This window comes from Paraburkholderia atlantica (assembly GCF_009362785.1).
Classification (GTDB): Bacteria; Pseudomonadota; Gammaproteobacteria; order Burkholderiales; family Burkholderiaceae; genus Paraburkholderia; species Paraburkholderia atlantica.
This window is the reverse complement of sequence record NZ_WHNQ01000016.1, coordinates 113,189-169,377: the sequence shown is the minus strand read 5'-3', so window position 1 is coordinate 169,377 and position 56,189 is coordinate 113,189. Positions and strand designations below refer to the sequence as shown.

Below are 56,189 nucleotides of genomic sequence, written 5' to 3'. Positions count from 1 at the left end.
TTGGCCTGCACCCGAAATGCAAAAGCTGTGCAAAAATCATCGTGACCTGATCGGAAGCGCCGTGCCCGCCACCTATGGAAACCGTCGAACTTGAGCCGCAGGTGCTTGCCAATCGCCGCGGCGTGGCATTTTCTCTTGTCTTCCAGAACCGCCCGGTCGAATGCGTCATCACGATCGCGGCGTTGGAAGCGCATTTCTGGCTTGAGGCACGCGCAGGCGACAGCGCATCCTCAAAAAATTTCGTGATGGCTACGGGCGCATCCGGGCGATAGCCGAACGGAAGTTGCTTGCCAGCCCCGCAGCACGACTTGAGTTGACGCCAGCAGTTTTCTCGCGCCCCTGAGACACCGGTTTCGCTTGAGACGCGTCCTTCACCTCACATCCCGGAATCGACTCCGATAGCGCGCTCAGCTGGTCTGCGGTCAGTTGAGCGGCGGGTTCGCGGCTCACAAGTGAAGTCGCTTTGATGGAAGCATCCTAGCCGTTGCCAAGCACGTGCATCCCGCCGCGAGGGCAAGCCGGCGCGGTCGCTTTTTTGTGAGCTGGTTTTGGGGCGAAGCCCGAGCAGGAGGTCGGAAGACTCGGACCGTTAGTTGCACGTCTGAACTGCAGACATTGAATGGCAGCGACCGTGGCGATGTGCTTGCAACGCCTGACACTTCGCCGCACATTGCATGGGACTGTTCGCGCTAAAGCGGATCCCCGGGGGCAACGGGTCATCGAGTACAGGGGAATTGCCCGGCTGGCGACGCGCCGCCGAAGCTGGCCACACGTTCGTGTTCGGCCTGTCTGACGGACGTGTGATCGACGGCAGCCGTGGTGGCAATAGCGCCCGCTTCATGAACCATGCGTGAACGCTTTATCGACCCGTGCGCCTTTGACGTACGTCAGAACAAAAACGTACACCCTATTGCTGGAACTGACGGCTGGTCCAGAATTTTGCGGGTGGCGCGAAGCATGGCATACTATGCGCATGATTCATGCACATAGGAAATGCTCATGATCAATACAACTGTGGGGCGGCCGGACGCCACGAAACGTGTCGCTAAAGCGCATGCCCCGGCAACGACAACGCGCAAACCTACCAACGTTTCGCTTCCGACAGATCTCCTCGAACGCGCCAAGGAATTGAAAATCAACGTTTCGCGCGCAAGCGAACGCGGCTTGCGCGAAGAAGTTCAAGCAGCCGAGGCTCGCGCCTGGGAGGAAAAGAACGCTGATTTCATCGCGGAAATGAATGCGCGTATCGAGCGCGATGGCTTGCCCCTCGAAGAGCACCGGATGTTTTGATGGCGCGTTTTGACCTTTACAAAAATCCTTCGTCAAGATCGAAAGCTATCTCACCGTTTCTGCTGGACGTGCAGAGTGACCATCTCGGCAACCTCATATCGCGTGTCGTCATTCCCTTGACACGAGTAACCGGCAACTACACGGCAAGCAAGGTTGCGCAGGATCTCTCGCCCATATTCGAAATTGAGGGAGAACAGTTCGTACTGGAAACGCCATTGCTCGGCGCGTTCAGGACAGGGGATCTGGGTCCGGCAATTGGCACGCTCAAAAATGATCAGGAACGGATCAGTGCCGCGCTTGATTGTCTGTTCGGCGCTTTTTGATCCAACTTCCGGCGGCGCACCGCCCCACACCAACGCTCCGGCATTGGCAGTACACGTGCCATTTACCGCCCATCGGGATGTCGTCGAACCATGTTGGTCAGCAATGCTGAGTCAGCGTAAACCCGCCGCAGCGCAGACGGTCCCATGCGCAATGTCTTCGGCATCTGATTCAGACACTGCGCGCCCCGATATTTGAGCTTGGCCTCCTGGCGCTGCAGACGACCTGATCGCGATTTTTTTGGCGCATTGCGGAACGACAGGCGCCCTCCCCTCCGCCGTCATGTGTATGTTTCCGCTTTACCGGCGGCTATTCCCGGCGTTACGGTCATCCAGCCCCGCGTCCTAAGGACGCATAGTTCGGCCACAACTGACGCTCGTGTGTCGACTCTGACAAGCCCGTTTACGGCTGCTCACCGGGCGTTCCTCGAGGAACTGCGGCGAACGCCCGCTACCTAGTTTCACGAATGCGTACTGTCGGACCCAATACAGCCGCTCGATCCAATGTGCGCGAACGTCGGCTCCGCAAACACAGGCCGTCGTCGAGCCGTCCGACCACGCTCTGCAGGGGATCTCAAACGGCAACGCCGCAGGCCGGCTTCTTGCTGTTCCTCGCAGACTGCACCAATCGACACTCATCGTTCGGGACTGACATGCGCCTGTTGCATCACCTCGTTGTTTCAATGGTTTTACCGCTAGCCTCTTGCGCGCTCGAACCATCAGGTCCAATTGATGGGGGCTTCGGCACGTCGCCCGCCATGCCGCCTCCGGAATCGTCGTTGGTTCCAATGGTTAACATCGCGACGATTCAGGCGCGCCCCGACGGTTTCACGCCCACGGCTCCCGCCGGCTTTTTGGTCACCAAGTTTGCCGGTGCCCTCGCGCACCCGCGCTGGCTTTACACGCTGCCCAATGGCGACATACTGGTAGCGGAGACCGACGCGCCACAGGAACACGATGAAGGCAGCGGCTCGTTCGGCTGGATCAGAAAACAGGTCATGAAGCATGCCGGCGCCGGTGTGCCAAGCCCCGATCGCATTGTGCTATTGCGCGGCGGGGACGACAGCGGCGTCGCGACAACGCAGACCATCTTTTTGCGACACCTGCACTCTCCGTTCGGGATGGCGCTGATTGGCAATCAACTCTATGTTGCCGATACGGACGCTCTGCTGCGCTTCGACTATGTGAGGGGCGTCACCCAGATCACGAGCCCCGGCGTCAAAGTTGCCGAGTTGCCGGCCGGCCCGATCAACCATCACTGGACCAAGAATATCCTCGCCGATCGCTCCGGCAAGCACCTATACATTACAGTGGGATCGAACAGTAACGCAGGGGAAAATGGAGTCGCCGCCGAAGAAGGCCGCGCGCGAATCCTTAAGTTCGACGTGGACAGTGGGCGTTTGCGGCCGTACGCGACAGGGTTGCGTAACCCCAACGGGCTTTCCTGGCAACCGGACAGCGGCGCGCTGTGGACAGCGGTCAACGAGCGGGACGATCTCGGCAACAACCTCGTTCCGGATTACATGACCGACGTAAAAGACGGGGCGTTCTACGGTTTTCCATATAGCTATTACGGCCAGCACATCGACACCCGCGTCAAGCCGCAACGCCCCGATATGGTAGCGAAGGCCATCGCGCCTGACTATGCGCTCGGCAACCATACGGCTTCGCTAGGTCTGGTGTTTTACGACCGCTCGCTGTTCCCGCCTCATTATCGTGGCGGCGCATTTGTTGGCCAGCACGGATCGTGGAATCGTAAACCGCGTTCCGGGTACAAAGTCGTGTTCGTGCCATTTGTCGATGGAAAACCTGCCGGTGTACCTGAAGACTTCCTGAGCGGCTTTCTGACAGCGGACGGCTACGCCGTGGGTCGACCCGTTGGCGTCGCACTAGACACGCACGGTGCCCTGCTCGTTGCTGACGACGTCGGCAACGCCGTATGGCGGATAGCGCCGAGTAACAACGTCAAGTCTGCTGACACCGCCCCGGAAGGAAGATGACACAACGCCCCTTCTTCGTTGCGAACCCTGTCGGAACCGCTTCATCCGTCAGAGCTGTATGCCGGAGCCAGCTCATGCGTCGGGCTGGCCCGCATCGTCTCGTCCGCCGGCAACCTGCGAACGAGCTAACGTCTCATTGCCCCATAGTCCGACATTCTTCGGCGCAACGCCGACAGGCTTTCGCGCGCTGTTTGCAGTGTTCGTGCTGATGCTTCTCGCACTCATATGCGCAGGCGTCGCAGTTCGGCGCGCACAACAAGCAAACTTCCTTCGCGCGACTGCTACCACGAGCCATGACAGCAGACGCGAACCGGCAAATGTCCGCGCAGTCCATATCCGACTTGATGCATGCCGCCATCTCAGCCACGTTCTGTTCGGTAAGGCAGGCCATTGCGCAATGGGCGCAAGCGGCTGCGCATGCGTCACAGGCCTGTATGCACGATTCGTATTGCTGTTGTGCCAACTGATCCTCCGAAAGTTGATACGGCGGTCATTTGCCGGCTCGCTGAGCGTCGTGCGCATGTCGCAGGCCCGCAAACCCATGCGGATTGGCGTCGAGGTCCGTGTGGAACAGCGCATTTGCAACCGAGACTACATTTTTTCTTCACGCCTGAACGAAGTAGCCACCAGTTAACGAGATAGCTGTTACAAAGCCTGCAAGCATGGGCGAGCTGCATAGCGAACCAGAACTCCGGGCTTGCAACTTTCGCGATGCCCCTAAAGCCATCTTGAACCACAGAAAGTGGCTGATGGCCATCAGCCCATACATGCTGACGGGGCAGCATGAGCAAGTGATCGCGGAGTTCGCCGAAAACGCCATTCAACCTGAAGATGTCCGGTCGAGAACGTTCCATCGCCCTGCCCGGATCGCTGCGTCGTGTGCGAAATTCAGGGTGGCGGCGAGCGTATCGACGGTGCCTCCTCCACCATCCAGGTTCATGGCAGCGACGGTTCCGCGCTGTGTGACCTGGCCGCCATTGGCTACCAGCCAGACGTGACCGTCGCGCGTCGCGGTGCCGGTTGCGCGAATATGCGAGCCACCACCTGCGAGGGCATAAATGTTGCCATCGGCCGCTTCGAGATTGATCTGGGCGGCCAGCGTCGCACCCCGATCGATCACGGTGCCCTTGTTGCCGGTCTGCACGAATAGCTGCCTGCCGCTCGACGAATCGGACAGCATCACCTGTTGTCCAACCACGTACTCGACGGTGCCATTCGATGCGCTGACCGAGCCCGCGTTGACCACGACATCAGATACACGCTGCCCGTTGCATTCAGACTGCCCAGAAGCACAGACGGCGTACTGGCCGTCACGCGATTGAGCGTTGCGCCCGAACCGTTGTTGAACGTGACGATGTTCCCTTACCGATCGAGAAACTGGTCCAGTCGATCACGCCACGGGTCGAACCAGGTTGCGTGATGGTGAGCGAGCCGCACTGACTTCCGATGGTTCCCGCACCGGCAACATAATGGCCGCCTTGCGGAAGCACACCACCGGCAAAGGCCGCGTGCGCCAACGACAAGCCGACGAGAGAGGCAGCAATGACAGGCGTGATGTGTTGAGACGGTTGCCGACGAGTCAGGGCACGACGTAGCGGCTCGCCAGATGACAAAGGTGCCATATGGCCCCCTTCGACAGAAGTTGGGCGCCATCGGCCCGCAGTCCCACTGGGGTCGTGTAAGCCGTGACTACTCCACAAGCAGAATACTAGTCAGCTTGTCTGAGTCACGCTAATACAAGTGGTCTATGGAACACCCTGACTGATCCGGACCAGGTCTTGTATCCATGACCAGTATTACTGTCTCGTCATCTTCATTGCCTGCATACGCCGTCCCACACCCAAAAAGGGCAATCTACCGCAATGCCTTCGAAGGTGGACCATGGGATCTGACAGACCGCAATTTCTGCGAAGCACATGCGCCTCGTTAACCTGGCCTTAAGTTACCCAGGAGTACGCTGACCACATGAAGATTCCGCGGCTCTCGTCCAAAGCGTGACCTTGCTAAGCACGAGATAAATTTCGCGTTACAGACTTCTCTCAAGTTCTTCTCACTGACCAACCGAACTGGAGGCATCCATGAAATCGACTTTCTCCGCAATCGGCGCTGTTGGCATCCTGCTCGCACCACTTCTGTGTTGAGCTCAGCCAGCGCAATCTCCGACGCGCGCTGAAGTTCACGCCCAGCTGATCCAGCTTGAAAACGCAGGCTATAACCCGGCAAAACGCGACGAGGCCACCTACCCAGCCGATATCCAGAAAGCTGAAGCACGAGTTGCTACACGTGGGACGGCCAACGACTATTCGACATCGGGCATGGGCACGACTACTGGCAGCACTGCGGAATCCGGCGGACATCGAGCGATGCGAGGCACCACGTCGACGCTGTACGAACATCATTGAGCGGGTCTCAAGGGGCGAGCCAACACCGACTGACAAAACGTCCCGGCGCACGCGTTGCTCTGCGGCTCAAACGCGAGACTTCCGTTGCGTTCAGCCATCCGCTCAGGCAAAACACGGCTTCGACAGCAGTAAAATGAGGTAAGCGTCATGAACACGATCCCCAAGGCAATCGCCCTTATCGTTTGCGTTTCTGTACCGGCTGTATCGTTCGCTCAAACGTCGAACGATCCGACGACGCGCGCCCAGGTCAGGGCCCAACTCGTCCAGCTCGAACACGCCGGCTACAAGCCCACCAAGCTGCACTACCCCGCGGACATCCAGGCGGCCGAAGCCCGAATCGGAGCCCGGACTCAGCCAGCAGCAAACGGTAATGCAGGCTACGGCACCCCGGCCGCGGGCTCGTCGCAGTCTGGAAATCATGCATCGAATGCCAGAATGCAACAGTCTTACAACCACCCCTGATTGCCCTCCTCGCGGCACAATTGGATGCGCATATTGCTGGCAGAAGACGATCCGCTGATCGGTAACGGCTTGCAGCAAGGCCTGCAGACGGCAGGCTTTGCCGTCGACTGGACCACCGACGGCGACGCGGCCGCGCTCGCGCTGAACACCACCTCATACGGGCTCGTCCTGCTCGACCTGGGCCTGCCAAAGCAGGACGGCCTGACGTTGCTCGCGAGGCTACGTGCTCGCAACGTCGATACGCCCGTCATCATCATTACCGCGCGCGATGCCGTTCCGGAGCGCGTCGCGGGACTCGACGGCGGCGCCGACGACTACATCGTCAAGCCGTTCGCGCTGGACGAGTTGCTCGCTCGCATGCGCGTCGTGCATCGCCGCCAGGCTGGCCGGGCAAAGTCCACGTTACAGGTTGGTGCGCTGCGGCTCGAACCCGCGCAGCACCGGCTATGGCTCCACGACGATGAAATATCGGTGACGAGCCGCGAATTCGCGCTATTGGTCGAACTGATGCACTACCCGGCCGTCATCGTGTCGCGTGAACAGCTGGAGGAACGGCTATACGGCTGGAACGAAGAGATCGAGAGCAACGCGATCCAGGTGCATGTTCATAACCTGCGTCGCAAGCTGGGCGCAGGCGCGATTCGCACCGTACGCGGCGTCGGATACCAGATTGGAGAGATCGCATGAGATCGCTGCGCCGACGTCTGCTGATGTGGCTGCTGCCGGCCACCCTGCTGATGGGCCTGCTTGCGAGCGCTGCAACGTATTGGGGCGCGCTAGCGGAACTCGACGAACTGCTCTACGATCAGCTAAAAGCTGTCGCGCAACATGTCGTCGTCGAGCCCGATGGGCGTCTTTCGCTGCGTGGCATGCAGGGCGCCAACGAAGACCGACTGTCAGGCGAGCAGTCGCATGCGGTGTTGCTGCAGGTCTGGCAAGGTACGACACGCGTGTTCAGCAGCGACCTCGATTCGCCGTTGCCGCCGCCCACGGGTGCGGGCCTCGCCGACCTGACCGTCAACGGCCACTTGTGGCATACGTATGTTTCGCGTAATGGCGATATGCTCGTGCGCGTCGCGCAGGTCAAGCGGGCACGCTGGGAAGCGTTGGCCGAGATCGCGATGCATCTGTTCTGGCCGGTACTGTCGCTGCTGCCGGTACTCGCGCTCTTTCTGTGGTTCGGTATCGGCAATGGTTTGAGGCCACTGCGCGATATCGCCGCGAATCTGAAGCGGCGCGATGCGCACAACATGCAGGAAATCGACACCGCTGCGATGCCCGGGGAGGTCAAGCCGCTCGTTGACGCGCTCAACGATCTGCTGGTTCGGCTCGATCGTGCGTTTACCGCGCAGCGCGACTTCATCGCCGACGCTGCGCATGAGCTTCGCACACCGATCATGGGGCTGGGCCTGCAGGTCGACTTATTGCCAAAAGCGACAAATCGCGACGAACGCGAAGCCATCATCCGGCAGATCGGCGTGGGCACGGCACGCCTCGCTCATCTCGCCGAACAGTTACTGACACTGGCGAGACTCGCACCAGAGTCGAACCCGCCAGCCTTTGACGTGGTAGATCTAACTTCGCTTGCGCGCGCGGTCGTTGGCGAGCGCGCGCGTCTCGCCGAGGCAGCCCGTCTCGACCTTGGTCTCGTTGCTCCAACCGCCGTCAAGATTCGCGGCAACACAGACGGCCTTCGCATCCTGCTCAATAACCTCGTCGATAACGCGATCCGTTATGCCGGCGAGCATGCGCGCGTCGATGTCCATGTCGAAATGGAAGGCGGCTGTGGGACCTTGGAAGTTTGCGACACGGGCCCGGGGATTCCCGAAAATGATCGCGAGCGTGTCTGGGAACGCTTCTATCGCGGCAATGGACATGCCGCGCCCGGCAGTGGTCTGGGCCTGTCGATCGTCAGGCGCATCGCGGAGCAGCACGGCGCCGTCCTCTCGCTCGGCAGGGGAGCGAACGGCCGTGGGCTGCAGGTCCATCTGCGCTTCCCGCCAGCTGGTCCTGAAGACCGGACACCGGACATGCGACGAACCACAGGCATTGACGCGTCTGTCGCGTCGACGGAAGACACCGTCAGGCCGTAGTGCGAATCGACACTTTGCGTCGCACCTTGACGTTCCTGGCCGCGATCCCCTATCGGCCAGTCGCCACTCGAGCAATGGAAATGCAAAGTACCAATGGTCCGATCCGCTGATGTTTCACTCCCTTATCGGCAAGGACCCCGCCCCAAGGCATCGTCTCTTTTGGGCGCATCGGCTGCGAGCCGGGGCAATCCTCGGCACATGCGACAGCGGCAAACACCGTCGAACCGTGATAGCCGTACTGAGTCCGATAGCTTCCGGCTCAGACCTTCGACGCAACGCCCGGCTTACAGATGTCGGAACACTGCGCTCGCCAAACTACGCAGTTCGTCGAACTGCGTGACGAGTTGAATGCAGAGAATAAAGCCCAGCATCGCCGAAGGCGATGGGTAGCGTTCGATCCATCGCAGCAGCAGAGTCGCATAGCGCACGCGGATCGCACCTCGCGTCATGATCAAGGTGATCGCGATTCCGAGAGCCGTGCCCCCCAGCAAATCGGTCGGGTAGTGCAAGCCGAGATAGGCGCGCGGGAGACAAATGAACAGCGCAGTATAGAGAATCGCCAGCACACCAATGCGCCGCCACACGAGAAAGATGCCGGTCGCGATGGCCATCCATAACATTGCGTGATCGCTTGGGAACGAACTCCAGTCTGCCAACCCCGTGCCCATGGCCGAGCGGCTTGCGAACTGCAGATGAAGGTCGGTGTTGTAAAGGGGGCGCACTCTGAAGGGCAACCAGTGAGTCAGCAGTCTTGCGACGAACAGCGCCACGACTCCACTGAGAACCGTCGCGACAACCATTTCGCGCCGCCATTCTCGGTGCTCGTCTTGCTGGAACCACATCCACCACAGCACGGGAATAAGAACGAGGCCTTTCCAGGTGTACAGGCCTGCGATGGCTTGTATGGATTGGGTCGAGAAATGACTGAAATGGATATTGGAAAGATATGTTTCGATCAACGCATCAAATCTATTCATTTCTATTTCTGCCATCGTCGGCTGCGATCCGCGTGCCCGTTGACGAGAACTCGGCGCGTTGCATGATTTGCAGTCGAGCAGTCGCTGTGAAAACGGTCAGGTTTTTGTCCCGAGGGCACTCCCACCGTCCGCTGTTCTGCCGGCAAAACCAAGATGGAGACGGAGCGGGAAGCGTAATGCCGCGCCCGACGTTCGCTGACCTGGTATGTTGTGGTTTCGATGCTCACAGGCGGAACGCGTTGCTAGCGTGTATGCGTATGCCGCGCAACCTGCGAGGCGCACCGATGCCACGAACGCGAGGATTGCTGCGGCGGCCCACAATTGAAATCGGGGCGTCTCAAATACTGCCTCGTCCGCGCCGAATATCTCGATGCAGATAAGCACGACAACCTGAATAAGCATCGCTCCAGCGGCCGCAGTTTTAAGGTATGTTCGAGCAACGCCAATGGCACGTCGTTTCAAGATGGCCTCACGACAGGTTACGCGGATACAAGGTCACCGAGTCCGGTTTTCTGAACAAAAACTCTAATGGTGGAAGCTGAAGGTTTACTGAAGGCGCCCTAACCGCTACGTGTCGTGGACAACACGCTTCTGCAGGGAAATCGGGAATGAACATCGCGCGACGGCAGCCGACGCGCGCTGATCTGGCGATAGCGGCCCGAGGATTCGCAGTTTGAGAGGCTGATCCGGAAAAACGCGTGGGTACCTCGAGCGCACTCAAGCGTGGCTGCACGGCTTTCGCCGTCTGCGCTCCAGGAAGACCCTGCACTAAGAAACGCCAGCCGAACGATTCCACTGACTACTGCATCTACCGCTTGAATCCGGCAACCGATTTCCTTCATCGGCTCTCGTGCAACCTACTGTGGCGAGGCGGGATGACCCATCCTGTATTCCTGTTGCCACATCATGTTGTTGATCATTTCCTGTTGCATTTGGAGGTACTGGTCGGTCATATACTGCCTCTGCCGCAATTGCTCCGGAGTGAGATGTGAGTAGTACCCGCCCATGTGCCCCCAACCGCCTCCCATCATTCCTGGAGCCATCATGCCGGAACCCATTCCACCCTCTCCCCTCGTTCCTGGCCCCCACATCCTTCGCATCATGGCCATTGCCGTCTGCATGGTGGCCCAGTGTTTCTGCAGAAGCTTCTGGCGTACCTATGGATCCGTGGTCTGACGGATCTGATTCATCTGGGACTCCATCGTCTTCATCAGTTCATTGAACTGGGTCAGGCTCTTGTCGAACGCAGCCGTATCGGGATTCGGAGACTTTGACGCGCTTTGCGGCGCAGCTGTGTCCTTGGACGCGGCCAGCAGCGCTGGTGAAGTCAGCGCGCCGAAGAGGGCTAGAGCAAGTAGGAAGGCTCTCATAGGAAATCTCCGGGTAAGGCGATGGCAGCTGGTGCAGATCTGTTCTCAGCTTCAACACTACACACCGTTCGGCACCGTTCATTGATGCGCGTCAAAGCACTCGCCCGTCGCAACCAGCGTGTCCACCGTTGCGAAGTTCGGCGATAAGGAGGAGCAAACTTGCCACCGCAGCCGACGCGGCACGGGGAGCAGCGATGATGCAGCGCTTAAGAATCCGGTAAGGAAGGCCCCACAAGATGGTCGATATCTACCGGAGAAACTCTTGAGCACATTGCTTTTTTCGGCGCGGGGATTGCGCGTAGCGCTCCTGCTGATTCCGACCGCTACTGCAGCGGCTACATCCAATGCTGCCACGCCGTCGGAGCTTCTGGGCGCGTACCAGGCGCAATCGGGCGGCGCAACGCCACTCGCTTCGCGCGGACAGCAGTTCTTTAACGCATTGCATGGTCGCGAGTGGACTTGCGCTGCCTGCCACGGCGCAGTGCCCACACAAACGGGGAAACATGCCGCCACGGGCAAGGCAATCGCGCCTCTGGCTCCCGCGTTCAACCCGGAGCGATTTACGGACGCAACGAAGACCGAGAAATGGTTTCGACGCAATTGCAACGACGTCGTCGGACGGGAGTGCACGGCAGCCGAGAAAGCAGACCTGCTAGCCTGGCTCTTGACGCTCAAGCCATAGGCCAACTCTCGCTTCTGCAACGAAAGCCTTTCCGCCACAGGACCGTTTCCCATGCCGTTTGATCTCGTGCCCCGTTTTGCGGCAGTGTCCGTTGTCGCTTTGCTGGCTTCACTGGCGGTTTCCGACGTAGTGGCCGAAGCTGACGACACGCGTACCCAAATCAATCTGCTGCCGAAGTATCGGCAGGAATGCGCGACCTGTCATATCGCCTACCCGCCTGTCATGCTGCCGCCGGCATCGTGGCAGCGCATTCTGGGCAATCTGTCCCACCATTTCGGCTCCGATGCCTCGCTCGACGCCGACTCCGTCCACCAGATTTCGACGTGGCTTACGGCACATTCGTCAGGCAATGCGGACGCGCGCGCCGCGCCGCCTGAGGACCGTATTACCCGCTCGACGTGGTTCCAACATGACCATGCGGAGGTGCCCGCCTCCGTATGGAAACGGCCGGCGGTCAAGAGCGCATCGAATTGTGCCGCCTGCCATACCCGTGCCGACCAAGGAAACTTCGATGAACACTTCATCCACCTGCCGCAATGACAGCGACGCAGAGCGAGCCGCAGACCGCGGCATCCTGGTTTGGGATGCACCTGTACGTGTGTTCCATTGGCTGTTCACAGTCTGCTTTGCCGGAGCATGGCTGACCGCGGAAAGCGAGCATTGGCGGCTGGTTCATGTCACGTTAGGCTACACCGCAGGTGGTCTCGTGATTTTTCGACTCGCGTGGGGAGTGATTGGCACGAGGTACGCCCGTTTCTCCAGCTTCGTTCGCGGACCCGCTCGCGTGTCGCGTTACATGCTTGGCCTGTTGCACGGCCACCCGCAACGTTATATTGGCCACAATCCGGCGGGCGCCGTCGCCATCGTCGCCATCCTTGCATCGGCATGTGCGTTGACCATCACCGGTTGGGCGTCCTATAACGATACGGGCGGAACGTGGCTCGGTGAGCTCCACGAGGGCTTGGCGAACGTGATGCTGATCCTGGTCGGGGTGCATATAGCGGGCGTTGTCGTGAGTAGCTGGCTGCATCGGGAGAACCTGATTGGCGCGATGTTCCGCGGACGCAAGACCGGGAAACCTGACGAAGCGATCCGGTATGCCCGGCGAGGCGTTGCCGCGCTGATGCTGGCCGTTGTGCTCGCATTCTGGTGGTGGCAATGGCACGAAGCGCCGGCATCGCTTCTGTCCGCACGCGATGCAACTTCCGCGCAGCAAACCCGTCACAGTGACAGCGATGACTGACATCACCCGTGAGTGACCCGGAAAATGCGCATACTGCTCATCGAAGACGATCCATTGCTTGGCGATGGCGTTCGTGCCGGCCTGCGGCAGGCCGGGTTCCAGGTCGACTGGGTGCGCGATGGCAACGCTGCGGAAACTGAATTGCGTACCCGGTCATACGCGGCAGCAGTCCTCGATCTCGGGCTGCCTCGTAAGGATGGCATCGAAGTGCTATCGTCGGTGCGTCGCGCGGGCGTGACCTTGCCCGTACTTGTGCTGACCGCGCGCGACACCGTTTCCGACCGTGTCCGTGGACTCGACATCGGCGCCGACGACTATGTGGTCAAACCCGTCGACCTGCAGGAACTCGCAGCCCGGCTGCGGGCATTGGTGCGTCGTGCACACGGCCAGGCGCGGGAAACTTTGAAGGTGCAAAACGTCACGCTCGAACTCGCCACGCGATGCGTCTATCGGAATCAGGAGCCGGTAACCCTCTCCGCACGCGAATTCGACCTGTTGCAGATCCTGATGCTGAACGCGGACCGTGTGCTGTCTCGTGAGCAGCTTGAACAGGCCATCTACGGTTGGGGGCAGGAAGTGGAAAGCAACGCGGTGGAAGTGCACATCCATCGCCTGCGGGCCAAGCTCGGCAGCGACCTGATCAAAACAGTTCGTGGCGTCGGCTACGTGCTGATGCGGGAGGCTGCCACCACGTGATGATCCGGCCGCGCTCACTGCAGGGCCGTCTGCTCGTACTCGTGATCGGGGTCGTGGTCGGCGTCTGGCTGATTACCGCGCTGTTCATCTGGCGCGACGCACGCGGCGAACTCGACGAACTGCTCGACAGTCATCTCGCCCAGGCAGCGGCGCTACTGGTCATCCAGCAAACTCAATCGATCGACGACGATGACACGATCGATTCGCGTGTGCCCCACCCGTACGCGCCCAAGGTTGCGTTTCAGATCTTTCATGAGGGGCAGGCGGTCCTGCGTTCCGCCAACGCTCCAACAGCCCCCATGATTCCCGTGGATCGACAGATCGACCAGGGTTTCGCAACCGTGCAAATCAACGGTGAAGCGTGGCGGGTGTTTTCCACCGGCGGGCCGCATGAAGACACACGCGTGTATGTTGGTGAGCGTGTCGATTCGCGTACTTCGATACTGCTTGCAGTATTGCGCGGCACGTTGTGGCCTATGGCAGTTGCGTTACCGCTTTTCGGGTTGGTCACCTGGTGGGCCGTGCGGCGAGGCGTAGCGCCGCTCAAACGGCTGGGTCGTACGATCGCCCTGCGTGGTCCCGATGACCTTGCGCCTGTCGTGATGACGCAAACGCCCGCCGAAATGTCCCCGGTGCTCGACGCCCTCAACCATCTCTTCATCCGCATTCAGACAGTCTGGGAAGCAGAGCGCCGGTTCACTGCGGATGCGGCTCATGAGTTGCGCACGCCGATCGCGGCGATTCGAACCCAGGCCCAGGTTGCGCTGGCCGAAACAGATGATGCGCTTCGCCAGCATGCATTGCGCGCTACGCTGGAAGGGTGTGACCGGGCAACGCGGCTGGTGAACCAGTTGCTGGTTCTATCACGGCTCGAGTCTGGGGCGACTCTCGAACTGACCGTGGTTGATCTGAGCGCGCTGGTGCAACGCGTGGTCGCGGAACTGGCGCCGACGGCGATCACGAAGCGTCAGTCGCTGGAATTCGACGGTGCGAAACTGTGCCGCGTCACGGGCGACGAAATGCTGCTCGCGGCTCTGGTGCGCAATCTCGTGGACAATGCCATCCGCTATAGCCCGCCCGGCGCATCGGTCCTGATCAAAACCGAAAACGGCAAAGACGGAGCAGTCCTGTCGGTCGAGGACAGCGGTCCCGGGCTCGCGGACTCGGACCGCCCGCGACTGGGGGAGCGTTTCTTTCGCGTGCCAGGCACGGCGGAAAGCGGCAGTGGACTCGGCTGGTCGATCGTGCAACGGATCGTCGACCTTCACGCGGCGTCGGTCGACGTGCGGCGCTCCAGTGCCCTCAGGGGGCTCCAGGTCCAGGTCAGGTGGCGCCCGGCCGGGAACTGATCGACCTCCTCGCGATGCCAGCACTTGGCTCGAACCTGTCCCGGGCGATCCGGACCCGATCAATGACCCGGGCCGAAGAGTTGACTCTGGTCAACCGCCATTGCATGTTCGACGGTAGGATGCCCATGAACGCACACTAAATCCGTGTGTACGGAGCAAATCATGAATTCCCCTCGTTCAGGCGACGCCATGTCGACGCTGCCGTGCAGGGTCCTGATCGCAGTCGATTCGTCGATGGCCTCGCGACAGGCACTCACCTACGCCCGAAACATCCTTCCCTTCGGTGCCGAGGTACGGCTCGTGAGCGTGGCCGAGAATCCACATACGCTCTTTCCGACGGGCCGGCATGTTGCCCGCGCACTTGACCTGGCTCGCGAAGAATTGCTGCACGATGCGGCCGAAGCGCTCGACCGCGCGAGGGAATTGATGTCCGAGTGCGACGTGCGTATCGAAGCCGAAGTGATCGATCTCTCGAAGCGCGGCGGCGACGTCGCGGGTGCCCTGCTCGAGGCAGCCGACTCGTGGCGAGCCGACCTGATGGTTGTCGGTGCCCGTCAACACCAGGGCTTGCAGCGTTGGGTCGAGGGTACCGTGTCGGAACCGCTGACGAGACGTCTGCGATGCCCGATACTCGTCGTCCCTGAAAACCACAGCAGGACGGGGGGCCACTTGCCGGAGCGCATCCTGTTTGCGGTCGACGGAAGCCCTCAGTCGATGTCGGCATTGCGGCATGGCGTAAGGTTCGCCACGCCCGACACGCACCTGCGCGCGGTCTACGTGATCGATCGCGCCGTGCGTTTCTCCGACTTCTTCCCCATCGATACGCTCCAGGACGCGTTCGTCGAAGAAGGCAATCAGGCGCTAGCCGCCGCCGAGCCGGTTCTTGCCGACGTGTCGACGCAGACCACTACCGCGCTCGTCAGGACAGGCCCGACCAGCGACGACGTCGCGCACGCTATCGTGCGCGAAGCGAGCGGCTGGGACGCGCAGCTGATCGTGATGGGCACTCACGGCAGGCGCGGCATGGCACGCTGGATACTCGGCAGCGTTGCTGGGCGCGTCGCTCAGATCACGCAAACGCCGCTCCTGCTCGTTCAAGCGACCGGGGCTTGACGGATTCAGGCTGCAGCTTGGGCCTTATGCCCCGTCTCCAAGGGCGTGGAACAGTTCGTCTTCCTGCGCGCAATGCAGACGTACGATCGCATCGAGCCCGTACAGCAGGCGCTGGAATTCGCGCAGGCTAGCGGCATCGGGCCCCTCGGGTCGTATGTCTTCCGTCATTTGCCCGAGCAACCTGGTAATCCGAAATATTTCGCGGTGCGTAGCGCTCATGGCCGCCATCGGGTCTTCCCCGCCAACCATACGTGCGAGACCCGGATACACCTCCAGATCGTCGCGCTGTTCATGCGGCACGAGATGACGCTCCAGCAGTTCGTTCATGCCGGCGAGCGCGCCCACCACTGACGTTCGCGGCAAACGGGGCAGCTTGTCTGCCAGTTCCCTGATTTGCTCCATAACCGGACCGAGCTCGACATGTTCACTTTTGAGGCGCTCCGCGTCGCCACGGGACAGGGAGCCGGCAGTCGCCGTCGAACGTATCCGCAACGCGCGCAACGCGTTCGCGATGACAGCCACATCGATGACCTCCTGGATCACCGCGCCCAGCAAAGGAGGCAGAAACCCGAACGCGGCGGCGACCATTGCGGCAAACGAGAGCGCCATGCCTGCAATCACGCTCTCCAAGGCGATTCGCCTTGTCTGGCGTGCTACCCGTAGTCCCTCGACGAGCCGATCCAGCCGGTCAACCAGAAGCACCACGTCGGCCGCCTCCGACGACGCCGCTGCTCCGCGCGCCCCCATTGCTACGCCGACGTCGGCGGCCGCAAGCGCAGGCGCGTCGTTGACGCCGTCGCCGATCATGATGACCGTGCCTTCCCGGCGCGCTGCCCGAATGGCTTCGAGCTTGTCCGATGGCGTCTGTTCTGGCCGCACTTCAGTCAGGCCGAGCGTCGCGCCGATCGTCTCTGCCACGTCGCGCCTGTCGCCCGTGAGCATGATCAAGCGCCGGATGCCTTCCTGCCGCAACAGCCGCAGCGCCCGGGGCGTCTCGAGACGGATCTGATCGGCCATCTGGAGGGCGCCTATCATCACGCCGTCCACGCTAACGAACACGGCGGAAGCTCCCCCATAGCCCACGCGCTGAAGGAATGCCGCGCTCCACAGCGCTGGCGTCGCTAGCGACGACACGTAGGCAAACGAACCGATTGCGACGGCACGGTCTTCCACTTCGCCCTGCACGCCGGCGCCAGCCTGCTCCACGACCCTTCGGGGCGCTGGCAGCACGAGATTGCGCTCGCGTGCGGCCGTCGTCACTGCTTCGGAAATCACGTGCGCAGACGCCTGGCCGAGAGAGGCCGCAAAGCGCAATACGGTCTCGGGTGAAATAGCCGGACCGGTTTCGATCGAGACGAGGCGCGCGCGTCCGCTCGTCAGGGTTCCCGTCTTGTCGAAGAACAGCACACTGGCCCGCGCGAGCGTTTCCAGCGCGCCGCCGCCCTTGACCAACACGCCACGTCGGGCGCACCGTGACATGCCGGAGACGACCGCCACCGGCACAGCAAGAATCAGCGGGCAAGGCGTTGCCACGACGAGCACCGCCAGCGCCCGAACTACCTCGCCGGTGACAAGCCAGCTGCCACCGGCCAGCAACAGCGCGACAGCGACGAACAGCAGCGCGTAACGGTCGGCAAGACGCGTTGCGGGGCTGCGCTCCTGCTGCGCGGACTCCACCATGCGGACGATTCCGGCAAACGTGCTATCTGCGGCGCTCGCCGCGGCGACCATCTCGAACGCCGCACCCATGTTGACTACGCCGCTGCACACCGATTCACCGGACGATCGCTGCTGAATCGCGGATTCCCCGGTCAGTGTGGACTCGTCGAGCTGCGCGTGGCCCATGAGCGAGCCATCGACCGGTACGAACTCGCCATTGCGAACGAGCAGACGATCGCCGGGACGCACCGTGTCCAGCTCGATCTGGCGCCACTCGCCAGCCTCGAAGCGGTTGGCGTGACGCGGAGTACGGGTTAGTAACAAGGTCATTTCGCGACGCGCCCGCTGCTGGGCGTACTGTTCGAGCGCCCTCCCACTCGCGAGCATCAAGGAGATCACCGCCGCTGTCAGATATTCGCTGAGGCCCAGTGCGAAACCAATGGCAAGCAGCGCGAGCACATCGACGCCCGCTTCGTGGCGCCGCAGCGCCGTGACGATGGATATCGATAGCGCCACCAGGATCGGTAATGCACCGGCTATCCACAGCGCATGTGCGACCGCGCCCCTGCCGATCACGGCGAAAGCAGCCCCGGCTACCAGGCTCCCTCCCGAGACGAGCAGGAGAGCCAGATCGACTGCGGGTAACGGACGTGACATGGCGGGCAGGTGAAGAGGAGTCCAGTCGACCAGGAAGCGCTACGAGCGCGCATCACGCGAGATCCGAATCATAATCAGTGTAGGGATCCATCTTTTACATTTGCTTGACTTGCGTCAAACCGGACGTTTCCCCGCCAATCCGATACTTGCCGTTCGCCGGTCGAACCGTGTCGATTCGCGCTTCCCGTCGCATGGCAAGTTCGAAAAGGTGGTCAATCGGTCAGGAGGCCCTGACATGTCGACGTTGGCAACGCTGTTCGTTGTCGTGCTGCTGCTCAATCTCGCGCCTGCGTTTGCGCCGCCTACGTGGATGGCCATGTCCTGGGTCGGCTTCAATATCTCCGAGGGCAATCCGTTCGTATTTGCCGTCGTAGCCGCCAGCGCCGCAACCATTGGCCGGCTGGTGCTGGCCAGGTTTTCACGGTCCTTGATGCGCGGGCGGCTGATGCGCGAGTCCGACCGGGAAAACATTGCTGTTGTTGAAGAATGGCTCAAGAAGCGCAGGAAGCTCACCGTGGGCGCGTTCTTTTTATATGCGCTGGGACCGTTGCCTTCAAACTTCCTGTTCATCGCATATGGACTGTCGGGATTGCCCCTGCGCGTCATCGGTGCCGCATTCTTCGCGGGTCGTACGATCAGTTATTCCGTCTGGGCTCACCTTGGGCGGTTCGCTTCCGCATTTATCGATCCGGAGTCCGACTTCGAAGGCGGATATCTCAGCGGCTACTTTGTCATCTCCCAGCTGGCCCTGCTAGGTTTTGTGTACATCCTGATGAAACTTGACTGGAAGATGCTGATGGAGCAACGCAAGCTGAGGTGGCGGCGCTCAGTCAGCCTTCCCCCCGTCGCTGAGCGCGGCCAACCCCCGAAGGATTGAACACGGCTGTTCGACCAGCCAGGCGCGTTTTTGCACGCCTTTACAGGCGTGCAAAAGTTTCACGCGGTTCCGATGGCGCGCTGATCTGATCCCGCACGATGTCTCCCTTTCCGCCATCTTTTGACGTGCGTCAAGCCTCCGCACGTATGAGGCCATAGTCTGTCCGAAACAACCCATACGACCGCCCGAACGCTTCCTCGATACCGTCCAGCGAATCAAGGAGATGTGTGATGACACGATGCCTCGTCTTTGTTTCGAGTACGGCAGCTGCGCTGGCCATTTCCCTATCGACCCCCGCTCACGGCGAGCAATTGGCGAGAATCGCGACGCATTCCCAGCGCTATGGTGGGCAAATCGAAATCTCCGCGTATGACGATCCATTCCTGAGGGGCGTCACCTGTTATGTTTCCAAATCACACGACGAAAATGCTCTGGGTGGCACATCTCAGCCGACGCGGGCACCTGATGCGGAAGTTTCCTGTCATCAAGTGGGCAAGCTAACGGCCTCAAATCGTGTCCCCAAACAGGCGCAGGTATTCGACGAATCCGTGGACCCGATCTTCAGGGTCCTTCACGTGTTCCGGATACTCGATCCGAGCCGGCAATCGATCCTGTATTTCAGTTACACAGAAAGTGAACTGGCAGGAGACTTACCCGGCCATGTTGACGTGATTCAGTTACCGGTACGGGGAAGGTAAGCCGGAGAATAGGTGAAGCCCCCGTTTCAGTTTGCAATACCCAACCCCCGATACCGAATCGGCTTATCGGATCGTGCGGATGTTCGAACCTCTAGCTGCGCGTTACGCTGAACGCCTTGCTACCATTGCGTTCGGAGATTCGGCAGCGTGTCCACAATCTCCCGGACTGCCTGCGCCAACGGTCAAAGGCCGACTCGCAGAATTGGGGCGCCGCTGTAACAGCACGGCTAGCGATTGCGGAGCACCGGCTTTGGCACCGCGCCTGAGTTGAGGTCTCCCTCCCGACCATACTTCTCAAGATTCTGGATCTTACGCCTCAACCGCCGCAGTACTGCCTGTTCAAGACCAAGGTGCCATTCGCTGCACGACGCGATCCCGAAAAACGAAAAGATGCGTCAACGCGCCGGCCACATGCAGGCAGATCAACGCGAACAGGACCCACGCCAGCACGCCATGCACATCGCCCATGGCGTGCCCAAATGAAGAGCCGCTGGCGGCGAGCGCGGGCAAAGGGATCGCGTAAGCGAGGGTAACGGGCCAGCCGCGTGACGAGGCATTGATCCAGCCTAGCAGCGGTACGATAAGCAACAGGCCATAGAGCGCAAGCTGTGTGAGCGCCGAGAGGACGCGCAGCGGCCGCGCTATCTCGATCATGGGCGCGGGATGTGTGAGGCGCCAGAGAATCCGGCACAGCATCACTGCCAGTAAAGACGTGCCGGCCACAATGTGCCAGGCAATCAGGCCGACCGGCTTGGTGTCGCGATGCACCTCCGGCATCGTCCAGCCCAATACGAATTGCGCCGCGACGAGCGCGACGATCAGCCAGTGGAGAAAGCGTGAAACACCGTCATAACGTGCTGTAGTCGCCATGTAGACCTCCGTTGGTTTTGCACTGGAAAGAGCCGATGACTCTACGCAGAAGCCGTTAACGAAATCTTAAGACGGGTGCGCGGGCTGTCGCGTGACGTCGCCAGACCCAGTGGCTCTGCTGCAGACATACCACCTTGTGGTCCCGGCTTCGCAGGAAAATCGATGATGACGCCAAGTCCACGCCCGTCCAACTCCGTGCCGAATTGCACGCGCGCGTCGAACATCAGTCTTGCCGTCTCGCGCCGTTAACGGCCGATTATAGGCCGACACAGTCACATTTCGCGTCTCCGCTTCGTTGGGTGGAGTAGACGCTGGATTGAATAGGACGCGTGCGTGGCCGGCACGAAGCCCGTGTAGCGAGCCGGCAGCACCGCCGACGCCTGTTGCGGCGTGAGCGCGGTCAGAATGTGCTGCAACTGGGCGGCATGTCCGGTGACGTGCCGTGCGGCACCACAAGCGCATCGTTCGGCAGCGGCTCCGAGGTCCAGACGATCTTCGTGCCTTCCGGCTTGATCACACGGTTTGCGATCATCGGGTTGCGATTGCGGTCGAAGTCCGTGGCCAGATCGACCTGACTCGACTGCACAGCGACCTCCTTCGCCGCATGCGTCGCGCCTTCCGTGGACTTCCAGAATCTTTTCGGATCGATCTTCCACACTTCCTTCGCATACCAAGTCGGAATCAGCCAGCCCGAGGTGGAGCCGACGTCCGCGAATGAGATCGACATGTCCTTCGTGTCATCCGGGAAGCGGACTACCGTCAGATCGGGACGGCCGACGATGATGCCGTGATAAAACGGTTTGTCGTCTTACTTGAGCGTCGCGAGCGCCTGACAGCCGGTCGAATTGTTCGCGATCATGTAGCCTCATGGCCCCATCCATGCGAGGTCGAGTTGACTCGAGCCCATTGCGACAGCCATCCGGGCCCAGTCGGTCGTAGCCGACAGTTCATAATCGACGCCAAGCTGCTTCGCGAGCCATGCAACGAATGGGCCAAAGCTCTTTTTGGTATCTTCAGCGGTGGGCTGCAGCGGACCGACGCCGAAGCGCAACGACTTGGAGGACTGGGCGTGCGCGAGTGGAGCGAGCGCCCATGACGAGGCGAAGCCGGCCGCGCCGGCAATGAACGGTCTGCGAGTTGTCATGATCACCCTAGGTAGTTGAGACTGGGGCAGGCGTCACCCATGAATGGGGCGGCCGCGGCGCCGCCGGCGATCTTCGCTACGGCGATGAGATCCTCTTCGTCGAGCGCGCGTTTGTTAATGCACCGTGAGCCGGTGTAGTTTTTGCCCCACGCTTCGACGAAGCTGGCGTTGGGGACTTCGAAGGCGACCGTCGCACGGTCTATGTCGTCCCTGGCTCGAGTCAGACTGACCACGATTTTTCCAGACACGATATTTTCCCCGTTCTCCTGATGAAGGCCGGCGTTGCTCCACCACCGACGACGTCAGGCCCTTGCGCTTGAAGAAGACACCCTTATCCGGGTCGGCCATCAAAGACCGATGCCCGGTGCTGCGGCAGTATCAGGAAGTTTGATCAGCAGTCCCCAACCCGGTTCACCGGCGTCCCGCTTCACGTCGAGCGGCGCGCTCGAGTCCATTGCGGGTAAATCCACTGTTGTGGTCATGGTCGCCCGCCGGAAGTTGTCGAAGTCTTCAACGGAGATAATACGGCACACCGCATTGTGCTCGGACTCCATTGTTTGAACGGGGCCACGACACGCATACGCCAAGGTCCGAAGCGTCACATCGCGCGCGTTGCTGCGTCGACATGCAACCCCGCAGGCAATAGTTCGTCACGAGCGAAACGTACGAGTATGAATGCGCGCATGCGGGGTGGATCGCCCGGAATGCGCGCAAGGCGTAGCTCGATTTCGCGGCTGGCCTCGGTATCGTCGTTGCGGATCACATTCATCAAATCCAGACGCAGGCGACGCTTCTCGACATAGATATGCTCGGCAGGAGTGGAAAATACCTCGCAAACCCGGTCCAGTTGAAGGTCAATAAGTTCGGTCGGGACGCGAAGGGCAGCCAGGTTGCGGGTGTTCTCAGCGATCTGGTTCTCCAGCCGCGCCAGTTCATCCGAATCAGCGTCCTGACTGCCCCCGACCACCGAGCGCATGCCCACGCCGCGGCGTTCCAGTAGCGCCACGCGCGCCGCGATAAGCTCTCTGCCTTTTGCTACAAGCGCGTGACGATCAGCGGCCAGTCTGGCGAGCCCCTCCAGCGCCAATTGATCTACCAGGCGGCGCGCAATCTCCTCGCGGAGGTCGGCGTCTGATTTGCCACAGACGCGGACACGATGGTCACTGAAGCAAAGCGTGGTTTGGGGGACGTCATGCCGCACCTCGCCGCCCTCGGATGCAACGCCCAGCACGTGGCGTTCGAACATCGCCATCCCAAGCGTCGCGTAGGCTTCTGTCAGCAAAGAGTTCCGGCCGAAATATGTGCGCAGTTCTTCGGAGCGGCTGAACGCCTTCACGAGATCATCGGGCGTTGCGAAGAAAACGCGAATCAATGGATCGGTCGACCAGGCGGCCGCATTGGCTTCGTGCGGCGCGGGGAGCGAACCTATCAGATCGTCGATGTAGGTCAGCGAGACGGAAACGGCTTTCCCGAGACGTTCCCTGTAATGTCGTGACAGGCGCAGGCGCGGGTTCATCGCAATGACGCGATCGATCATCTCGGCCACACGCGCGCTTTCGGCATGTGCAGTTCGTGCTCGCATGGGATGAAACAGACTGGCAAGCAATCCCATAATTCACCTCTTACGAGAATCTCACATTGCGTGCGTGGTCACGTGAACCGCGGCGAATCCACAACCGCAATAGTAGTTGCCCTGACAGCTCCGTGCTAGCAAATGTCATGGCGACCACGCGTGTGCTCTTCTGCCGAACGGGGTGTCCCCTGTCACAGGCGACGGCTACGATGTACCTGCCCGCCTACGCGTCAGTCAGGCTAAAGGGCCACGCGTCTATCAGACTGCCGGGCGGCGACATGTCAATTGATCCATGTCAAGACTGGTAAGTGACTCGCTTCCGGGGACGTCTCGGTCGGGCAGTTATCGTCGCGCGAGTGATCGTTAATAGCTTCGTTCCCGACAGGAATCGCCCTGCGCAATCGAGATGCGCTCGAATTGATGCAGGTCAACGGAGCCAGCCGTCAGCGCGAGTGCAATGGCGACATGCGCTAAACGCTCCGATCAACCGTCGCCGCATCGCTGGTTTCGCGAAATCGTGTATTGGTGACGAGGGCTCAACATACACTGCGCCAATGCAAAATTCGATAGCGTGCTTGACGGCCATCGCCGCTTGCCTGACCGGCTGCGCGCACATCCCGGCAGCGTCGCCGCAGACCCCCGGCCAACCCACAGCCTGTGTCGCGGGTCCGCCGATCGATCTGCAACGCTACATGGGAAAGTGGTTCGTCATTGCGGAAACGCCATATCTCGGCGATAACGACTATGTCGGCAGCTACGACGAATGGACATTGCGTGCCGATGGACAAATCACAGACGACTATCGCGGCCGACGACACTCATTCGACCAGCCGGTCACAGGAAGCCACTTCGTGGCGAAGGTTGTGGGTGGAACGGGGAACACGACGTGGCGAGTCGGACTCATCTGGCCATTCGAAGTCCGGGTTGTGACCGCGTACGTGGATCCTGAGTATCACCACACGATTCGCTGCATGGTCGACAGCAACATGGTGTGGGTGCTCTCGCGCAGTCCAACGATGGACGAAGAGACTTACCTCGATCTGATTGCCCGACTCGCCGGTATGGGCTTCAACGTTCAGAGAATACGGCAGGTTCCACAAGATGCGGGACAAACCAGCCCAGCGGGATCTGAATGAAATCCGTGGGAACGGGATTCGAAACCGGTGGCTTAAAACCACAATCGGCGTCGTTTCAACGGGCCTCACGCTTTGGTCGGATGTCCCGATGCTCCATCATTGATACACGTCAACGCCTGCGCCTCGCAGGCGCTCATCCTCTTATTCGAGCGTCACGCTTTTTCATCCCAGCGGTCATCTGCAACTGGGCGTGATCCCAGCTTGTCCGGCACTGCCGGATGCCGGCAGACTGGCGGCGCTCTCGCGATTGCCACCACGGGAGGCATTGATGTTGACCCAGTCCGAAGCTGCCGCCCTGCACGCGACGCATATGCCGACTCTTCGAGCGGAGAACGTAGTGCCCTATTTCAGCAATGCCGACCTGCCCGAATCGGTTCGGGATCATCTGCCGCAGCACGCGCAGGAGATCTATCGGGCTGCATTTAACGCTGCATACGAGGAATACGCGGCCGATGCGCGTCACGAAGAAATCGCGCATCGCGTGGCATGGGCGGCAGTCAAGCGGCGTTACGTCAAGGACGGCAATGAGTGGATAGCGCGCCGCTGATCCGCCCGATGGTGGCGCTCCTGCTGCCGGTCAAAGCCCTTTGTGCTGTAAAGCCCGCCAGGCCCACAATCCGGTTGACTTGCGTCACCGCTGCGGTCTCCCGCCTACCTGGACTGGATTCAGTCATGCGCTAAGACATCTTTTGCATGCCGATGGAGTCAATGCGATGAACTACCGCAACTTGCTGGTCCATCTGGACAACAGTCAGGCCGCACGGCAGCGCCTCGAGATCGCGTTGCGCGTCGCCCGGCAGTTTGATGCGCAATTGGTGGGGCTGGACGCCACCCCCATTCCAGATCCTCACATATTGTCCGCGATACCGGGCGCGGCCAGCATGTACGCGGAAGTAATGCGGCAGAGCGATCAGCAGCGAGCGGCTTTGCGTGATCTATTCGACGCTGCGTGCCGGCACGCAGAGGTCGCCGGCCAATTCCGATGCCGCGACGGGAGCGACATGCGTAGCATCGTGCGGTACGCGCGTCTGGCTGACCTTATCATCGCCGGCCAGTCGAACTCGAACGCCCCCGAAACATACATCCACGATCACGTTGGCGAACAGCTGATGATGACAGCAGGGCGACCCGTGCTCTTCGTGCCGTACACGGGCGTATTCCCGAGCGTCGGCAACCGCATCCTGATTGCCTGGGATGGAAGCCGCGAGGCGACCCGCGCCATTCACGACGCTCTGCCGTTCATTTCCCGCGCGCGACAGAACATCCTCGTGACGGTGCACGGACCGGCGAACGCGCCGCTTGGCGCGCGCATTCCGGGCGCGGACATGGCACGTACGCTCGCCCGTCACGACGCGGTCATCGACGTGCTCGAACTCGAAGGCGCCACCGGAGAGCGCGTGGGAAGCAAGTTGCTGTCGTGCGCGCAGGCTCATGGCAGCGACCTGATCGTGATGGGTGGATACGGTCACGCGCGCTGGCACGAAGCCGTGTGGGGCGGTGTTACGCGCGCCCTGCTGCAATTGATGACTGTCCCGGTTCTGATGTCGAACTGAATCCGCGCAGTTTGCGTGAGGTACGTCATGTTCGCGAATACCGTCGTTCGCTCTGGACCCGCTTCGCGCGCTCAGTCTCGGATTCCGCGATACGGCGCAATGCGTGCGTCAACGGTCGAACGCCTTTCGGATTGACCTGCGTCAGGTGTGCATCTTGCCGCGCGGTGCCTCGCACAGCACGCGTTCGCATCAGATCCCTATCGCCGTTGACATGCATCAACCGCGCTGGCGCGCGAGGCCCTACGATGAAACCGTGCGTGAAGCGCAGACGGGGTTCAGCATGCTTAAACGGATCTTGCTAATAGGATTTCTGGCACTGCCGGGGTCATTCGTCGTCGTGTCGCTCGCGTGCGTTCATCCTCGCGTCCGCGCAAGGTTGGCCGAACTCGCATACGCGCCGCAGTTGCTCGCTCGTGTGAACAGACATATTGCGCCGTCCACATTCTTCGAACGTGGCGGCGTGAACAAACGCATTTGAGTTGCACGGCGCGGAGGTTACAGGATGAAACACAGATGGCAAGGCGGACTTCTGGCGGCCACGGCAGGACTTATATTCGCCGCAGCGCTTCCGCGCGCGGCAACGGCGGAAGAAACCACAACCCGGGCGGCCCCCGACAAGCCCTTCTCGGGCACCAGCGTCACGCATGCGAACGCGGTCGTGTTCGCGATAGACGCCGGAAGAAACAGCATGACACTCCTCGAAGACAACGGTGAACCCGTCGACGTGGTGGTCGACCCGAGTATCGGAGATGTGCGAAAACTGCGGCTGGGCGACACCGTCGCCGTCACGTTCAACCGCGCGCTATTGCTGCGGGCCGACAAGTCCAACTCGAGTGGTATCCGCGAGCGCGTCGATAAAGGGTTTACGACCGGCGCATCGCTCGGCGCGTCCCTTGCCCTACACCGGGTCGAGGCAGTGGTCACCGTCGTGCAGATCGATCGCGGCAAGCGTCAGTTGACGTTGCGCGGACCGACGCGCACCGTTGTGCTGCAGGCGTCGTCAGACGGGTTGCTCGACGGGCTCGAAGCGGGCGACAGCGTACACGTCGACTACGTCGAGGCGACTGCGGTTCAGATCACACGAGACGGCGCTCCGGTACGCTAAACGCGTCCCGCAAATGCAGTAACAGGAGCGATCATGGCACACAGATTCATCGGCGGCGACCGGCCAGCAGCGGCGCAGCGCGGACTCGAAACTAGCGACCCGGGTCTCGCGCAATATGTGCTGCGCGTCTACAACTATATGGCAGCGGGCCTCGTGCTGACGGGCGTCGTTGCATACGTCGGAGCGGCGAGCGGATTGTATGCATCGATCGCCGCCACGCCTCTGTTCTGGATCGTGCTGCTCGCCCCGCTCGCCCTCGTCTTTTTGCTGAGCTTGCGCATCGAGCGAATCAGCCTCGGCGCGGCACGGATCTGCTTCTGGTCCTATGCGGCACTGGTCGGCCTGTCGCTGTCCGGCATCTTCCTCGTGTACACGGGCGACAGCATCGCGCGCGTATTTCTCATCAGCGCGGCCACCTTCGGTGCCACGAGCCTCTATGGATACACGACACGCGCCGACCTGTCGCGCTTCGGCTCTTTCCTGTTCATGGGGCTTGCGGGCATCGTGATCGCCAGTCTCGTCAATCTGTTCCTCGCCTCGACGGCGTTGCAGTTCGTCGTTTCCGTAATTGGCGTGCTGGTATTCACGGGCCTCACCGCCTACGACACGCAGCGCATCCGCAACCTCTATATCGCGGGCGAGGATGATGTCGTTGCCGGCAAGAAGGCGGTCATCGGCGCGCTCGCGCTCTATCTCGACTTCCTCAGCATTTTCCTGATGCTGCTGCGCCTGCTGGGCGACCGTCGCCGTTAGGCCGGCTGTCGCGCGCCGCAACGGGGGGGTGCGCGAGCAACAGGCATCGTGCTGTAGCGCCGTCCTCCATCAAAAGGCTTCTATGAAAGCCGGCCGTCCGCCTCCTCACTTCAGACCCGACAGAAAGCCGTCTTCAGCATGGCCTGATGCCCGCCGGGATCACAAGTCGCGCTGTTCGCCCCATCAAACACCCCGGTTCAAGCGACAGGGCGTCTTTTGCGAGCGTCTTTTCAGATGTCGATAAACGTTGCGCGTTGATCGTGGAGGTCCTGTCGCTGTCAGATTTCGAGAACCAGGTCACGGACCATGTCAATGAGCTCTATGAACGAGGACGCGGATTCCCGCGCATCTCCTCCTGTTTTAGCGACGTTTCCAAAACTTCGGCAGACGACGCTATATAGCGACGCGCCCACTCAATGGCATCACCTTCAGCCATTGCCTTAGTGGGCTTGACCGCCCGGAGAAAGAAACGGACCTTGGGCACTTTGATTGGTTTCGCGTAGTCGCCTTGACGAGAAAAGCGCGCCTCGGCCGTCCATCCATCCACACGTTCGGGAAAAATCTCAACGAAGAAAGGTTTGATCGAATACATCATGCGCTCCGGTGGTCTGTCGCCTACCGTACGCCACGCGTCCCGTCGTCATTTGATCTGGGTCATACAAGCTGTCGCGTACTCTCTCTCAGACGGGAATGAATTTCAGTGCGCCCAGCTGGCACCGGCCCGCGAACATGCAAGCATGACCTGGATCAATATGCGCGGCCCGTCCGGTTCTACGATGAATCCCAAGTCGAGAGAGAGTACGCGACAGCTTGGATGAGGCGCCAAATCATGAATCGTTACCTGCATCTTGGGCCTGAAAGAACAGAACGTAATGCGCCGACCGCCGAGGAAATTCTGCAGGACACGCAGAGTTTCTCACTGGTTCTGGGCGGTCCACTCTATCAGCTTCTGCGCCGGACGCACATGGCCGACGATGCGCTGGCATTGGTGCGCCAGCGGGTTCTCGTCATCTCGCTGTTGGCCTGGCTGCCGCTACTGGTGCTCGCTGCTGTGGACGGGCATTTGCTAGGCAACCGTGTGGCGCTACCGTTCCTGCTGGACCTGGAAGTTCACATCCGCTTCCTCGTGGCCGTGCCCCTTTTGATCATCGCCGAGCTGGTTGTGCATCGGCGGCTGCGTCCGATCGCGCAGGCCTTCCTCGAGCGCAAGATCATTCCGGAAGCGTCCGTTGCGCGGTTCGATGAAGCTGTCAGGTCAGCATTCCGTCTGCGTAATTCTGTGGCCGCCGAGCTGATGCTGATCGCTCTTGTGTACGGTGTGGGTGTCCTTGTGGTGTGGCGCCAATACATCGCATTGCAAACGACGTCGACGTGGTACGCAGTACCCACTGCCAGTGGCTTGACCCTTTCGCTCGCTGGATTCTGGTACGCCTTTGTGAGCGTCCCGCTGTTTCAGTTCCTGTTGATCCGCTGGTATTTCCGGATCTTTATCTGGACGCGGTTTCTCTGGCAGGTGTCGCGCATCGAACTGAGCCTTGTTCCCACTCATCCTGATCGCGTCGGCGGTCTGGGATTTCTCGCCAATACCGTCTACGCGTTCATGGCCCTCCTGGCCGCGCACGGCGCGATGCTTGCGGCCCAGTTCGCGAACCGCATTTTCTTCGCCGGGGCCGCCCTCACGGAATTCAAGGTCGAGACTGCATCGATGGTTCTCTTCCTGTTGTGTCTGGTCTTTGGTCCTTTACTGGTGTTCGCGCCTCAACTGGCCCAGGCGAAGCGAACAGGCCTGAGTGAATACGGCGCTCTGGCCGAACAGTACGTGCGTGAATTCGACGCCAAGTGGCTGCGGGGCGGCTCGTCTGGCGGTGAGGCGTTGGTGGGCAGCGGTGACATTCAATCGCTTGCGGATCTCGCCAACAGTTTCGACGTGGTCCGAACCATGCGTATCGCTCCCATTACCAAGGAAGCCATCGTTCGCCTTGCAGCCGCGGTACTTGTGCCGATCGTGCCGTTGGCCCTGACGATGATGTCGCTGGAAGATCTGGTGAAAAGACTGTTCGGCCTGGTGTTCTAGGAGTTGCCCTGCTTTGCGCAATGGCCGCCAAAGATCCTGCAGAGCCAACTGCAAACGCGGGAGTCGCCAAGCAGTCTGATCGATTCGCGTCAAACGAATCGCGGTCCAAGCGTCCGTCGTTCGTCCGCGGGAATCGGGCGTCAAGCCAAGGAGACGAAATCTGCACCCGCGAGCTCGAGCTCGCGGTAAATCCGCTCTATCTGCTCCCGCTCGCACAGGCGGGTTCCCTCAGTGAGCAACGACGCCGAAGCGGCCGCCACCGCATAGCGCAAGGTTTCGTCAAACGTCATGCCGCGATTGAGCGACCAAACCATCGCGGCGAGGAAGCTATCTCCCGCGCCGATCGAACTCGAAACCGGTACCGCAACTCCAGGCACGCGCAGCGCACGATCCGCAGTGACGACGAGTGCCCCGTGTTCGCCGAGCGTGAGCGCGACGATCGCCGCGCCGCCGGCACGCACGACGTCGCGTGCGGCGGCGAGCCGCTGCGCGTCGTCTTCCAGCTCGCGGCCTGCCAACGCGCAAAGTTCAGACAGGCTCGGTTTGACCAGGAAAACCCCAGCCGCGAGCGCCGCGGCTAGCGGCGCGCCGGAGGTATCAAGTACGACGCGGGTGTCGTGTTCCCGTGCAATCCTTGCGACGCGAGCGTAGATGTCGTCGGGGACACCCGGCGGCACGCTGCCGCTCAGTACGAGGTAGCGTGGCACGACGGCGACCTCGCCGATGTGCCGCAGGCAGGTCTGCCATTCCGCTTCGGCGAGCACGGGCCCTGGTAACACGAAGCGGTACTCGCGTCCGGACGAGGTCTCCCGAACGGAGAAGTTTTCACGGGTCTCGCCAGCGATGCCGATACAGGTGGCGTGTACCCCTTCCGCTTCGATCATCGCGCTCAGCGTCAGGCCAGGCGCACCGCCCGCCATATAGAGCGCCTCGCAGTCGCCACCTAGCCGATGTATCACGCGCGCGACGTTGATCCCACCGCCGCCAGGATCTCGCCGCGCCGCGCTGCAACGAAGCTTGCGCGTGTCGACGATTCTATCGACCGAGGTCGCGACGTCGACCGCTGGGTTCAGTGTCAGAGTGAGGATCTCGTGCATCTGGCATCTCCGGGCGCGCCGGGGCGTCTGCAACCCGTTCAGGCTGTCGCCGCCGGCGAAGCCACGCGAGCTTCCGCGCTTGCCACTGCGCGCTTGACCGCAATGAAGCTGTCCGGGCTCACCGACATCGAATCGATCGCACAGTCGACGAGAAACACCGCGAATTCCGGGTGATCGCTCGGCGCCTGACCGCAGAGCCCAACCTTCGCGCCTGCCCGATGCGCGTCGTCGATCACGCGACGGATCATCCATTCGACGGCTTCGTCCTGCTCGTCGAACAGTGGCGCCAGCTCCGCCGAGTCACGATCGACGCCGAGCGTCAATTGCGTGAGATCGTTGCTTCCGATCGAAAAGCCGTCGAAACGCTGCGCGAATTGGCGCGCAAGAATCACGTTCGACGGAATCTCGCACATCACGTATACCTGTAGTCCGTCCTGCCCGCGCCGCAAGCCATTCTGCGCCATGACTTCGAGCACCTGATCGGCTTCGCAAACCGTGCGACAGAACGGGATCATGACCACGACGTTGCGCAGCCCCATTTCTTCGCGCAGCCGCCGGATCGCTCTGCACTCCAGCGCAAAACCTTCGCGATAGCGCGGCGAGTAGTAGCGCGAAGCGCCACGGAACCCCAGCATCGGATTCTCCTCGTGCGGCTCGAACGCCTGGCCGCCGATCAGATGCGCGTATTCGTTGGTCTTGAAGTCGCTCATGCGTATGATCGCGGGCCGCGGGTACTGGACCGCGGCAATGCGGCCGAGTCCTCTCGCAAGCCGATCCACGAAATACTCCGCCTTGTCCGGGTACCCTGCCGTCAGTTCCTCGATGCGCTGCTTCGCGGTCGCGTCCGCGAGTTCATCAAATCGCACGAGCGCCATCGGATGAATCTTGATGTCGTTGCTTACGACGAACTCCATGCGCACGAGACCGACGCCGTCAGCCGGTAAGCGCCACCAACGGGAGGCGGCCGCGGGATTGGCCAGATTGAGCATCACATGGGTGCGCGTTTGCGGGATCGATCGGAAATCGATCTCCTCGACGTCGAACGCGGCCGTGCCCTCGTATACGAAACCTTCGTCGCCTTCCGCGCACGACACCGTCACCTCCTGTTCGTCGTGCAGCAGATGCGTGGCATTGCCGGTACCGACGATCGCGGGCAGCCCCAGTTCCCGGCTCACGATAGCCGCGTGCGAAGTGCGCCCGCCGTGGTCCGTGATGATCGCGGCGGCGCGACGCATCACCGGCACCCAGTCGGGGTCGGTGGTGGGCGTCACCAGAACCGCGCCGTCGACGAAACGGTGCATGTCGCTCGGATGCTCGATCACGCAAACCGCGCCGGCCGCAATCGCTTCACCCACGCTGACGCCGCGCAAAAGACGGCGCCCCGCGTCGCGCAGCCGGTAGTTCCTCACCGAACTCGCTTCCCGGCGCGACTGCACCGTTTCGGGACGCGCCTGCACGATGAACATCTCACCGGTCGCGCCGTCTTTCGCCCATTCGATGTCCATCGGCTGCCCGTAGTGAGCCTCGATCGCGCAGGCCGAGCGCGACAGGGACAGGATCTCGGCATCGTCAAGCACGAATGCGGCGCGTTCGGCTTTGGAAGTCGGCACGTTCTTCGTCGAATGAGGCCCGTTTTTCGCGTAGATCATCTTGCGGGCCTTCTCCCCGCGCTTCTTACCGACGATCGGTGAATACCCGCGTTCAGCCAGCAGCGGCTTGAACACTTCGTACTCGTCCGGATCGACCGCGCCCTGCACGACGTTCTCGCCAAGGCCCCATGCTGCATTGATCAGCACAATCTTGTCGAACCCGGTCTCTGTGTCGATCGTAAACATCACGCCCGCGCCGCCGAGATCCGAGCGCACCATCCGTTGGACGCCGATCGACAGTGCAACCTGCAAATGGTCGAAGCCCTTGGCCGTTCGATACGCGATGGCCCGGTCGGTAAACAGCGACGCGTAGCAGCGCCGGCAGGCATCGAGCAGCGCCCGCTCGCCGCGCACGTTGAGGAAAGTTTCCTGCTGGCCGGCAAAGCTCGCGTCGGGAAGATCCTCGGCTGTGGCGCTCGAACGAACCGCGACGTCAGCGTCGGCGCCGCCGCTGCGCTCTCCGAGCGTTCGATATGCGGCGCAGACGGCCTGCGCGAGTTCGGTCGGCCAGTCGCCATGCACGATGGCCGCGCGGATCGCCTCCCCGGCTTCGGCCAGCGTGAGGCGCCCTTGCGCGAGGTCCTCGAGACGCGCCGAAATTTGGTCGCGCAGACGATTGGCGTCGATATAGCGCCAATAGGCCTGCGCCGTGGTCGCGAATCCCGGCGGAACCCGAACGCCATGCCCGTCGAGTTGGGACAATAGTTCCCCAAGCGACGCGTTCTTGCCTCCGACGCTTGCGACGTCCTCGCGTCGCAAGTCCTCGAACCAGATCACCTGCGCGACAGCTTGATCCATGTTGTGCTCCTTGCCCCGACCATTTGCCGCGCCGTGTGCGCGGCGCGACGTCCCGCCTGCGGCAGGGCGCTTACTAGATGCTGATATAGCCCTGGAAAGTCCACGGCAGCTGCATTTGCGCCTGCCTCGCCGATTCGCCGCCGAACTCGAAGCACGTGCCTGAGAAACCCGGGGCGCCATCCGACGAGAAGACCGGCACGAAAGCGAACTCATCGTTCACCGTGATCAGAAAATCGCGGTTGTAGCGAGATGGCGCGAAGATCGTCACCGAGCGAAAGAACTGCGACGTCTGGAACGGGGGGTCGACGTCGATCCCACGCGTTCCGGAGGCGCGGCCCAAATCGAACCGCGCGGGAATCTCGTACTCGAGACCGCCCCGTTCGACCCGCTCACCTGGCGTGAACACGAGCGTCGCGCCGGGATACGGAAGAGTGTGTATCTGCTGAGGGGCCGGCCCTTCCGGTCCGAGAATCAGTGGCGGGTAGGCCCACATCGACAGAGCCAACGATGCTGTTTTCTGCGAAAAAAACTCTGCAAGCCAGTTCATGCGATTCTCCACCGCGACCTTGTATCGATCTCCGACAATCGGAAGCTATGTCATGCAGCTATCGGTCGCATCGCTGCATCCATTCAGGCTCACTGTAGGCGGCCCCGCGCATAGCTCATTGATGTGGGTCAATCGCCCACGGTAGAACGACGCGCAACGAGCCATTGTGTTGACGCACGCTACACAACTCGACGCGGCGTACCCGCACATCAGAGATTCGAGCAGGACTCCTCCGATGCCACTGACTGCTGCCTGATTTCGAACCCCGCGCGAGATCAAGACTGCAGAAGTCCATTCCGGCAAACCGCAACGTGTCAGTGTGTAACGACTTCATAGCCGTCGGCCGCGACCTTCCACGTCGTCACGCGCTGCAGTCTTTCGAAACGATGAATGGCGCCGGAAATCGCAGCCTCCTGCGCGGCGCCGTCAAAGCAGACGCGCATGACCTCGCAGTGATGTGGGAAGCCGCGGTGGTCGAGGATCTCCTTGTAGAACACGACTTCGACGCGGGGCACATCCGCTCGCGCGGCGCCGCTCCGCGCGAGCGACGCGTTGCGCGAGCGGGTGTTGATACGATGACAGCGCCTGTTCATGCCGCTACGCGCCGACTCGGCCTCGCAGTTCGAATCACAACCGGCAAGCTGGCGCTTGTCACGTCGTTCAAGTTTCTTCGCCATGGCAGTGCTCCCCCATCTTTTTGCGGCTCGTCGCAACAAATCCCCTTTCCGCGCAAAGAGCGCAGGGCGCACATAAAGTGTGTCGCGATATGAAGCAATTTAGACGTCTCGCTCCGGGCCCCGTTGACGCATGTCAACCGGATCACGTCGACGAGCCGGTGCTTTCGTGCAAGCTCATTGGTGCTTTGCCAGTACTACCTCAACGGTTAATTCAATGCTGCTATTCGGGCGCAAGAATTGCGTTCCCTGCCCGTCCAGGCGGGTAATAGATGCTATAAAGTGAATGAGCCTTGTTGCTCGTCGGCGGTACTTTCGCGCAGCCGGAGATCGAATGGAATCGTCCAAGCACTTGAACAGCCCCACGCACGAGCTATTCCGCCAGGTCGTCGAAGCGGCCCCCAACGCGATGGTGATGGCGGACCGGGACGGCCGGATTGTGCTCGTCAACGCGCAGGCGGAGAAGATGTTTGGTTATCTGCGAGACGATCTGGTCGGCCATAGCGTCGATATGCTCGTGCCCGAGCGTTTTCGTTCGGCGCATCCTCAGTATCGCCGCATGTTCTACGGCAACCTCAGCAGCAGGCCGATGGGTACCGGACGCGATCTTTTCGCGCTCAGAAAAGACGGCTCCGAAGTCCTTGTGGAGATCGGACTCAATCCGGTCACGACCTCGGAGGAAGTCTTCGTGCTGGCCGCGATCGTCGATATCACGGAACGCAAGCGCGCCGAGCAGGAACTTATCAGGCGTACCGAAGAACTCGCGCGTTCCAACCACGATCTCGAGCAATTCGCCTACGTCGCGTCGCACGACCTTCAGGAGCCGTTGCGCGCCGTCGCCGGGCCCCTTCAGCTGCTACAGCGCCGCTATCACGGGCAACTGGATGCCCGCGCGGACGAATTCATCGCACATGCGGTAGATGGTGCGACGCGCATGCAGAAGCTCATCGAGGATCTGCTTGCGTACTCGCGCGTCGGAAGGTCGGGCGCCACGCAGGAACTGGCCAGCTGCACGACGGCTCTCGACCAGGCGCTCAAAAGTCTGAGCGTCGTGCTGCAGGAATCTCACGCGCAGATCAATCGCGATGCGCTCCCCGTGGTCATGGGCATTCCGACGCAACTCGCTCTGCTGTTCCAGAACCTCATCGGCAACGCGATCAAATTCCGGCGACTCGATCAACCGGTGCGGATCGACATCGGCGCCCGCCGTGAACGAGACGAATGGATCGTTTCAGTCAAGGACAACGGAATCGGTATCGAGCCGCAATACTTCGAGCGCATTTTCATGATTTTCCAGCGCCTGCATTCGCGTGCCGAATACCCCGGCACGGGAATCGGCCTCGCGCTCTGCAAGCGTATCGTCGAACAGCATGGCGGCCGCATCTGGGTGGAATCCGGGCCAGATGGCGGATCGACCTTCTTTTTCACGCTGAATGCGAAGTTGGATGGCAGCGCTCGAACGTAATGTCCGCCCGAGGAGACGCCAATGCAGTCACAGGTTACGAGCAATCCCGTACACATCCTTCTGGTCGAAGACAGTCCTACCGACGTGTTGATGACGCGCGAAGCGCTCGAGGACCAGGAGGTGCTCAATCCGTTGCACGTCGTGCAGGACGGCGCTGAAGCCATGGATTTCCTGCACCGCAGCGGTCGGCATCACGACGCGCCCCGTCCCGGCCTGATCATTCTCGATCTCAATCTGCCGAAAAAGAGCGGCCGGGAAGTCCTTGAGGAACTGAAAGCCGATCCCGATCTGCTGAGTATTCCCGTCATCGTGCTCACCACGTCGAGATCAGAGGAAGACGTTGCAAAAACGTACGGATTACATGCCAATTGCTGCGTCACCAAGCCAGTCGACTTTACGATGTTCGTCGATGTCCTGCGCAGAATCAACGACTTCTGGTTCAGCGTCGTGACATTGCCGCCGGCCAAGCCATGAACACGCCCCAGCATCTGCGAATTCTCCTTGTCGAAGATAGTCCGACCGATGCCCTGTTGATCCGGGAGGCGCTTGCCGATGTGGACGATTTCCAGCACGCCCTCGTGCATGTGGAACGTCTTGCGGACGCCATTTCTCGCTGCGTGGCCATTCGTTTCGACATCGTTCTTCTCGATCTGGGTTTGCCCGACGCGCACGGAATCTCCACGTTCAGGACCTTTCGCGATCGGGTACCGGAGCTACCCGTGCTGGTATTCACCGGCCTCGACGACAAGTCGGTTGGCCTTCTGGCGATCCAGTACGGCGCGCAGGACTATCTGGTCAAGCGTGACATCGACCCGTCGGCACTGAGCCGCGCGATCCGCTATGCGATCGAGCGCCATCGCATCGCGCATGCGCTCGAGGAAAGCGAAGAGCGCTTTCAGTTGGCCGTCAGCGGTGCAAGCGCGGGGTTGTGGGACTGGGATCCGCAATCCGGTGCAACCTGGCTTTCCCCTTATTTCAAGAAAATCCTCGGCTATGAGCCCGATGAGTTTCCCGACGATTCCGGGACGGTTCTCGACGCCATTCATCCGGCCGACCGTGGACGCGTCAACACCTGCCTCGCCGCGCATCTCGAACAGATGCGCCCCTACGACGTCGAATACCGCATGCGGACAAAATCCGGCGAATACTGCTGGGTCCATGCGCGCGGGCAGGCGCTGTGGAATCAGTTCGGGCAACCCTATCGCATGCTGGGCTGGATCATCGATGTCACAGAACGCAGGCTCGCCGAGGAGGCCTTACGAGCCTCCCGCGAGGAGCTCCAGCGACTGTCGGCAGGCATCCAGCAGGCGCGCGAGGACGAAAAAGCCCGGATCGCGCGGGAATTGCATGACGATTTCGGCCAGCAGCTGGTCGCGCTGAAGATTGCGTGCGCGAGGCTCGATGCGTCGATCAAGCGTAGCGATAGCCCGGCAGGGGCGGCCGACCTCGCCAACGTCTACAAACTCATCGATCAGCTGGTCGTGTCAGTAAGGCGCATCGCCACCGATCTGCGGCCGGCGATGCTCGACGATCTGGGCCTGATCCCAGCCCTCGAATGGCTCGTCAACCGGTTTTCGGAGCGACATGGCGTGCGCGTCTCGCGTCGCATTGCCGACAACATCGCTTTCAACGACGACAGCGCCACAGCTGTGTTCCGGATCGTTCAGGAAGCGCTGACCAACGTCGCCCGGCATGCGCGAGCGACCGAAGTGGTGCTTGAAATACTGCGAAAGGAACCGCATTGCGTCGTTCACATTACAGACAACGGCTGCGGCAGCGCGCCGGACCAACGGCCCGCAGCGGACTCGTTCGGCCTGCTGGGAATCCGCGAGCGCGCGTGGGCCCTTCGCGGTGACCTGCAGATCCGCACGGCGCCGGATCAGGGCTTTGCGATCACGGTCTCGTTGCCGCTCGACACCATTGAAGCCCGCAGTGGAAGAAGTTGACGGACGTCGTGTTCGAACAGAGTCTCTGCAAAAGACTAAATGGCATGATCCGTATCCGGTCTCGGGTCACCGGACTCGGCATCCTATTGGCTCAGGGACGCAATTGTGGCGCGTTGCGTTGTCAGACGACGACAGAACAATTCGCGTCGGACAGCATCCGCGACGTGATGAACGCGCGGCATGCCTCCCAGTAGCACAGGAGGGCCGCACGTCCGGTCGAGCTGCACATCGTGACCCAATTGATCGAGGTCAACAAATCTCGTTTCGCAACTCGTAGACTGACCTTTATCGTAGAGAGCGCCTGTCGTGATTACACCGTCACGAACTGCCCGCACGCATGCGCGAAGTTTGCGCTGACCGCCGGTATCGCACAAAGCGATTCGGATCCTACCGCCCTCATCGATCAACAGTTGCATGTTTCGCCATACGCGTGACGCGCCGTTTCTCACGTCGTCGTTCCAGCAAATCGCGGAACGGTATCGCAACCTGCCGGACGGGCAGATGTTGCTCGAGCACAAGCTCCGGCTGGGCGGCAAGGCGCACTCGGTGATATGTCGATGCCGCCCAGTCGAGCTCGGCGGACCGCTTTCGGCGGAGACGCGCATACCCTGGTGAAATGCGTATTGAGTCAATGAGGCGTCGATGACTCCGGCTCGTGGTTGCCGGGGTCACCACCATGAATTGCTTTGTGCCGGAGAAGATTCATGCGGCTTACCGTTCATCTCGATACGTTCGATCGAATCCACCCGATGGCTTTCGCAATTCTGTGGCTCGACAGGGTCACTCGGCAATGGTCGCGCGAAGGCCACTTCGGACTCGAACTGCCCGAATCGGGTTCGTTGCAAATCGATTGCGGCAATACACTTGTATGCGCTCGGCACAGCATGGTACCCATGTGTGTGCTCGAAGGGCTCGATTTGAACGACGCGAATGATCCGGTCGAAGGCAAAGTTGGCCGGCTTCAGTGGTGCACGGAGGGCGCTCGCTACCCGATGACCGGGCACTGGCGTGTGACGTGCATCGACACTGAGCGGACGCAATCCCCAAACGGCGTGTTTCCCAGCGAAGACAATGCTTAGGGCCGTCCACGAAGTGCATCGACCGTACCGGACGGTGCTGAAGCGTGCTCTTTCACAGATTCGCTCATCAGATTTCTCATCCATGCGGGCACACTTTGGCACTTCCGCCTTGATCGAAGATGAAGGACAAGGCAGCGGACGGATCGGCCTGACGTCCGCCCCGACCATCCTTGCGAGGACGGACGCGATTTTGCGGGTCGGCCCCGAGCGGGAATAGAAGACCACGAGAATCTTATAGCGCATCATGGCTCGCTCCTTCAGGCGCTGATTTAACTCGTCGGACTCCAGTCCGCACTTGATCAGGGTAGGCGCGCTGCCGTTCCGGCCAATGATGGGAAATCGAGAAACTTGCGAGCATTACCGATATCAGCGCAGCGCGCATCGAGGCAGATTGCGGACAGCGCTGACTGACAGACCCCGTTCAATCGCTTGTCGAACGTTTAGGGTTTGTCTTCAGCGCCTTGATTTCGTCGAGCAGATCGAGCGCGAGCGCGATGCCCGGAGCGTTGATCTGAAGATCTCGAGCCAGCCGGAAAGCCGTTCGCGCACGACACAGCGAAGCGCCGCTGAACCGCCAATCCCGTGGGCCGGCGCCTTTCGGCTCGAAAACGCCTTCAGCAACCCAAAGGATTATTTCTGCTGCCGATGCGCCAGTTATCCGACTCATGTCGATGAGCGTGAATTCAACGTCTTCGTTGATGATCTGTCCTGCAAGATAGGTGGTCCCGGAGTTCTTCATCATGAGCTACCCATAAAGTCGCGCACGCGGGTCAAAGTCAAACGCTTGCCGCATCGTGTCGTAGGCAGCTTTGGCTCGCTCGCTGTCTGCCGGCGGCAACACGATGTTCAAGATCACGTACAGGTCCCCGGGGGGCTTGCCAGGAATTCCCTTACCCTTGAGCCGCAATCGCCTGCCACCGGCGGAGCCCATTGGTACCGTCATGTCGACCTTGCCATCGGGTGTCGGCACCGTTACCTGCCCGCCAAGCGCCGCTTCCCAGGGTGCAACCGGCAAGTCGAGAAGGACGTCGGAGCCATCGACACGAAAGTGCGGATGTTCGCGAAACGAAATTTCTAAATAGAGATCGCCCGCCGGGCCGCCTCCCACGCCGGTCCCTCCCTGGCCCACGAGCCGCAGGTGCTGCCCGGCCCGCACGCCCTTCGGAATGGAAACGTTCAACGTACGTGACTGCAACGATACATGGCCATGCGCATCGACGGTAGGCAATTGCAAGAGGATGGTGCGCTGTGCTCCCCGATAGGCGTCTTCGATATCGATGGCCACCCTGGCGTGGTGATCCTGGCTCGTCGTATGAGAGGGCCGCGCATGCGCGGTTCGTTCACCGCGAAACATTGCTTCGAAGAAATCGTTGAGGCCCGCATCTGTGCCGGCTTGCTCACCCGCACCGCTGAATTCGAAACCTTCGTCCCAGTTCGGCGGCGGCTGGAAGTCCTGCCCGGCGCGCCAGCCTGTGCCCATCCGATCGTAGGCTGCGCGCTTTTCCGGATCCTTCAGCACCTCATAGGCCTCGCCCAACTCCTTGAAACGATCCTCCGCGTCGGCATGCTTGCTGATGTCCGGGTGGTATTTGCGCGCGAGCTTACGATACGCGCGCTTGATGTCGTCCTGAGCCGCCGTGCGCTCCACGCCCAGGATCGCGTAATAGTCTTTGTATTTCATTTTGGCAATCTCATCGGGAAGGAAATCACTGCAAAGCCGGACAGGATGAACAGCGCACGGACGAGGAAGAAATTCAGCGCGAACCGTACCCACATCACTCGTGAACCGCGTTTGCGGTTGATATGCATAAACGCTTTGCGCGGCGCGCGTCGCACCGGTCTGGCCGTCGACCCATGCGCTACACGGCGATCGTCCGCGTGGTCTTCAACGCGATCCAGGTCATGCCTTCGCGCAGCCCTTCGAGCACCGCTTCGCGCTCGCTGGCGAAGATTTTCGCGTGGTGGAAGCTATGTTCGAAGTCGCCGTCCGGCGACGCATGCCGTACATGGATGGTCGATTGGAAGCCGCCGTCGTGCGCCGCATCCGTCTGGACGCTCACGGACCAAGTGCCGTGCTGCACGTTTGCCGAGAGGGTCATCGAAGACTCCTTGAGTTTTGACGAGCGAATCCTGATCACGCGAGAGCGCCGCGACTGGCCACAGGTCATTCGACAACCAGATCGTCGACGACTGCGCGCACGCCGGGCGCGCTCCGTGCCACACCACGCGCGACCGCGCGTTCCGCGCACGAGCCAACTCTGCCCGTCAGCGTGACCGTACCATCCTTGACGTGGATGCCGATGTGCTTGACTTCGCGCTGCGCGTGACGCTGCATCGCTGCGGCGATCTTGCCGACGATGTCCTCGGACACGGCCCGGCTGCGCACTTCGATAGCGTTGGTCATGCCGCGCAGGCCACGCATATGACCAACCGCACGCGCGACGATTTGGCGCTGATAGGCCCAATCCACCGAGCCAGTCAACGTGACCCAGCCCTTTTCCACCTGGACCTTTACCGAATCGTCAGGTACGACGACGCTCCAATGCAGAATCGCGCGGACTGCGTTGGCCAGTTCTTCGTCGCCGTGTTCGTGGTGCTTCGGCAACCGGACCTGCATTTCGACGACCACGGCCTTGACACCGGCGACGCGTTGCGCGGCTTTCTCGGCCGCGAGTTTCTCTGCGAAGCTCGGTGGATGACCGGAAAGCGTCACGACACGGTTTGTCACTTCGACACCGATATCTGCGGAAGTGACGGCTGGATCCCAATCGAGTTCGTCCTCGACTTCACGCTTCAGTTGGCTGTCGGTTTTCATCACGAGTCTCCTCGGGGTGCATAGTCTTCGACGCAACGTGGCTCACGTTGGCATGACACACATTCGTCCAGCGGCAGCCTAAGGATTCTGACGCAGATCAACGGTGCGCGAGTTCGTCGTTGAAATCTGATCCGAAACCGCTCCACCGCTTTGCTCGTTTCCTGCAAGGTCGCCGAAGCATGACGCTCCTATTGATCGCACTGAACGCGCCGGCCTTCCTACTCGATGCGCCTGGTCCGGCCTGACCAACGGCGTCAACGCGCTTGCCGAATCCGAAAAGATCACGGCTGCCCCCGGCAGGACGCAACGTGATCGTCGTGCGCGTGGCGCCGGTTGCTGATGCGCGCCCGCCCTGGCAAACTATCCGGCGACGGATTCGTGCTTGTCCTCTTCGCGAATCAGCAACACCGGACACCGCGCGAAGCGCATAACCTGCTCCGCCACGCTGCCGATCACTAGGCGCCGTACGCCACGGCGTCCATGCGTGCCCATCACGAGCAGTTCGGCATGAGCTTGATTCGCATGGCGCAGCACGGCGCTGGCCACATCGTCAGACAGGTTGTTCGTTTCGACCAGTTCGGCGCGACATTTCACGCCGGCGCCAGCGCAGGCCCGCTCCGCCTCTGCCAGCGCTGAGCGTCCGGTTTTGCGCACCGCATCGATGAAGGTGATCGGATCGTAATAACCTGCGTAGGAGAAGAGCGGTGTCTTGTCTACGACATAGAGCGGATGCACGACACCTTTCATCAGGGCAGCAAGACCCACAGCTTCCTTCAGTGCGCGCTTCGAGGAACTACTGCCGTCGAGCGCAACGAGGATGTTCTGGTACATGGTGAATCTCCGGTAGGATGGTCATGCGCTCCCGCAACGGACGTGCACACCGCGCGTACATGCGCATCAGTTGCGGAGAACGTCGACGACGCTGCACTTTAGGTGAGACATCGGCCTACGCTGCGTAAGCACGTCTATTCTGGCGCCTGTCGCGCCGCGTGGCGCTGATTTTGCCGCGACCGCGCGATTGCGCGAGCGGTGCCGGCCTCGGTCCTCGAGCACTGCGGCGAGCCGGATGCGGGGCCCATCTGTTTTCAACCGTGAGACCTCGCCTGAGCGCCTCGCAACCACCGACGAGACGCACACGAGGCGAGCGAAATCGGTGAGACACAAGCCTCAATGCGCGCGTCAGTCGCCGACTGACAGTTGATCAATGACCATGCGCACGCCCGGCGCGGACCATGCGCTGTTGCAAGAAATCGACTTTTCCGCGAAGGAGCCCATCTTGCCGCGCAGCGTGACCGTTCCGTCATCGATGCTCACCACGATTCGCCTCGCCTCTTTTAGCGCGTGGCGCTCGAGCGCCTCGGCGATCCTGTCGGCGATATCGATTGGCGTGGGGCGACCGCGTACGGTTATCTGATTAACAACCGCCATCACACCGCGCAACGAAGTCACCGCCTTTTCCGCGGCCTTCATCTGGAAACCCCAGCCCACTTCGCCGCACAACGTCAAACAACCCTTTTCGACGCTCAGCTTGACTGCGTTTTCGTCCAGACCGGTATGCCATTGCAGCATCTCGCGCGCCGCCTCGGCGATTTCCTCATCGGTACGCTTGTCCTTGTCCGGCAGCCGCACGTCCAGTTCGACGACGACACCTTTGACGCCTTCGAACCGCTGTGCCGCTTTGCGCGCGGCGAGCTTTTCCACATAACTGTCGAGATGTCCGGCCAAGGTCACGACGCGGTCGCGGACCTCGACGCCTATACCGGCGGAGTTGATGACCGGATCCCACGCCAGTTCGCGTTCGACGTCGTTCTTCACTTCCATATCGGTCTTCATCGCGCGTCTCCCTTCTCGCGAATATGCCTCATGGCAACGAAGGGCGGAGGCGCCTGCATGGGGCCCCTGCACCCGTTATCCGGCAGGGTAGTCGCCGCCTGTCGATCCGCATTGACCTGGGTCAAGGGTGCGTGTTGCAGCCCGCAGCGCCTCGCTGACGTAGTGACGTCGTCAATCTGACGACTTGCGAAGTGCAGAATGCTCACGGCACTTCGGAACGTACTCCTTTCAGGTGGTGGCGCGATCACCTGCTTCGCGCCAGCCAGGCACACTTTCCGCGGCGACGCGAAGCACGGCGCCTTGTTCATCGCGGGTAATCACGCACACAGGCGACCGACACCATCGCTCAACAGAATGTACTCGCGCGCGAACCAGGTTCGCGTGGCTGACGATGCCAGTCGCCTTGCCGTCCTTGTTCATGGGCACGTGGTTTACCAGGCCGCTCGAAAAAATCGGCGCCCCGTGAAAGTGGGAGGGCTTTGCGATCACGGTCTCGTTGCCGCTCGACACCGTCGAAGCGCGGATCGAGCGAGCGGCCTCCGATCGTCCGGACCCGATGCACTAGCTCGTCGATCCTGCCTGTTCCAGCCGCTGGTGTTGCATCGTCTGCTCCGCAAAGAGGGAGGGTTCGTTATTGCCCGGTGATGTGACTGAATTTCGTTGCTTGCCGACCTGCCACCGATTGCGAATTGACAGCCGTCAAACATTCCTCGCACAACATGCGTTCGAATTGGAATCACCGGCACACGGGTTCCGATGCGCCGCGCCCTTCAACCCTGCTGGAGTACCCATCGTGCCCAACCTACTCTTGATGCCGAAGCCCACATCGGCTGCCAGCTGTGACGACACCACGAAGATCTGCTTTCGCTACCGCGGCGGTCGACGACATGCCCGCCTCTACGACGTGCTGATGACGCTCGGCGATCCGGGCGGAGCCTGTCGAATCGAAATTCGCGAGGCACTGCCCTGCGGCGTGGACACTCTGCCGCTCACGCCAGGACGCCTCAATGCTGCGCGCCTGATGCGCGCGCTCGACCTGATCGGACTCGTAGAGCGGATCACCGCTCGCGACGACGCCCGGTCGGAACCGGGTCGCCTGCTTTGCGACGCTCATCTGCAGCTACCGTGGCACCCTGCTGCCGCGAAGCTCCGCGTCAACGCGCCGGCGCTGCCGGTGCGCGGCCCGCGGCGTAACACGACGCTCGGCCCGGTACGGGGCAGGTGCACGCGGATGATGGCCTCCTCGCTCCAAAACAGTCCGTCCGGTGAGCTACAAGCGCACGCCCTGGCCCATTATCCGTTGCGCGGCATGGGCCGCGGCGCCCGCTTGCAGCGTCGCGAGCGGATCGGTTGAGCGGGCCAGCCCGCCATCGCCGACAGCAGCAGCTCATACGTCGGCTACCTGCATGCGACGGCGGACTTCTGTCTCGGCCGCCCTGCCCGTCCCGGCGATCGGCGCGCCAGCGACGCTCCAGCGTCAGAAGAACCGGGCGCTCTTGCCGACACACGCATGCGGCGCATCGGCTCGAGATACGGTGCGCAACGGTTTTTTGCACCGCCCCTGTCACATCGGCGCGAAGGCGTCCGGATACTCCAGATGATCCTTCACGGCTTTCACGCCTGGCGCGCGGGCTGCGGCGGCGAGAATCGCCTGACGCTCTTCCTCGGATCGCACCACTCCCCAGCAATGAGCGACCCCTTCCATGACTATCAGGTTGTCGGCTGCGATCGCCCAGCGGTGCCCATCGAGTTCTTTCGTAATCGCGCCGCGGATCTGCTCGTCCGACGGTTGTGCATCGAGCTGCGCGGGCGCACAGCTCGCTAGCGCGCGCACCAGACCGGCCCTGCTGACGATGCCGACGAGCTTACCTTTGCGTAACACCGGTAGCCGCTTGATGTGCTTGCGCCCGAGCAATGCGGCGACCTCGGTAAGCGGCGCGGATTCTTCGACTGTGACAGCGGGCGCGCTCATGACGTCGCTCACCTGAATCGAGCGCTCTTTCAGATACTCGACCGCAAGCTGACGCGTGGGCGCGAGGAACTCCGCGAGCCATGACCGACGCGGCGTTTCGGTGCCCATTTCGACACGCCGGAGCAGATCGCCCTCGCTGACGATGCCAATCACGCTGCCCGCGTCATCGACGACCGGCAGGCCGCTGATCCTGTTGTCGGCAAGCAGCTTGGCCGCGTCATAGACCGAGCTGTCCGGTGCAATTGAAACGACCTGGGTCGTCATGATGTCGGAGGCTTGCATGGTGATCTCCATATCGAGTGGCGAGTTGGGGCAAGACGGGACAATGTTTGGTCCGATTCGGCTTGCAGGAGTTGACCGAAATCAAGCGACCGTGCGTTGAGCAGCGCTCTGGACGGTCTTGCGTTAGCGTGCCGACGCGGACCCGGGTTGGCCGTCAGGCGGAGAAGCGCCGCGCTCAGATGCGCAAAGCCATTGCCACACCTGCGTGGCTTCCCGTTCCGCTCCGCCGATTCTTTCGTGCAGCGCTACGTCGGTGTCAATGCGTTGCGCCAACCGAGCGTTCAGCAGGCGTCGTGCGAGCGCGGCTTCTTCGTTGAGCAAACCGAACAGCGCGGCCAGATGGTTGTCGCGCGATCGCTGCTGTTCGCCAAGAAGACAAAGCGCGGAAAATGCGTGGCCCGCACGGCACCTGAACCGCATCATCCGTCGATCGCGCAATTCGAATAGCGCGCTCGTGCACTCAGGACAGTTCAGGCCGGACGGCGCGCTCATGCGCTCGAAGAGCGCCCAGTCCGCGGTGTCGAGGATGCCCTCCGCGATGCGAGTCTCGATCCGGATGAGCTCGTCATAGTCGCCCGACACGGGCGTGTCCGGATCGTCGTTGGCGAGACTCACGAACAGCTCTCCCATCTCCCCGAGCTTGCAGCAGTGATCGATGCAGACATGTGCGAGCCCGCTTCGCGGCATCGACGGCGCAAGCGCCTCCGATGGCTCCTGCACGACCGCGATTCCACCCCGATCCTTGATGGCCATCAATCCGTCCGTGCCATCGTCGAGATGTCCGGTCAACACCACGCCGACGACGGCCGGCCCATACGCGTTGGAGGCGGAGCGAAACAGCGGGTCGATCGCCGGGCGGCAGTGATTTTCCCGGGGGCCTTGCGACAGGCGAAGATAGCCTTGCCGGACAAGCATATGGTGATCGGGAGGAGCGACATAAATGCGCCCCTTCTCAAAGATTTCGAGATTGTGCGGCTGGGTCACCGGCAAGCGTGCTGCCTTGCCCAGAATGACCGGCAGCATGCTCGGGCTGGCCGCGCCGATGTGCTGGACGATGAACACTGGCGCCGGGAAGCTGGCGGGTAACTGTCTCACCAGTTGTTGCAACGCGTCGATTCCGCCGTGCGATGCGCCTATCACAAAGATCCGGCCGCTCATGATTAGCCTTCGGTTCGAATAGAACCCCATGATCGCTGCGTGAAGCGGGACCATTGTTGATTTGCGTCAAGCCGGCAGTGGCGGCGCTCATGCAGATGCTCCACGACTATCGTGCGCGGCTCGACCGGGGTCGATCGGTGGTGCCCGCTCCATTTCATATCGCAGCGTAGCTGCCGGTTCCGCCCAGCTTGATGTGGATCAACGCGACGGCCGCCCTCGACCGTAAGGTAAAGCCATTGGCGGTATGGAGATGCAAATGGCAAGCGCAAAGGAATCCCCGACGCCCGCTGTGATACACGAAGCCGGCGTCTGCCCATCTGACGCAATACCTGTCGCATCGACATGACGCTGGACACTCCCTCCCGTTCGGCCCTTCATCACCAGCTTCGGTCTCATCGACCTGTCCTGTGACTACTACGGCCTCTGCTGACTTCTCGCTCCGGCTCGACGCCGTCGCCCTTTCAGGCGTGAGGCGAGATCTCCCCAGGTAAGAACGCACTCCTTCATCGCACAACCGCCGCATTTACGCCACGTCGCCTTGGTCACGAGAGCTTCGCGGCCGTTTGCCCGCTCGCCCTGCTCAGCAGCGCCTTCTATGCAGTTCTTGTTCATCGGCTCACGATTTACGCTCCACGCTTCCTCCCCACACCCGGTCGTCCTCGTGCAGTTGCGCTTCGCTTCATTCGCTGTGACCAGCTTATGGCGGGACTTGCACCCGCAGGAGTGCGCCCATGCTGGGCGCACAAACAAAAGGCGCGCCAGTGACGGCGCGCCATACTTCATCGTCCAGGCCAGGTTGCTGGCTTCTAGTTGACCGTCAGGCGCTTGTGCTCGCTCGAGGCTTTTTTCGGCAGGCTCAACGACAGCACACCGTCCTTGTATTCGGCTTTCGCATTGGCCTCGTCGACCTCGCCGCCGAGCGAGAACGAGCGGCTGAACGTGCCGCAGTAACGCTCGCGACGGATCACGCGTTCGCCTTCCTTTTCCTCCTTGTTGCGCTCGACCTTCGCGTTGATCGAAACGACGCGCCCGTCGATCTGAACGTCGATATCCTTCTTGTCGACGCCCGGCAGTTCGGCTTTCACCGAATAGGCTCCGTTGTTTTCCGTCACGTCGATCTTCATCGATGCCAGCTCGGTGTCCTGTGTCGTCAGCATCGAGCGCATCGGCCGGAAGAAACCCTGGAACAGCTCCGAAACAGGATCCGCCGAAAACGGATCAAAACGCGTCAGATTGCTCATTGCCCCTCTCCTTCAGATAAGCAGGCCATCAAATGGCCCAATTGACCGACTGCAATCCGGCCTGCAGTGTCGCCGGATTGCGCATGGCGCCGGTTGAATCAGATGCCGCCACTATCTCGAGCATTCACGATGGTGCGCACCGTGAAACAGCACCTTCAGCGTAGTCGCGCGCTGCTTTGTGTCGTTGATCCACGTCAAGCCCGGTCCAGTGCACCGGCGGGCCTTCGATCGCCTTCGCAGCAGTTCGTGATCCAGCACCGTCCGTCGTCAAGCGCATGTCGCGCGAAACATCGTGTGTCGAGGCATCGTCGGTCAGTGGTTGCGCGCTCGCGCTGCGATCGCTTCGAGTTCTTGTTCCGCGAGATCGAACGCGTCGCGGATCGCCGCCTCGGCGTTGTCACCGACGCAATGAGCGATGGACCTGAATTCGTGCGCGGGAGTGATCAGATCGAGCCGCACGTCGTAATGCGGACTGGCGCGATCCGGGCGCAACGCCTCAATCGCCAGATGGCAGTTCGACACGAACGCCCCGAACCGCGCAAGACGCACCAGCTGCACACCCGCCTCTGCTTCGAGCTGCGCGGCGCCTGCGAAGCCGAGATAGACAATCTGCATCCCGATGCCCATCCTCCCTCTCCCGCTGCGAGTATTGTCCGGACACCGAGCGCGGCCCCGTCCGTGGACAGCCTCGCTTGCCGCAGGCTTATCGTGTTCCTCCGTGAAGCGGAGTCATTGACCTGAGTCAACCGCGACGAAAGGCGGGGGATAACGGTCATTTCCTTGATGTACCCAAGCATCTCGCGACGCGACGCCGCTCCCGTAGCCAGCGGTGCCGCTGTGAGACGGCTCAGCGCTTAAACAAACCCCGCGCTCATCGCCGGCACGCGTTCAACGGGCGGAAACACGTCCCACGAACCATTGCCGTGCCGGAAAAACACTATCGTCAGGGGCCGCGAAGAAATCGCGCCTTCAAGCCTGACGTAACGCGCGCGAGTGATCGCCATGCGGCCGGTGCGCACCACATGCGCGGGGGTCGCGCTGGTGGGCGCAAGCCATTTTTCGACGAGTGCCCGCAGGGGAATGATGGTGTCTTTCATGACCGCCTCCTCGATTTCGCCGACTCTGACGCCGTGGAAACGGCGTGCCGTCGAATCTATTATTGGCAACCGTGCGCGTTATCTAAATCAGCGACGGCGGAAACGCGGGTAGTCCAGAGACCGCTCGTAGGAATCGGCTGACTCTCGTCGGACGATCGGACGACACGATTCGTCCACCTTCGCAGACGCACAAATTCGCGTCACGCACCCGCGATTGATCTGAGTCAATCGTGCCCCTTGCTTTGCGCAACACACTGGTCGCGACAGCCGAAGCACTGTTCGAGTCATGCACGCCGCCGCGCCGCCGATCGTCGGATATTGGCAGTCGCGGTGTACCTGTCCGAGTTCACTCATTCAAGTCAGCGAGAAGACTATGTCCACTGTCGCCATCAACGATCAAGCGCCGGAAACGGCCGCCCCGCCGCTTCTTAAAGACACCGTCATCGACGGCATGGCCGCCTACGAAGCGCTCGTCAAGGAAGCCCGCACCGACCGGAGCGGTTTCTGGGCACGGCTCGCGCGCGAGCATCTGAGCTGGCACCGGCCCTTCACGAAGGTGCTCGACGAAGCGAACGCACCGTTCTTCAAATGGTTCGACGACGGTCTGCTGAACGCGTCGTACAACTGCCTGGATCGCCATCTGCACGACGGCAATGCCAACAAGACCGCGATCATTTTCGAGGCCGACGACGGCATCGTGACGACCATCACGTACCGGCAACTGCATGCGCGCGTGTGCCGCCTGGCGAATGGGTTGCGCGCGCGCGGCATCGCGTGTGGAGACCGCGTGATGATCTATCTGCCGATGTCGATCGAAGGTGTCGTCGCGATGCAGGCCTGCGCGCGCATTGGCGCGCTGCATTCGGTCGTGTTCGGCGGCTTCTCGGCGAAGTCGCTGCACGAACGGATGGTCGATGTCGGCGCCGTCGCCATCATTACCGCCGACGAGCAGATGCGCGGCGGCAAGAATCTGCCCTTGAAATCCGTCGTCGACGAAGCGCTGAACATGGCAGGCACCGACGCGATCCATACCGTGATCGTCTATCGGCGCACGGGCGGCTCGATCCTGTGGGACGAACCGCGCGATTGCTGGCTGCACGAACTCGAAGCGGCCCAGCCCGACACCTGCGAGCCTGAATGGGTCGGTGCCGAACATCCGCTGTTCGTTCTGTACACGTCCGGCTCGACCGGCACGCCCAAGGGCGTGCAGCACAGCACGGCGGGCTATCTGCTGTGGGCCGCCGTCACGATGAAGTGGACGTTCGACCTGCGCGCCGACGACGTGTACTGGTGCACGGCCGACATCGGCTGGATCACGGGGCACAGCTACATCTGCTATGGCCCGACCGCGGTCGGCGCGACCCAGGTGATTTTCGAGGGCGTGCCGACGTGGCCCGACGCGGGACGGTTCTGGGAGATGATCGCGCGGCACAAGGTCAGCATCTTCTATACGGCGCCCACTGCGATCCGCTCGCTGATCAAGGCCGCCGAGACGAACAGCAGCGTGCATCCGCGCCGCTTCGACCTCGGCTCGTTGCGCCTGCTCGGCACCGTCGGCGAGCCGATCAATCCGAGCGCGTGGGAGTGGTTTGCGCGCGAAGTCGGCGGCGGACGCTGTCCGGTGCTCGACACCTTCTGGCAAACTGAAACGGGCGGCCACATGATCACGCCGCTGCCGGGCGCGACACCGCTCGTCGCCGGATCGTGCACGTTGCCGCTGCCCGGCATCGAGGCCGCGATCGTCGACGAAACCGGCTGCGAACTGCCGAACGGTCAGGGCGGCCTGCTGGTCATCAAGGAGCCATGGCCGTCGATGCTACGCACCATCTGGGGCAATCCGCAGCGCTTCCGCAGTGGCTACTACCCCGCGGACCTGGGCGGCAAGCTTTATCTGGCGGGCGACGGCGCGATCCGCGATCCGCAGACCGGCTACTTCACGATCACCGGCCGCATCGACGATGTGCTGAACGTTTCGGGCCACCGCATGGGCACGATGGAAATCGAATCGGCGCTCGCCGCGCATTCGCTGGTGGCGGAGGCCGCGGTCGTCGGCCGGCCCGACGAGACGATCGGCGAAGCGATCGTCGCATTCGTCGTGCTCAAGGGCCCGCGCCCAGAAGGCGCCGAAGCGAAGAAGGTCGCCGAGCAGTTGCGTGCGTGGGTGGGCAAGGAAATCGGGCCGATCGCCAAGCCGAAGGAAATCCGCTTCGGCGACAGCATGCCGAAGACGCGCTCCGGCAAGGTCGTGCGGCGTCTGCTGCGCTCGGTCGCGAAGGGTGAGACGGTCGAGCAGGACATGTCCACCGTGGAAAACCCCGCCGTGCTGCGGCAGTTCGGACATCACGAGTAAGCCCCCCAGTTCCATTCAGGAGACTTCACCATGAAACCCACCGCTCCCAACCCCGCATCGCTCGGCCTTGCCGCCTTCGCGCTGACCACGTGGCTCCTCAGCATGATCAACGCCGGCTGGTTCAGCGGCGGCTCGCTCGGTCTCGTGCTCGCCGTTGCGTTTGCGTTCGGCGGCAGCATGCAGATCGTCGCCGGACTCATGGAGATTCCGCGCGGCAACACATTTGGCGCCACCGCGTTCCTGAGCTATGGCGCGTTCTGGTGGTCGTTCGCGCTGTTTGGGCTGTTCCTGCACGAACAGGTGCCGGCCGCGTTCGTCGGCTGGTATTTGCTGTTGTGGGGCGTCTTCACGTTCTACATGTGGATCGCGACGTTCCGCTCGTCGCGCGCGCTGCAGTGCGTGTTCGTCGCGCTGTGGGCGACCTTCTTTCTGCTTGCGGCTGGCGAATGGCTCGGTTCGGCGGCACTTCGGCACGCGGGTGGCTATGGCGGCCTGCTGACGGCGCTGCTCGCGTTCTATCTGTCCGCGGCGGAGATCATCAACGAGTCGCTGGGGCGCACGGTCCTGCCGATCGGCGCGAAACCTTCTCTTGTCGAAGTGGAATCGCTCAGCGCCGCGGTGGTGACGCGTTTTGCGGATTGATTGCGCTCATCCGCCGCTGCACTCGGGCCGCCGCGCATATCAGATGCGCGGCGGCCTTCGTCATCTGGATACGCTCATCGACGCGCGAAACTTGCGGCTGACTGGGGGCGAAAGCTTTACCCAATGCCACTGCGCACGGGCGAACCGTGAACCCGCCGGCTCGCACCGCAGATCATTTGACCGAGGTCAATAAGGGCGGTTTCGCCGCCCATACACTGGTCTTATTCCTGATGCGGGAGTACTGCCGTGATTGCGCGAATTCGAAACTGTCTGCTGGTGTGCGCGGCGTCTGCGCTGACGGCCGGCATCGCCTACGGCGAATCCGAGCCGACCGCGCTCGTCGATCAGCAGCACTGCATGTTCTGCCACACGCGCGATGCGCCATTTCTCGCACCGTCGTTCCAGCAGATCGCCGACCACTATCGCAACATGCCCGATGCGCAGCCGATGCTTGAGCACAAGCTGCGGCTCGGCGGCAAGGCGCACTGGGGCGATACGCCGATGCCGCCCGCGGCCGAACGCGGTGGCCCGCTGTCGGCGCAGGACGCGCACACCTTAGTGCAGTGGGTGCTTAGCCAATGAGGACTCGTCGAGCCGGCCAGCGACATACGATCGCGGCGATCACCCCGTCAGTCGCTCACCTTGCGCGGCGCGTTCGCTCTGTGGCTCGACAAAGACACATGGCAAGGCCCGCATAAAGGTTCCTTCGGTCCCGAGGTTCGATCGATATCAGACCAGCCGGGGATACGCGCTGTTTGTTCCTCTGCCGACATCCGGATCGGTCCGCATCCCGTCGATCCTGCCAGCCTATGACCGGAGAAGCCCATGGCCTGGAATCGGCGATACAGTCTGAACAGCTATGTCAGGTCGGCGCTGTGGGTCGTGCCTATCCTTGCTCTGCTGGCGGCGCTCGCGTTGAATCGGGCGTCGGAATTCGTGGTCCAGTGGGTTGCCATGCGCGGTGGATACGATCTACGGCATGGCTTCCTGGATGTCAGCATGGAAGAGGCGCACGCCATCCTGGACCGGGTCTTCACTCTCAATCTTTCGTGTCTGGTCTTTACCTTCGGCTCGTTGCTCGTCGCAATTCAGGTCGCAGGCGGACAATACACTCCACGCATCATTGCGACCACCCTGCTTCGAGACAACGTGATTCGCTGGATCGTCGGGCTATTCGTCTTTTCATTGCTCTGGACGCATCGAACGATGACCGAAATCGGGCAGACACACCTCGTGCCGCAATTGCAGGTATTGGTTACCACGATCGTCGGGCTCGGCTCACTGATGGCCTTCATCGTGCTAATCGATTATTCCGCGCGTTTGCTGCGCCCCGTCGCTCTTGTCGGGCGCATCGCGGAACATGGTTTTGCCGTCATAGAGAGCATTTACCCGAATTCCGAGCTGGATGAACGAGCCGCCAGTCGGTCCGCAAGCATTCCGAGCGCCTTGCACACGTCGCAGACGTGTGTCTCCAGCGGCACTTCCGTCGTGTACTACGATGGAAAGTCCGGTGTCGTCCTGGCGGCCAACCTCAAAGCGCTCGTGCGCGAGGCAACGATCGCCGGCTGCGTCATTGAGTTTGCCGTGCAGATAGGCGACTTCCTCGCGACCGACGAGCCGCTTTTCTACATACATCGGAATCATCAAACGGTCGATGCCCGGCGACTGCAGAATTTCGTCGCGCTCGGCACCGAGCGAACGATGGAACAGGACCCGATGTTCGCTTTTCGCATCGAGGCCGATATCGCGTTGAAAGCGCTCTCTCCGGCCATCAACGATCCGACGACCGCGGTGCTCGCATTGGACCAATTGCATCGACTCCTTCGTCTGGTTGGCAAGCAGTCGCTGGCAAATCGCGAAGTAAAGGACGCTGCGGGCAACACGCGCGTGCTGTTCCGCACACCAGACTGGGAGGACTACGTGCATATCAGCTTCAGGGAAATACGCCGTTGTGGCGCGGGCAGCCTCCAGATCGAAAGGCGCTTGCGGGCAATGATCGAAAATCTGATCCGGACGCTGCCGGCGTCCCGTCATGATGCACTGACGTGCGAACTCGATTTGCTGAATGCGCAGATCGTCGACAGTCAAGACTACGAAAGTGACAGACAACTCGCAGGCATCCCGGACACCCAGGGGCTCGGCGGCACGTGGTACAGAAGCAGTACGGCCACCAAAGCGGAACAGTCAACTTCCAACGCAGTGTCCGATACCGGTTAACTGTGCATCCCTCCTCCGCGCCATTCTGTGCGCGACTCGCGCGCCCGCTGCGAGATTCGGCGCACATCCGAACGTGTGGCTCGCCAGTTGTCGGCGCAATGCTTCTGCTGTGCGTGCTGCGAGCGTCGGCCCAGGAGTTGGAGCCGCGCGCCTATTCGCCCGCACCGGTAGGCACGAACTTCATCGGTCTAACGTATTCACGGCTGAGCGGACAGGTTCTCACCGACCCCTCGCTTCCCGTCAGCAACATCCACGCGGATATCAATGCGGTATCGCTGGGATATGTCCGCGTTTTCGATCTCGCTGGATATACGGCACAGCTCGGAGTGCTGGCGCCGTTCGTCAGCGGCAATGTCTCAGGGGACGTGCTGGATTCGCCCACTCAGGTGCATCGCGCCGGACTCGGTGACGTGCGCTTCAGGCTGGCGGTCGATCTTCTGGGCGGCCGGGCGCTGACACCGGAAGAGTTCGCGCGCCGCGTGCCAGGGACGATCGTCGGCGTGAGTCTGACGGTTGTGGCACCTACCGGGCAATACGAGCCCGCTCACTTGGTCAACGTCGGGACCAATCGCTGGGCGTTCAAACCCGAGTTCGGCATCTCGCAGCCGCTAGGCAACTGGTTTCTCGAAGCCACCGCCGGCGTATGGCTCTTCACGGACAACGACTCTTTTCTCGGCAACAAACGACGTAGCCAGGCGCCGCTAGCCGCGCTGCAGCTTCATGCGGGATACACGTTCCATCCGGGTTTGTGGCTAGCCTTCGACGCAGGGTTCTATGCTGGTGGCACAACCACCGTCAATGGCGTTGGCAACGACGACCGGCAGAACAACAGCCGTTATGGCATCACGCTCGCAATACCCGTCACCCGCGGCTGGTCGGCAAAACTGGCCGTATCGAATGGACTCCTCGTCAGGGCAGGCGGCAACTACAAGGCGATTTCGCTGGCGCTTCAGTATCGCTGGTTCAACTGAAGAGAGGCGAACAAAGCATCGACTCGGTCGCTTCTGTGCGTTCAGCGCCCGCCCACACACAGCGCTTTTGCCAGACGGCGAGACGTTGATTCAGGTCAATCGGCGGCGCACGGCCTGACATATGCTGAAATCGCGCCGCGAAGGCTATCCGGCGTAGCGATTCGAGGAGACCGATGATGAACGCGAAAACTTCAAGGCTCGGGGTCCATTCGGAAGCGGGCAAGCTGCGCAAGGTGATGGTGTGCTCGCCAGGCCTCGCG

Annotated in this window: 54 protein-coding genes and 6 pseudogenes (1 of these 60 cut by a window edge); 34 read left to right on the top strand and 26 right to left on the bottom strand. The window is 61.5% G+C overall.

Going from position 1 to position 56,189, the window contains the following annotated elements; genetic code table 11:
- The first annotated feature begins 74 nt into the window (after positions 1-74).
- The 4 genes and pseudogenes from GCT19_RS22880 (at position 75) to GCT19_RS22860 (ending at position 3,610) form a co-directional block, all read left to right on the top strand.
- Positions 75-343: pseudogene (locus GCT19_RS22880) on the top strand (DUF1488 family protein).
- A gap of 656 nt (positions 344-999) precedes the next feature.
- On the top strand, positions 1,000-1,290 hold the full coding sequence (locus tag GCT19_RS22870) for a type II toxin-antitoxin system CcdA family antitoxin (RefSeq protein WP_152853174.1): 291 nt from the start codon (positions 1,000-1,002) through the stop codon (positions 1,288-1,290).
- Positions 1,290-1,613 carry a CcdB family protein gene (locus GCT19_RS22865; protein WP_018433042.1) on the top strand — a complete coding sequence of 108 codons (324 nt, stop codon included), beginning with the start codon at positions 1,290-1,292 and terminating at the stop codon, positions 1,611-1,613. The genes GCT19_RS22870 and GCT19_RS22865 overlap by 1 nt, the downstream gene beginning before the upstream one ends.
- A 650-nt stretch (positions 1,614-2,263) precedes the next feature.
- On the top strand, positions 2,264-3,610 hold the full coding sequence (locus GCT19_RS22860) for a PQQ-dependent sugar dehydrogenase (RefSeq protein WP_035490415.1): 1,347 nt from the start codon (positions 2,264-2,266) through the stop codon (positions 3,608-3,610).
- A gap of 844 nt (positions 3,611-4,454) precedes the next feature.
- Here the strand turns inward: GCT19_RS22860 and GCT19_RS22845 are convergent.
- A pseudogene (locus tag GCT19_RS22845) lies at positions 4,455-5,232 on the bottom strand (filamentous hemagglutinin N-terminal domain-containing protein); the annotation flags it as partial.
- Positions 5,233-5,766: 534 nt separating this feature from the next.
- Here GCT19_RS22845 and GCT19_RS22840 point away from each other — a divergent pair.
- The 4 genes and pseudogenes from GCT19_RS22840 to GCT19_RS22825 all read left to right on the top strand — a co-directional run.
- Positions 5,767-6,012: pseudogene (locus GCT19_RS22840) on the top strand (DUF4148 domain-containing protein); the annotation flags it as partial.
- Between the two features lie 147 nt (positions 6,013-6,159).
- Complete coding sequence (locus GCT19_RS22835) at positions 6,160-6,474, top strand: DUF4148 domain-containing protein (RefSeq protein WP_018433039.1); 315 nt, start codon at positions 6,160-6,162, stop codon at positions 6,472-6,474.
- Between the two features lie 24 nt (positions 6,475-6,498).
- Complete coding sequence (locus GCT19_RS22830; RefSeq protein WP_018433038.1) at positions 6,499-7,161, top strand: response regulator; 663 nt, start codon at positions 6,499-6,501, stop codon at positions 7,159-7,161.
- Positions 7,158-8,567: a sensor histidine kinase gene (locus tag GCT19_RS22825; RefSeq protein WP_018433037.1), complete on the top strand. Its 1,410-nt coding sequence runs from the start codon at positions 7,158-7,160 to the stop codon at positions 8,565-8,567. The genes GCT19_RS22830 and GCT19_RS22825 overlap by 4 nt, the downstream gene beginning before the upstream one ends.
- A 284-nt stretch (positions 8,568-8,851) precedes the next feature.
- On the opposite strand, the gene GCT19_RS22820 is transcribed toward GCT19_RS22825, so the two are convergent.
- Together GCT19_RS22820 and GCT19_RS43465 are read right to left on the bottom strand one after the other, a co-directional pair.
- Positions 8,852-9,544 carry a phosphatase PAP2 family protein gene (locus GCT19_RS22820; RefSeq protein ID WP_026228211.1) on the bottom strand — a complete coding sequence of 231 codons (693 nt, stop codon included), beginning with the start codon at positions 9,542-9,544 and terminating at the stop codon, positions 8,852-8,854.
- A 1,157-nt stretch (positions 9,545-10,701) separates the two neighbouring features.
- Positions 10,702-10,914, bottom strand: a complete 213-nt coding sequence (locus GCT19_RS43465; RefSeq protein ID WP_018433034.1) for a hypothetical protein — start codon at positions 10,912-10,914, stop codon at positions 10,702-10,704.
- A 307-nt stretch (positions 10,915-11,221) separates the two neighbouring features.
- Here GCT19_RS43465 and GCT19_RS22810 point away from each other — a divergent pair, with 307 nt between their 5' ends.
- The 6 genes from GCT19_RS22810 to GCT19_RS22785 all read left to right on the top strand — a co-directional run bounded on the left by GCT19_RS22810 (position 11,222) and on the right by GCT19_RS22785 (position 15,997).
- Positions 11,222-11,596 carry a DUF1924 domain-containing protein gene (locus GCT19_RS22810; RefSeq protein ID WP_375791998.1) on the top strand — a complete coding sequence of 125 codons (375 nt, stop codon included), beginning with the start codon at positions 11,222-11,224 and terminating at the stop codon, positions 11,594-11,596.
- A gap of 51 nt (positions 11,597-11,647) precedes the next feature.
- Complete coding sequence (locus GCT19_RS22805; RefSeq protein ID WP_152853173.1) at positions 11,648-12,136, top strand: diheme cytochrome c; 489 nt, start codon at positions 11,648-11,650, stop codon at positions 12,134-12,136.
- Positions 12,108-12,839, top strand: coding sequence for a cytochrome b/b6 domain-containing protein (locus GCT19_RS22800; protein ID WP_026228210.1), 732 nt, complete (start codon positions 12,108-12,110; stop codon positions 12,837-12,839). The genes GCT19_RS22805 and GCT19_RS22800 overlap by 29 nt, the downstream gene beginning before the upstream one ends.
- Before the next feature lie 24 nt (positions 12,840-12,863).
- Positions 12,864-13,535 carry a response regulator gene (locus tag GCT19_RS22795; RefSeq protein WP_152853185.1) on the top strand — a complete coding sequence of 224 codons (672 nt, stop codon included), beginning with the start codon at positions 12,864-12,866 and terminating at the stop codon, positions 13,533-13,535.
- Positions 13,535-14,884, top strand: a complete 1,350-nt coding sequence (locus GCT19_RS22790) for an ATP-binding protein (RefSeq protein ID WP_018433030.1) — start codon at positions 13,535-13,537, stop codon at positions 14,882-14,884. Before GCT19_RS22795 ends, GCT19_RS22790 begins: the two co-directional genes overlap by 1 nt.
- A 162-nt stretch (positions 14,885-15,046) precedes the next feature.
- Positions 15,047-15,997 carry a universal stress protein gene (locus tag GCT19_RS22785; protein ID WP_026228209.1) on the top strand — a complete coding sequence of 317 codons (951 nt, stop codon included), beginning with the start codon at positions 15,047-15,049 and terminating at the stop codon, positions 15,995-15,997.
- A gap of 24 nt (positions 15,998-16,021) precedes the next feature.
- On the opposite strand, the gene GCT19_RS22780 is transcribed toward GCT19_RS22785, so the two are convergent.
- A complete protein-coding gene (locus tag GCT19_RS22780; RefSeq protein WP_026228208.1) occupies positions 16,022-18,313 on the bottom strand; it encodes a heavy metal translocating P-type ATPase in 2,292 nt (763 codons plus the stop codon).
- A gap of 235 nt (positions 18,314-18,548) precedes the next feature.
- Between GCT19_RS22780 and GCT19_RS22775 the strand changes: the two genes are divergently transcribed.
- Both GCT19_RS22775 and GCT19_RS22770 read left to right on the top strand, forming a co-directional pair.
- Positions 18,549-19,190 (top strand): membrane protein, encoded by a 642-nt coding sequence (locus tag GCT19_RS22775; protein WP_018433027.1) that lies wholly within the window; start codon positions 18,549-18,551, stop codon positions 19,188-19,190.
- A 230-nt stretch (positions 19,191-19,420) separates the two neighbouring features.
- A complete protein-coding gene (locus GCT19_RS22770; RefSeq protein WP_018433026.1) occupies positions 19,421-19,888 on the top strand; it encodes a CreA family protein in 468 nt (155 codons plus the stop codon).
- Positions 19,889-20,227: 339 nt separating this feature from the next.
- Here GCT19_RS22770 and GCT19_RS22765 read toward each other — a convergent pair whose 3' ends face one another.
- From GCT19_RS22765 to GCT19_RS22745, 5 genes and pseudogenes are all read right to left on the bottom strand, one after another.
- A complete protein-coding gene (locus tag GCT19_RS22765; protein WP_018433025.1) occupies positions 20,228-20,758 on the bottom strand; it encodes a cytochrome b in 531 nt (176 codons plus the stop codon).
- 400 nt (positions 20,759-21,158) lie between these two features.
- Positions 21,159-21,902: pseudogene (gene phnD / locus GCT19_RS22760) on the bottom strand (phosphate/phosphite/phosphonate ABC transporter substrate-binding protein).
- A gap of 2 nt (positions 21,903-21,904) precedes the next feature.
- On the bottom strand, positions 21,905-22,150 hold the full coding sequence (locus tag GCT19_RS22755) for a hypothetical protein (RefSeq protein WP_026228207.1): 246 nt from the start codon (positions 22,148-22,150) through the stop codon (positions 21,905-21,907).
- 99 nt (positions 22,151-22,249) lie between these two features.
- Positions 22,250-22,456: a hypothetical protein gene (locus GCT19_RS22750; protein WP_152853172.1), complete on the bottom strand. Its 207-nt coding sequence runs from the start codon at positions 22,454-22,456 to the stop codon at positions 22,250-22,252.
- Between the two features lie 44 nt (positions 22,457-22,500).
- Entirely contained in the window at positions 22,501-23,439 is a 939-nt protein-coding gene (locus GCT19_RS22745; RefSeq protein ID WP_018433020.1) for a hypothetical protein, read from the bottom strand.
- Positions 23,440-24,029: 590 nt separating this feature from the next.
- Between GCT19_RS22745 and GCT19_RS22740 the strand changes: the two genes are divergently transcribed.
- The 5 genes from GCT19_RS22740 (at position 24,030) to GCT19_RS22720 (ending at position 28,022) form a co-directional block, all read left to right on the top strand.
- On the top strand, positions 24,030-24,611 hold the full coding sequence (locus GCT19_RS22740) for a lipocalin family protein (protein ID WP_018433019.1): 582 nt from the start codon (positions 24,030-24,032) through the stop codon (positions 24,609-24,611).
- A 268-nt stretch (positions 24,612-24,879) separates the two neighbouring features.
- On the top strand, positions 24,880-25,158 hold the full coding sequence (locus tag GCT19_RS22735; RefSeq protein ID WP_018433018.1) for a ChaB family protein: 279 nt from the start codon (positions 24,880-24,882) through the stop codon (positions 25,156-25,158).
- A 166-nt stretch (positions 25,159-25,324) separates the two neighbouring features.
- Positions 25,325-26,164, top strand: a complete 840-nt coding sequence (locus GCT19_RS22730) for a universal stress protein (RefSeq protein ID WP_018433017.1) — start codon at positions 25,325-25,327, stop codon at positions 26,162-26,164.
- 688 nt (positions 26,165-26,852) lie between these two features.
- Positions 26,853-27,269, top strand: a complete 417-nt coding sequence (locus GCT19_RS22725; RefSeq protein ID WP_152853171.1) for a hypothetical protein — start codon at positions 26,853-26,855, stop codon at positions 27,267-27,269.
- Between the two features lie 33 nt (positions 27,270-27,302).
- The gene (locus GCT19_RS22720) at positions 27,303-28,022 is read left to right on the top strand and encodes a Bax inhibitor-1/YccA family protein (protein ID WP_018433014.1); all 720 of its coding nucleotides are present in this window, start codon (positions 27,303-27,305) and stop codon (positions 28,020-28,022) included.
- 319 nt (positions 28,023-28,341) lie between these two features.
- Here GCT19_RS22720 and GCT19_RS22715 read toward each other — a convergent pair whose 3' ends face one another.
- Positions 28,342-28,617 (bottom strand): hypothetical protein, encoded by a 276-nt coding sequence (locus tag GCT19_RS22715; RefSeq protein WP_018433013.1) that lies wholly within the window; start codon positions 28,615-28,617, stop codon positions 28,342-28,344.
- 234 nt (positions 28,618-28,851) lie between these two features.
- On the opposite strand from GCT19_RS22715, the gene GCT19_RS22710 reads away from it, so the two are divergent.
- Positions 28,852-30,096: a hypothetical protein gene (locus tag GCT19_RS22710; RefSeq protein WP_035490461.1), complete on the top strand. Its 1,245-nt coding sequence runs from the start codon at positions 28,852-28,854 to the stop codon at positions 30,094-30,096.
- Between the two features lie 140 nt (positions 30,097-30,236).
- On the opposite strand, the gene GCT19_RS22705 is transcribed toward GCT19_RS22710, so the two are convergent.
- The 4 genes from GCT19_RS22705 to GCT19_RS22690 all read right to left on the bottom strand — a co-directional run bounded on the left by GCT19_RS22705 (position 30,237) and on the right by GCT19_RS22690 (position 34,864).
- Positions 30,237-31,193 (bottom strand): 1-phosphofructokinase family hexose kinase, encoded by a 957-nt coding sequence (locus tag GCT19_RS22705; RefSeq protein WP_018433011.1) that lies wholly within the window; start codon positions 31,191-31,193, stop codon positions 30,237-30,239.
- 38 nt (positions 31,194-31,231) lie between these two features.
- Positions 31,232-33,640: a phosphoenolpyruvate synthase gene (gene ppsA / locus GCT19_RS22700; protein WP_018433010.1), complete on the bottom strand. Its 2,409-nt coding sequence runs from the start codon at positions 33,638-33,640 to the stop codon at positions 31,232-31,234.
- 73 nt (positions 33,641-33,713) lie between these two features.
- Positions 33,714-34,187 carry a hypothetical protein gene (locus tag GCT19_RS22695; RefSeq protein WP_018433009.1) on the bottom strand — a complete coding sequence of 158 codons (474 nt, stop codon included), beginning with the start codon at positions 34,185-34,187 and terminating at the stop codon, positions 33,714-33,716.
- Positions 34,188-34,501: 314 nt separating this feature from the next.
- On the bottom strand, positions 34,502-34,864 hold the full coding sequence (locus GCT19_RS22690; protein WP_018433008.1) for a hypothetical protein: 363 nt from the start codon (positions 34,862-34,864) through the stop codon (positions 34,502-34,504).
- 367 nt (positions 34,865-35,231) lie between these two features.
- On the opposite strand from GCT19_RS22690, the pseudogene GCT19_RS22685 reads away from it, so the two are divergent.
- The 5 genes and pseudogenes from GCT19_RS22685 to GCT19_RS22665 form a co-directional block, all read left to right on the top strand.
- Positions 35,232-36,326 (top strand): annotated as a pseudogene (locus GCT19_RS22685) (sensor histidine kinase); the annotation flags it as partial.
- 21 nt (positions 36,327-36,347) lie between these two features.
- A complete protein-coding gene (locus GCT19_RS22680) occupies positions 36,348-36,800 on the top strand; it encodes a response regulator (protein WP_018433006.1) in 453 nt (150 codons plus the stop codon).
- Positions 36,797-38,272: a PAS domain-containing protein gene (locus GCT19_RS22675; protein WP_018433005.1), complete on the top strand. Its 1,476-nt coding sequence runs from the start codon at positions 36,797-36,799 to the stop codon at positions 38,270-38,272. Before GCT19_RS22680 ends, GCT19_RS22675 begins: the two co-directional genes overlap by 4 nt.
- 287 nt (positions 38,273-38,559) lie before the next feature.
- Positions 38,560-38,907, top strand: a pseudogene (locus tag GCT19_RS44815) (c-type cytochrome).
- 69 nt (positions 38,908-38,976) lie between these two features.
- Entirely contained in the window at positions 38,977-39,351 is a 375-nt protein-coding gene (locus GCT19_RS22665; protein WP_026228201.1) for a DUF3564 family protein, read from the top strand.
- Between the two features lie 421 nt (positions 39,352-39,772).
- Here GCT19_RS22665 and GCT19_RS22660 read toward each other — a convergent pair whose 3' ends face one another.
- The 7 genes from GCT19_RS22660 to GCT19_RS22630 all read right to left on the bottom strand — a co-directional run bounded on the left by GCT19_RS22660 (position 39,773) and on the right by GCT19_RS22630 (position 43,999).
- Entirely contained in the window at positions 39,773-40,093 is a 321-nt protein-coding gene (locus GCT19_RS22660) for a chaperone modulator CbpM (RefSeq protein ID WP_018433001.1), read from the bottom strand.
- Positions 40,094-40,096: 3 nt separating this feature from the next.
- The gene (locus tag GCT19_RS22655; protein WP_018433000.1) at positions 40,097-41,032 is read right to left on the bottom strand and encodes a DnaJ C-terminal domain-containing protein; all 936 of its coding nucleotides are present in this window, start codon (positions 41,030-41,032) and stop codon (positions 40,097-40,099) included.
- Entirely contained in the window at positions 41,029-41,160 is a 132-nt protein-coding gene (locus GCT19_RS44415; RefSeq protein ID WP_260185947.1) for a hypothetical protein, read from the bottom strand. The genes GCT19_RS22655 and GCT19_RS44415 overlap by 4 nt, the downstream gene beginning before the upstream one ends.
- A 50-nt stretch (positions 41,161-41,210) precedes the next feature.
- Entirely contained in the window at positions 41,211-41,450 is a 240-nt protein-coding gene (locus tag GCT19_RS22645) for a hypothetical protein (RefSeq protein ID WP_018432998.1), read from the bottom strand.
- Between the two features lie 65 nt (positions 41,451-41,515).
- Positions 41,516-42,166: a BON domain-containing protein gene (locus GCT19_RS22640; RefSeq protein ID WP_018432997.1), complete on the bottom strand. Its 651-nt coding sequence runs from the start codon at positions 42,164-42,166 to the stop codon at positions 41,516-41,518.
- A 360-nt stretch (positions 42,167-42,526) separates the two neighbouring features.
- A complete protein-coding gene (locus tag GCT19_RS22635) occupies positions 42,527-42,997 on the bottom strand; it encodes a universal stress protein (protein ID WP_018432996.1) in 471 nt (156 codons plus the stop codon).
- A gap of 348 nt (positions 42,998-43,345) precedes the next feature.
- Positions 43,346-43,999 carry a BON domain-containing protein gene (locus GCT19_RS22630; protein WP_018432995.1) on the bottom strand — a complete coding sequence of 218 codons (654 nt, stop codon included), beginning with the start codon at positions 43,997-43,999 and terminating at the stop codon, positions 43,346-43,348.
- Between the two features lie 793 nt (positions 44,000-44,792).
- Between GCT19_RS22630 and GCT19_RS22625 the strand changes: the two genes are divergently transcribed.
- Positions 44,793-45,353, top strand: a complete 561-nt coding sequence (locus tag GCT19_RS22625) for a hypothetical protein (protein WP_152853170.1) — start codon at positions 44,793-44,795, stop codon at positions 45,351-45,353.
- A gap of 210 nt (positions 45,354-45,563) precedes the next feature.
- Here the strand turns inward: GCT19_RS22625 and GCT19_RS22620 are convergent, their stop codons facing one another.
- From GCT19_RS22620 to GCT19_RS22595, 5 genes are all read right to left on the bottom strand, one after another.
- On the bottom strand, positions 45,564-46,253 hold the full coding sequence (locus GCT19_RS22620; protein ID WP_035490457.1) for a CBS domain-containing protein: 690 nt from the start codon (positions 46,251-46,253) through the stop codon (positions 45,564-45,566).
- A 123-nt stretch (positions 46,254-46,376) separates the two neighbouring features.
- Positions 46,377-47,411 carry a chemotaxis protein CheB gene (locus GCT19_RS22615; RefSeq protein WP_018432992.1) on the bottom strand — a complete coding sequence of 345 codons (1,035 nt, stop codon included), beginning with the start codon at positions 47,409-47,411 and terminating at the stop codon, positions 46,377-46,379.
- Between the two features lie 806 nt (positions 47,412-48,217).
- The gene (locus tag GCT19_RS22605; protein WP_018432991.1) at positions 48,218-48,652 is read right to left on the bottom strand and encodes an Hsp20/alpha crystallin family protein; all 435 of its coding nucleotides are present in this window, start codon (positions 48,650-48,652) and stop codon (positions 48,218-48,220) included.
- 312 nt (positions 48,653-48,964) lie between these two features.
- Positions 48,965-49,279, bottom strand: coding sequence for a hypothetical protein (locus GCT19_RS22600; protein ID WP_018432990.1), 315 nt, complete (start codon positions 49,277-49,279; stop codon positions 48,965-48,967).
- 227 nt (positions 49,280-49,506) lie between these two features.
- Positions 49,507-49,749, bottom strand: a complete 243-nt coding sequence (locus GCT19_RS22595) for a hypothetical protein (protein ID WP_018432989.1) — start codon at positions 49,747-49,749, stop codon at positions 49,507-49,509.
- 451 nt (positions 49,750-50,200) lie between these two features.
- Here GCT19_RS22595 and acs point away from each other — a divergent pair, with 451 nt between their 5' ends.
- The 6 genes from acs to arcA all read left to right on the top strand — a co-directional run.
- On the top strand, positions 50,201-52,099 hold the full coding sequence (gene acs, locus GCT19_RS22590; protein ID WP_254898742.1) for an acetate--CoA ligase: 1,899 nt from the start codon (positions 50,201-50,203) through the stop codon (positions 52,097-52,099).
- A gap of 30 nt (positions 52,100-52,129) precedes the next feature.
- The gene (locus tag GCT19_RS22585) at positions 52,130-52,741 is read left to right on the top strand and encodes an acetate uptake transporter (protein WP_018432987.1); all 612 of its coding nucleotides are present in this window, start codon (positions 52,130-52,132) and stop codon (positions 52,739-52,741) included.
- A gap of 246 nt (positions 52,742-52,987) precedes the next feature.
- Positions 52,988-53,323, top strand: coding sequence for a c-type cytochrome (locus tag GCT19_RS22580; protein ID WP_026228198.1), 336 nt, complete (start codon positions 52,988-52,990; stop codon positions 53,321-53,323).
- Positions 53,324-53,566: 243 nt separating this feature from the next.
- Entirely contained in the window at positions 53,567-54,958 is a 1,392-nt protein-coding gene (locus GCT19_RS22575) for a DUF2254 domain-containing protein (RefSeq protein WP_018432985.1), read from the top strand.
- A 98-nt stretch (positions 54,959-55,056) separates the two neighbouring features.
- Positions 55,057-55,929, top strand: coding sequence for a transporter (locus tag GCT19_RS22570; RefSeq protein WP_018432984.1), 873 nt, complete (start codon positions 55,057-55,059; stop codon positions 55,927-55,929).
- Between the two features lie 176 nt (positions 55,930-56,105).
- Positions 56,106-56,189, top strand: partial view of an arginine deiminase gene (arcA, locus tag GCT19_RS22565; protein ID WP_026228196.1) — the 5' portion only. It continues 1,173 nt past the right edge of the window; the window shows 84 of its 1,257 coding nt (coding positions 1-84); its start codon is at positions 56,106-56,108; its stop codon lies beyond the right edge, outside the window.

Excerpts from the sequence above, each read along its gene's own strand:
- GCT19_RS22870 (WP_152853174.1), top strand. The coding sequence starts at position 1,000 with ATGATCAATACAACTGTGGGGCGGCCGGACGCCACGAAACGTGTCGCT.
- GCT19_RS22865 (WP_018433042.1), top strand. The coding sequence starts at position 1,290 with ATGGCGCGTTTTGACCTTTACAAAAATCCTTCGTCAAGATCGAAAGCT.
- GCT19_RS22860 (WP_035490415.1), top strand. The coding sequence starts at position 2,264 with ATGCGCCTGTTGCATCACCTCGTTGTTTCAATGGTTTTACCGCTAGCC.
- GCT19_RS22835 (WP_018433039.1), top strand. The coding sequence starts at position 6,160 with ATGAACACGATCCCCAAGGCAATCGCCCTTATCGTTTGCGTTTCTGTA.
- GCT19_RS22830 (WP_018433038.1), top strand. The coding sequence starts at position 6,499 with ATGCGCATATTGCTGGCAGAAGACGATCCGCTGATCGGTAACGGCTTG.
- GCT19_RS22825 (WP_018433037.1), top strand. The coding sequence starts at position 7,158 with ATGAGATCGCTGCGCCGACGTCTGCTGATGTGGCTGCTGCCGGCCACC.
- GCT19_RS22820 (WP_026228211.1), bottom strand. The coding sequence starts at position 9,544 with ATGAATAGATTTGATGCGTTGATCGAAACATATCTTTCCAATATCCAT.
- GCT19_RS43465 (WP_018433034.1), bottom strand. The coding sequence starts at position 10,914 with ATGAGAGCCTTCCTACTTGCTCTAGCCCTCTTCGGCGCGCTGACTTCA.
- GCT19_RS22805 (WP_152853173.1), top strand. The coding sequence starts at position 11,648 with ATGCCGTTTGATCTCGTGCCCCGTTTTGCGGCAGTGTCCGTTGTCGCT.
- GCT19_RS22800 (WP_026228210.1), top strand. The coding sequence starts at position 12,108 with ATGAACACTTCATCCACCTGCCGCAATGACAGCGACGCAGAGCGAGCC.
- GCT19_RS22795 (WP_152853185.1), top strand. The coding sequence starts at position 12,864 with ATGCGCATACTGCTCATCGAAGACGATCCATTGCTTGGCGATGGCGTT.
- GCT19_RS22790 (WP_018433030.1), top strand. The coding sequence starts at position 13,535 with ATGATCCGGCCGCGCTCACTGCAGGGCCGTCTGCTCGTACTCGTGATC.
- GCT19_RS22785 (WP_026228209.1), top strand. The coding sequence starts at position 15,047 with ATGAATTCCCCTCGTTCAGGCGACGCCATGTCGACGCTGCCGTGCAGG.
- GCT19_RS22780 (WP_026228208.1), bottom strand. The coding sequence starts at position 18,313 with ATGTCACGTCCGTTACCCGCAGTCGATCTGGCTCTCCTGCTCGTCTCG.
- GCT19_RS22775 (WP_018433027.1), top strand. The coding sequence starts at position 18,549 with ATGTCGACGTTGGCAACGCTGTTCGTTGTCGTGCTGCTGCTCAATCTC.
- GCT19_RS22770 (WP_018433026.1), top strand. The coding sequence starts at position 19,421 with ATGACACGATGCCTCGTCTTTGTTTCGAGTACGGCAGCTGCGCTGGCC.
- GCT19_RS22765 (WP_018433025.1), bottom strand. The coding sequence starts at position 20,758 with ATGGCGACTACAGCACGTTATGACGGTGTTTCACGCTTTCTCCACTGG.
- GCT19_RS22750 (WP_152853172.1), bottom strand. The coding sequence starts at position 22,456 with ATGGAGTCCGAGCACAATGCGGTGTGCCGTATTATCTCCGTTGAAGAC.
- GCT19_RS22745 (WP_018433020.1), bottom strand. The coding sequence starts at position 23,439 with ATGATCGATCGCGTCATTGCGATGAACCCGCGCCTGCGCCTGTCACGA.
- GCT19_RS22740 (WP_018433019.1), top strand. The coding sequence starts at position 24,030 with ATGCAAAATTCGATAGCGTGCTTGACGGCCATCGCCGCTTGCCTGACC.
- GCT19_RS22735 (WP_018433018.1), top strand. The coding sequence starts at position 24,880 with ATGTTGACCCAGTCCGAAGCTGCCGCCCTGCACGCGACGCATATGCCG.
- GCT19_RS22730 (WP_018433017.1), top strand. The coding sequence starts at position 25,325 with ATGAACTACCGCAACTTGCTGGTCCATCTGGACAACAGTCAGGCCGCA.
- GCT19_RS22725 (WP_152853171.1), top strand. The coding sequence starts at position 26,853 with ATGACACTCCTCGAAGACAACGGTGAACCCGTCGACGTGGTGGTCGAC.
- GCT19_RS22720 (WP_018433014.1), top strand. The coding sequence starts at position 27,303 with ATGGCACACAGATTCATCGGCGGCGACCGGCCAGCAGCGGCGCAGCGC.
- GCT19_RS22715 (WP_018433013.1), bottom strand. The coding sequence starts at position 28,617 with ATGATGTATTCGATCAAACCTTTCTTCGTTGAGATTTTTCCCGAACGT.
- GCT19_RS22710 (WP_035490461.1), top strand. The coding sequence starts at position 28,852 with ATGAATCGTTACCTGCATCTTGGGCCTGAAAGAACAGAACGTAATGCG.
- GCT19_RS22705 (WP_018433011.1), bottom strand. The coding sequence starts at position 31,193 with ATGCACGAGATCCTCACTCTGACACTGAACCCAGCGGTCGACGTCGCG.
- ppsA (WP_018433010.1), bottom strand. The coding sequence starts at position 33,640 with ATGGATCAAGCTGTCGCGCAGGTGATCTGGTTCGAGGACTTGCGACGC.
- GCT19_RS22695 (WP_018433009.1), bottom strand. The coding sequence starts at position 34,187 with ATGAACTGGCTTGCAGAGTTTTTTTCGCAGAAAACAGCATCGTTGGCT.
- GCT19_RS22690 (WP_018433008.1), bottom strand. The coding sequence starts at position 34,864 with ATGGCGAAGAAACTTGAACGACGTGACAAGCGCCAGCTTGCCGGTTGT.
- GCT19_RS22680 (WP_018433006.1), top strand. The coding sequence starts at position 36,348 with ATGCAGTCACAGGTTACGAGCAATCCCGTACACATCCTTCTGGTCGAA.
- GCT19_RS22675 (WP_018433005.1), top strand. The coding sequence starts at position 36,797 with ATGAACACGCCCCAGCATCTGCGAATTCTCCTTGTCGAAGATAGTCCG.
- GCT19_RS22665 (WP_026228201.1), top strand. The coding sequence starts at position 38,977 with ATGCGGCTTACCGTTCATCTCGATACGTTCGATCGAATCCACCCGATG.
- GCT19_RS22660 (WP_018433001.1), bottom strand. The coding sequence starts at position 40,093 with ATGATGAAGAACTCCGGGACCACCTATCTTGCAGGACAGATCATCAAC.
- GCT19_RS22655 (WP_018433000.1), bottom strand. The coding sequence starts at position 41,032 with ATGAAATACAAAGACTATTACGCGATCCTGGGCGTGGAGCGCACGGCG.
- GCT19_RS44415 (WP_260185947.1), bottom strand. The coding sequence starts at position 41,160 with ATGCATATCAACCGCAAACGCGGTTCACGAGTGATGTGGGTACGGTTC.
- GCT19_RS22645 (WP_018432998.1), bottom strand. The coding sequence starts at position 41,450 with ATGACCCTCTCGGCAAACGTGCAGCACGGCACTTGGTCCGTGAGCGTC.
- GCT19_RS22640 (WP_018432997.1), bottom strand. The coding sequence starts at position 42,166 with ATGAAAACCGACAGCCAACTGAAGCGTGAAGTCGAGGACGAACTCGAT.
- GCT19_RS22635 (WP_018432996.1), bottom strand. The coding sequence starts at position 42,997 with ATGTACCAGAACATCCTCGTTGCGCTCGACGGCAGTAGTTCCTCGAAG.
- GCT19_RS22630 (WP_018432995.1), bottom strand. The coding sequence starts at position 43,999 with ATGAAGACCGATATGGAAGTGAAGAACGACGTCGAACGCGAACTGGCG.
- GCT19_RS22620 (WP_035490457.1), bottom strand. The coding sequence starts at position 46,253 with ATGCAAGCCTCCGACATCATGACGACCCAGGTCGTTTCAATTGCACCG.
- GCT19_RS22615 (WP_018432992.1), bottom strand. The coding sequence starts at position 47,411 with ATGAGCGGCCGGATCTTTGTGATAGGCGCATCGCACGGCGGAATCGAC.
- GCT19_RS22605 (WP_018432991.1), bottom strand. The coding sequence starts at position 48,652 with ATGAGCAATCTGACGCGTTTTGATCCGTTTTCGGCGGATCCTGTTTCG.
- GCT19_RS22600 (WP_018432990.1), bottom strand. The coding sequence starts at position 49,279 with ATGGGCATCGGGATGCAGATTGTCTATCTCGGCTTCGCAGGCGCCGCG.
- GCT19_RS22595 (WP_018432989.1), bottom strand. The coding sequence starts at position 49,749 with ATGAAAGACACCATCATTCCCCTGCGGGCACTCGTCGAAAAATGGCTT.
- acs (WP_254898742.1), top strand. The coding sequence starts at position 50,201 with ATGGCCGCCTACGAAGCGCTCGTCAAGGAAGCCCGCACCGACCGGAGC.
- GCT19_RS22585 (WP_018432987.1), top strand. The coding sequence starts at position 52,130 with ATGAAACCCACCGCTCCCAACCCCGCATCGCTCGGCCTTGCCGCCTTC.
- GCT19_RS22575 (WP_018432985.1), top strand. The coding sequence starts at position 53,567 with ATGGCCTGGAATCGGCGATACAGTCTGAACAGCTATGTCAGGTCGGCG.
- GCT19_RS22570 (WP_018432984.1), top strand. The coding sequence starts at position 55,057 with ATGCTTCTGCTGTGCGTGCTGCGAGCGTCGGCCCAGGAGTTGGAGCCG.